The following is a 51712-nucleotide window of genomic DNA, read 5'->3' as shown; positions in this document are numbered from 1 at the left end:
GGTCCCGGGTGCCGGCCCCCGCCTGGTCGCGGCGAACGTGCGGCCCGGCACCCGGGACATGACGGTCGCCGCCGCGCTCACCCGCGACGAGGCCCGCGCGGCCATGGAGACCGGCATCCGGATCGCCGGGGAACTGGTCGACGCCGGGGCGGGCATCCTGCTCACCGGGGACATGGGCATCGGCAACACCACCCCGGCCGCCGCGCTGATCGCCGCGTTCACCGGGGTCGACCCGGCCGCGGCGACCGGGCGGGGCACCGGGGTCGACGACGAGACGTACGCCCGCAAGGTCGGCGTGGTGCGAGCCGCGCTGGACCGGCACGCGCCCGACCCGGCCGACCCGCTGGGGGTGCTGGCCACGGTCGGCGGCCTGGAGCACGCCGCGCTGGCCGGGCTGGTCCTCGGCGCCGCCGCGCGCCGCGTGCCGGTGCTGCTGGACGGCGTCATCGCGGTCAGCGCCGCGCTGGCGGCCGCCGCGTTCGCGCCGGACGCCGTCGGTGCCATGGTCGCCGGGCACCGCTCGGCCGAGCCGGGCGCCACGGCCGCCCTGCGGCACCTCGGCCTGGACCCACTGATCGACCTCGGGCTGCGCCTCGGCGAGGGCACCGGCGCGCTGCTCGCGCTCCCCGTCGTCACGGGCGCGGTCCGGGTGCTGCACGAGGTCGCCACCTTCGACTCGGCGGGAGTGGCCGAGAAGTGAGCGGGCGAGGCCCTCGGCTCAGCGTGCCGGCCCGGTCCGTCGGGGAGGCGGCCAGGTGAGCGGCAACCCGTACCCGCTCGGGTTGCGGCTGGCCAGCCGGCGGGTGGTCGTGGTCGGCGGGGGAGCGGTGGCCACCCGGCGGGTGCCCGCGCTGCTCGACGCCGGAGCGGACGTCCTGCTCGTGGCGCCGGAGCTGACCCCGGCGCTGCGGGCGCACGTGGACGCCGGCCGGCTGCGCTGGGAGCCGCGCCGGTTCGCACCGGACGACCTGGACGGCGCCTGGCTGGTCCAGGTGGCCGTGGACGACCGGATCGCCGCGGCCGCGGTCAGCGCCGCCGCCGCCGAGCGGCGCATCTTCTGCGTCCGCGCCGACGATCGGACCGCCGCCACCGCGTGGACCCCGGCGGTGACCCGGCACGGCCCGGTGACGGTGGCCGTGCTGGGCGGCGGCGACCCCCGCCGCGCCATGAGCGTCCGCGACGCGGTCCGCGACCTGCTGGGTGCACGCAAGGGCCCCCTGTCGACGCCTGCGGCGGAGCAGGGGTCCCGTGCTGGCGCGGGCGGGCGGGTGGCGCTCGTGGGCGCCGGGCCGGGGGACCCGGAGCTGATCACCGTGAAGGGCTGGCGGCTGCTCACCGAGGCGGACGTGGTGGTCGCCGACCGGCTCGTCCCCGGGCTGCTCCTCGACGAGTTGCGCTCCGACGTCGAGCTGGTCGACGCCTCCAAGATCCCGTACGGGCCGGCGCGGGCCCAGGAGGAGATCAACCGGATCCTGGTGGACCGCGCCCGGGCGGGGAAGGCCGTGGTGCGGCTCAAGGGCGGCGACCCGTACGTCTTCGGCCGGGGCGGTGAGGAGTTGCTGGCCTGCGCCGAAGCGGGCGTGCCGGTGACCGTGGTGCCCGGGGTGACCAGCGCCATCTCGGTGCCCGCGGCGGCCGGGGTGCCGGTCACCCACCGCGCCGTGGCACACGAGTTCACGGTGGTCTCCGGACACGTCGCGCCCGACTCGCCCGACTCCCTGGTCCGGTGGGAGTCCCTCGCCGGCCTGCGCGGCACCCTGGTGATCCTCATGGGCCTGAAGAACCTCGCGGCGATCAGCGCCACCCTCGTGGCGCACGGCCGGGCGGCGCACACCCCGGCCGCGGTGATCCAGGAGGGCACCACGAGCGGGCAGCGGACCCTCCGCTCGACCCTCGGCACGGTGGCCGCCGACGTGACGGCCGCCGGACTGCGCCCACCCGCCATCGTGGTCGTCGGCGACGTCGTCGGCGCCCTCGACACCTGACGGGCCCGCGCACCGCCACGACGCCGCGCCGGAGCGGACCAGACGAGCGGCCCGGGACCTGATGGTCCCGGGCCGCCGTCGTGGCGGTCAGGTCACTGCTTGAGCATGTTGTCGAGCATCAGGGCACAGCGGATCAGCCCGAGGTGGCTGTAGGCCTGCGGGTGGTTGCCCAGCCCGCGCTCGGCCAGCGGGTCGTACTGCTCGGGGAGCAGCCCGGTCGGCCCGGCCGTGTCGACCATCTGGACGAACAGCTCCTCCGCGTCGGTGCGCCGGCCGGTGCGCAGGTACGCCTCGATCAGCCACGCCGTGCAGATGTGGAAGCCGCCCTCCCGGCCGGGCAGGCCGTCGTCCCAGTGGTAGCGGTAGACGACCGGGCCGCTGCGCAGCTCGGCCTCGATCTTCAGCACCGTGGACAGGAAGCGCGGGTCGTCCCCGGCGAGCAGCCCCGAGATGCCGATCCACAGCGACGAGGCGTCCATCTCCTCGTAGCCGTAGGCGACGCTGTAGGCCTCGGCCTCCGGGTGCCACCCGTGTTCCAGCACGTTGTCGGCGATCCGGTCGCGCAGCTCGACCCACTCCGGCCGGTCCTCGCCGCCGTGCTGCCGCACCACGTGCAGGGCCCGGTCGACGGTCATCCAGAGCATGACCTTGGAGAAGACGTGGTGCCGGGGCGGGAGGCGGGCCTCCCAGATGCCGTGGTCGGGCTCGTGCCAGCGGCGGCGGACCGCCTCGACCATGTTCTCCAGCACCCGCCACTCGTCGTCGCGCACCGAGCCCCGGGCGTCGGCCACCGCGGCGATCAGGTCCGCGACCGGCCCGAAGACGTCGAGCTGAAGCTGGTGGTTGGCGAGGTTGCCGACCCGGACCGGCCGGGAGCCGGCGTAGCCGGGCAGGGTGTCGATGACCGCCTCGGCGCCCAGCTCGTAGCCGTCGACCGTGTAGAGCGGGTGCAGCCGCTCCGGGTGCCCGCCGGTGCGGTCGATGACGCCGTCGACCCAGCGCAGCAGGCCCTCCGCCTCCTCGGTGGAACCGAGGTCGACAAGCGCGCGGGCGGTCATGGCCGCGTCCCGCAGCCAGCAGTAGCGGTAGTCCCAGTTGCGGACGCCGCCCAGCTCCTCGGGGAGCGAGGTGGTCGCCGCGGCGAGGATCGATCCGGTCGGCTCGTGGCAGAGCCCGCGCAGGGTGAGCGCGCTGCGGGCCACCAGGTCCCGGGCGGTGCCGGGCAGCCGCAGCGAGGCCACCCAGTCCTTCCAGGGCTGCTCGGCGGCGGCCTGCCGCTCGTGGATCGGCACCCGGTGGTGTTCCAGGCTCTGCGTGCCGAAGCGCAGCTCCAGCACCACCTGGCCGCCGGCTGCCGACAGGTCCACCACGGCCTTGGCCGTCTCGTAGCCGGCGTCGTTGGTGACCTCCCACTCGACGCCTGGCGAGTAGAGGGCCACCGGCTCGTTGGAGCCGAGCACCAGCAGACCGTCGTCCAGCGGCTGGAGCTGCACGGCGACCTGGCCGAACTCGGGGCGCGGGGCGAAGTCGACCCGGGCCCGCCCGGTGCCGCTGAGCACCCGGACCAGCGTCGAGTCGCCGGTGACGACCACCGGGCCGTCCGGCGTGGTCTCCTTGGCCGGCAGGTCCAGCCAGTCGGTCACGGTCAGGCCGGACCAGCGGGTCTCCACCGTCATGGTGTTGCTGCGGTAGCGCTGGCCCAGCGGGATGCCGCCCCGCTGCGGGCCGACCGTGAAGTGCCCGGCCGGGCTGCCGCCGACCAGGTCCGCGAAGATCGCCGCCGAGTCCGGCTTCGGGTGGCACAGCCAGGTGATCTTGGCTTCGGGGGTGACCAGCGCGACCGTGCGGCCGTTGGCCAGCATCGAGTGCCGTTCGATCGGCACCGCCCGCTCGCCGAAGAGCCAGTGCCGCCGGGTCTCCAGCAGCAGGCCCAGCGCCCGGGCCGCCTCGATCGGCTCGGCCACCCGGTAGTCGGCCCGGGTGTCGCCCGGGCCGATCTTGATGCCGACGTCCGGCCCGTGCAGGTTGCCGAAGGCGTTCTCGTCGGTGACGTCGTCGCCGATGAACAGCACCGCGCTGGCCGCGAGCTGGGTGCGGAGCTGGTCGACCGCGGTGCCCTTGTGGGTCGCCACCACGGACAGCTCGATGACCTCCTTGCCCTGGGTGACGGTGACGTCCTCCCAGGTGGCGGGGCCGCTGCGGACCGCCTCGATGGCCGCGGCGGCGATCTGCGGGTCGACCCCGCGGGTGTGCACCGCGACGCTGGCCGGCTTGCGTTCCAGGCGTACGCCCGGGTGGGCCGCGGCGATCTCGCGCAGCTCGCTGCGGAGCCGGTGCCGGACCGCGATCAGTTCCGGGGTGAGCCGCTCGACGAAGCCGATGTCGAACTCGGACCCGTGGCTGCCCACCAGGTGCACCTCGCTGGGCAGCCGGGACAGCGTGGCCAGGTCGCGCAGCGCGCGGCCGGAGACCACCGCGACGCTGGTCTGCGGCAGGGACGCCAGGGCGCGGACCGCGGCCACCGACTCCGGCAGCGGCACGGCCTTGCTCGGGTCCTCGACGATCGGCGCCAGGGTGCCGTCGTAGTCGCAGGCGACCAGGAGCTGGGGGACCCGGGCGATCCGGCCGATGGCGGCGCGCAGCTCGGGATCCATCACCCCGCCGGGCGGAGTGGTGGGGGTGCTCGTGCTCACGCAGCCTCCGCATCGGGCACGCCGAGTTCGGTCAGGAAGGACTTGGCCCAGTGGCCGACGTCGTGGCTGCGCAGGTGGCGTTGCATTATCCGCATCCGGCGGCGGGCCTCGGGTTTCTCGACGTGCACGGCGCGCAGCAGCGCGTCCTTGACCGCGTCGGGGTCGTGCGGGTTGCACAGGAACGCCTGGCGCAGCTCGGTGGCGGCGCCGGCGAACTCACTGAGCACGAGCGCGCCGCCCTGGTCGGCGCGCGATGCGACGTACTCCTTGGCCACCAGATTCATTCCGTCTCGCAGCGGGGTCACCATCATCACGTCTGCCGCGACGTACATCGCGGCGAGTTCGGAGCGACTGTACGACTGATGCAGATAATGCACCGCCGGCACGCCGACCCGTCCGAATTCGCCATTAATCCGGCCGACCTCGCGTTCGACCTTCACCCGAAGTGCCTGGTAGTGCTCCACGCGCTCGCGGCTCGGCGTGGCTACCTGCACCATGACCGCGTCGGGGACTGTCAACTTTCCGTCAGCGAGGAGTTCGCGGAAGGCCTTCAGCCGGAGTTCGATGCCCTTGGTGTAGTCGAGCCGGTCGACGCCCAGGATGATCGTCTTCGGGTTGCCCAGCTCCTCGCGGATCTGCTTGGCACGGGCCTGGATCGCCGGGTCCTCGGCCAGCCGCTCCATCTCCCGGGTGTCGATCGAGATGGGGAACGCGCCGGCCTTCACCTGCCGCCCGTCGACCTGGATCATCTGCCCCTCGTAGCGGAGGCCGAGCAGGTGCCGGGCCAGCCGGACGAAGTTCTGTGCCGCCAGCCGCTGCTGGAAGCCGACCAGGTCGGCGCCGAGCAGGCCACGCAGGATCTCGGTGCGGAACGGCATCTGCATGAACAGCTCGATCGGCGGGAACGGGATGTGCAGGAAGAACCCGATCCGCAGGTCCGGCCGCAGCTCCCGGAGCATCGCCGGCACGAGCTGGAGCTGGTAGTCCTGCACCCAGACCGTGGCGCCCTCGGCCGCCACGTCCGCCGCGGCCTCCGCGAACCGGGCATTGACCAACCGGTACGCCTCGCGCCAGCGCCGCTTGTAGGCCGGGGTCTCGACCGCGTCGTGGTAGAGCGGCCAGATGGTCGCGTTCGACTGCCCCTCGTAGTAGCGCTCCAGCTCCTCGGCGCTCAGCGGCACCGGGTGCAGCCGGATCCCCTCCAGGTCGAACGGCTCGGGGGCGGCGCCGGTGCCACCGGCCCAGCCCACCCAGGTGCCCTGGTGCTCGGCGAGGACCGGATGCAGCGCGGTCACCAGGCCGCCCGGGCTGCGTCGCCACTGCCGCCCTTCGGGTGTGCTCACCTCGTCGACCGGCAGTCGGTTCGCCACAACGACAAAGGAGCTACGGACGGTCACGATCGGCCACCTCCGGTTGCTGACGGGTCCACCGCGCTGAGCGTACTGAGCGTAGCTGCGGCCTCTGTTGCCCCGTGCCGGAGTTCCCTACCCGTCCCGGAAGCGCCGAACCCACACCGTGATCTTGTCGACAGCGGCGGCGCGCCGCGCACTCGGGGGCGGGGTGATGTGGGCGGAGCGGGGCGTACCTGTCAGGATTGACGACGGCGTGCGCGTGGCCGGCCCCGGCCGGCGGCGGCGGGCGGACCTCGAAGCCCGCGCCCGCGCCCGCAGCTCGCGATCGCAACCGACGGAGGTAGCCCGCACCGTGGCCCAGTTCATCTACGTCCTGGAAAAGGCGCGCAAGGCGCACGGCGACAAGGTCGTGCTCGACAACGTGACGCTGAACTTCCTGCCGGGGGCCAAGATCGGTGTGGTCGGCCCGAACGGCGCCGGTAAGTCCAGCCTCCTCAAGATCATGGCAGGTTGGGACCAGCCGAGCAACGGCGAGGCCCGGCTCATGCCCGGCTACACCGTCGGCATGCTGGCGCAGGAGCCGGCGCTCAACGACGCCAAGACCGTCCTCGGCAACATCGAGGAGGCGGTCGCCGAGACCAAGGCCAAGCTGGAGCGGTTCAACAAGATCGCCGAGCAGATGGCGACCGACTACACCGACGAGCTGATGGAGGAGATGGGCAAGCTCCAGGAGGAGCTCGACCACGCCGACGCCTGGGACGTCGACTCCAAGCTCGAACTGGCCATGGACGCGCTGCGCTGCCCCCCGCCGGACGCCGACGTGCTCCAGCTCTCCGGCGGTGAGCGCCGCCGGGTGGCGCTGTGCAAGCTGCTGCTGGAGGCGCCCGACCTGCTGCTGCTCGACGAGCCCACCAACCACCTGGACGCGGAGAGCGTGCAGTGGCTGGAGCAGCACCTGGCCAAGTACGCCGGCACGGTGATCGCCATCACCCACGACCGGTACTTCCTCGACAACGTGGCCAACTGGATCCTGGAGCTGGACCGCGGCCGGGCCTACCCGTACGAGGGCAACTACTCCACCTACCTGGAGAAGAAGGCCGCCCGCATGGCGGTCGAGGGCCGGCGCGACGCCAAGATGAAGAAGCGCCTCGACGACGAGCTCGAATGGGTCCGCTCGAACGCCAAGGCCCGGCAGACCAAGTCCAAGGCCCGCCTCGACCGCTACGAGGAGATGGCCACCGCGGCCGAGCAGACCCGCAAGCTGGACTTCGAGGAGATCCAGATCCCGCCGGGCCCGCGCCTGGGCAGCACCGTGATCGAGGCCAAGAGCCTGGTCAAGGCCTTCGGCGACCGGGTGCTGATCGACGACCTCAGCTTCTCCCTGCCGCGCAACGGCATCGTCGGCGTGATCGGCCCGAACGGCGTCGGCAAGACCACCCTGTTCAAGACCATCGTGGGCCTGGAGGAGCCGACCGGCGGCTCGGTCCGGGTGGGCGAGACGGTCTCCCTGTCGTACGTCGACCAGAGCCGGGCCGGCCTGGCCGGGGACAAGACGGTCTGGGAGACGGTTTCCGACGGGCTGGACCACCTGCTCGTGGGCAAGGTCGAGATGCCGTCGCGGGCGTACATCGCGGCGTTCGGCTTCAAGGGCCCGGACCAGCAGAAGCCGACCAAGGTGCTCTCCGGCGGCGAGCGCAACCGGCTCAACCTGGCGCTGACCCTCAAGATCGGCGGCAACGTGATCCTGCTGGACGAGCCGACCAACGACCTCGACGTCGAGACGCTCGGCAGCCTGGAGAACGCGCTGCTGGAGTTCCCCGGCTGCGCCGTGGTCATCTCCCACGACCGGATGTTCCTGGACCGGGTCGCCACGCACATCCTCGCCTGGGAGGGCGACGACCAGAACCCGGCCCGCTGGTTCTGGTTCGAGGGCAACTTCGAGGCCTACGAGAAGAACAAGATCGACCGACTCGGCGCGGAGGCCGCCCGGCCGCACCGGGTGACGTACCGCAAGCTCACCCGTGACTGACCGGTTCGTCTACGACTGCGCGCTGCGCTGGTCCGACCTGGACGCGTACGGCCACGTCAACAACTCCCGCTTCCTCACGCTCTACGAGGAGGCGCGGGTGGCGATGATGTTCGCCGGCGGCCGGGCGTGGGGAGTGGGCTCGTTCGCCGACGGGGTGGTCATCCGCCGGCACGAGGTCGACTACCTGCGCCCGGTCGACTACGCGCTGGGCCGGGCCACCGCGGAGGCGGCACCCACGGTCCGGATCGAGCTGTGGGTGGAGGAGATCCGGGCGGCGTCGTTCACCGTCGCCTACGAGCTCTACGACCGCGACGTGCTGGCCAGCCGGGCCCGCTCGGTCCTGGTCCCGTTCGACCTGGCCGCGCAGCGGCCCCGCCGGATCTCCGCCGACGAGCGGGCCTTCCTGCTCCGGTACGCGCCCGGGCTGTCCGGATGACCACGCCGGCCACCGGGCACGGGCTCGACGACGTGGCCGACGCGGGCGCGTTCCTGGCCCGCCTGGTCCGGCTCGACCCGGGCACCCTGGTCCGGCTCCGGCCGGTGCCGGGGGCCGGGCGCACCGCCCTGTGGGCCCGGCTGCCGTGGGACGTGCTCGTGGTTCGGACCGTGTCCGGCACGGCGCCGGGCGACGCCACGGTGGCGGCGGGGGAGTTGCTGGCGGAGCTGTCGGCGGGTGGCGACGCGCTGCCCCGGCGCCGGGACGACGGGTGGCGCTGGCCGCTGCCGCCGGCGGCCAGCCGGGCGGTGGAGGCGCTGCCCGCCGCCGAGGTCCGGCGGATCGCCGCCGCGGCGGCGGGGACGCTGCGCGAGGCGGCCACCCACGGCGTGGCGGGCCGGGCGGTGGGGCAGCGGGCGCTGCGGGACGCGCTGCTGGACCACGTCGCGGTGGTGGTGACCCCGGACGAGGCGCCGGGCGTTCCGGTGGAGGTGCCGCAGCGGCTGGTGCAGGGGCTGGTCCGGATGGGCTTCCTCGGCGCCGGCGACGTCCAGGTACGCGTGGCCGGCCGTTGGGTCGGGCTCGTCGGACCGTACGGAGCGGCCTGGTCGCGGAAGGTCGCCGACCTCGCACTGACGCCCATCCGAGTTCATCCGAACGGATGACCCCTCATCGTTCTTCCGGTTTGGGGCGACCGTTGGGGGGATGCCTCCTGCCGGCTGTCCGGGTACCGTCCATCCTCGGATCCAACGCACCGTAGGCGGCTGGATCCGCTGGGGAGTGAGGTGCGCGAGCGATGCCGTGGTGGTCATGGCGCCCAGGTCCCGCCAGTGGCGGTGACCCGGAAACTCGAAGCGGGATCACAGTGGAGGACACCGTCCGGGTCGGGCCACCGACCCCCCGTCAGCCGGCGGACGACGCGGCGGCCGCCGAGCGGCCCGTGATCGCCGACATGCCGGCAACCGTCGCCCCGGTCACCCTCCGCCGGGTCTGCGACGCGCTCGACCTGCTCGACGTGCGCTACCTGGCCGACGGCGACGGCAACCTGCTGGCCATGTGGGAGCGCCACGCCGTGCTGGTCACCCTGGAGGGCCCCGAGGACGAGATCCTCGTGATGCGGGCCCGGCCGCACGCGACCGTCCCGCCGGACTGGGCCGACCGCGCCTACCGCGTGGTCAACGAGTGGAACCACACCCGGCGGTTCTGCAAGGCCTACATCGGCGACCCGACCGAGCGCGGCCAGCTGCCCATCTACGCGGAGCTCCAGGTCCCGCTCGGTGCCGGCACCCACGACGCGCTGCTGGTCGAGATGCTCGACTGCGGCGCGGCGGTGGCCACCACGTTCGTCGACTGGCTGCACGACGAGGGCGCCCTGCTCTGAGTCCGCCGGGCGGTGCCACGGCCCGCCCGCCGGGCCCGGTCAGCCCTCGGCCGCCGGGTCCTCCATCACGTTCACCATGAAATAGGCGGCCCGCTCCAGGTAGTCCCAGAGCGCGGCGGCGAGCTGCGGCGGCAGGTCCAGTCGGTCCACGGCCCGGCGCATGTGGCGCAGCCAGGCGTCCCGCTCGACCGCGCCGATCCGGAACGGGGCGTGCCGCATCCGCAGCCGCGGGTGGCCGCGCTGCTCCGAGTAGGTGTGCGGGCCACCCCAGTACTGGATGAGGAAGAGCGTCAGCCGGTCGGCCGCGGGGCCGAGGTCCTCCTCCGGGTACATGGGCCGCAGCAGCGGGTCGGTGGCGACACCGGCGTAGAACTCGTCCACCAGCTTGCGGAAGGTGGGTTCGCCGCCGATCGCCTCGAAGAGGGGCATCGACTCGCCTGGGGAAGTCACGCCACCCATCCTGCCAGGCGCCGCCCGGAGGCCGCCCACGCCCACCTTCGGAGCGGGAGTCAGGTCACGGCGTGCCGGCGCCGGCCGCGCTCGCCGCCCCGGTCGCCCGCCGCCACCCCGCGGCCGGGGGTGTGCCCGCCGCGCCCGTCCGGGGCGGCCGTGGCGGCGGATTCCGCCCGGGCGGCCTCGACGGCCGCCTGGATGGTCGCCGGGCGGGGCCAGGTGAGCACCGCGAGAAGCATCAGCAGCACGCCGGCCGCGCTCCACGCACCGACCACCGAGGGAATGGCGAACCGCTCGGCGAGCGCCCCGGTGGCCAGCACGGCGGCGCCCTGGATGATCTGGGTCCCGCTGGCCATCACGCCGAACGCCCGGGCCCGGTAGCCCTCCGGCAGCGCCTGGACGAAGAGCCCGTTGGCGACCGGGATGAGCCCCGCCACCGCGAAGCCGCACGCGGCGGCGAGGAGCGCCACCACGACCGGCGGCGGGTCGAGCAGCGCGGGTACCAGCACCGCCGGCGCGATCACCGCCAGCGGGCGCATCAGGGTCAGCCGGCGGGCCGGGGCGACGAGCCGCCCGACGGCGAGCCCGCCGAGCACGTACCCGACCGGGTTGGCGGCCATGATGACCGCCTGGGCCGTGCCGGTGTCCATGCCGTCCCCGGCGCGCTCGTTGGCCCAGGCCGCGGCGAGCCCCTCGGGGACGATCGAGAAGACCATCGCGCTGAACACCAGCACGGCGATGGCACGCAGCACCGGGCGGCCGAAGACGAGCCGGAACCCCTCCGCGGTCTCCCGCAGCAGGTGGCTGCGGTGCGCCTCGGTCATGGCCGGCGGCCGGTCCCGCAGGCCGAAACGGACCAGCGCCGCGGAGACGCCGAAGGTGGCCGCGTTGATCAGCAGCGCGGCGGCCGGGTTGACCGCGGCCACCGCCGCGCCCAGCAGGTAGCCGAGCACCTGGGCGGCCTGTCCGCTGCTCACCGACACCGACAGGCCGACCACCAGCCGGTCGCCCGCGAGGATCTGGGGCATCAGCGCGGACCGGGCGGCCTGGCTCGGCGGGTTGGCCAGCGTGGCGGCGAAGATCAGGGCGAGGACCGCCCAGGGCGGCACCCCGGGCAGGGCGACCAGCACCATGAGGAACATCCGGACCACGTCGCAGGCCACCATGACCTGCCGGTACCGGTAGCGCTCGGCGAGCGCGGAGAGCAGCGGGCCGCCGACCAGCCAGGGCAGGTAGCTGGCCGCGAACGCGGCGGCGGAGAGCGCCACCGAGTCGGTCTGCCGGTAGACGAGGACGGTTACCGCGGCCTTCGCGACGTAGTCGCCGATCCAGGACAGAGCGCTTGCCGTGAAGAGGACGCGGAACTCCGCGAGGCTGAACACGTCGCGGAAGGTGGCCGGCCCCTCCTGGGCGGGTCGCTCGTCGGACACCGTCGCCTCCATCGTTTCCGGGTCGACCACTCGTGATGGTCCGACCTGGAAACCGTCGTCAGATCTACGGATCAGCGAGGACACCAGCACGCTCCCTTGGGGAGCATGTTCACCGGATTCTGCCCGATCGTCTGACAACTGGCTAGGGCGAACGGATTGATCGTCACATCTCCGACTGAACGAACGGACGATACCCGAGGGGCCGCGCGGCGCGCGACCCCCGAAAATCGTCGGGCCCGTCGAGCCGACCGGCGACGCGGGTCAGGTGGCCCCGCCGGTGCCCGTCTCGCCGCCGCTCGGAGCGCGGGTCGGCAGGCCGGGATAGAGCCGGGCCGCCGCGATCCGCGCCGTGATGCCCGAGTTCTCCAGTGCCTCGGCGAGCCGGCGGCGCAACTCGCGGCCGACCGCGAACTGCCCGTCGGCGGTGGTCTTCACCACCGTACGGATCACCGCGCCGTCGACCGTCATCTGCTCGACGCCGAGCACTTCCGGCTCCTCGACGATCTGCGGCGACAGCTCCGGGTCCAGCGCGACCGAGGCGGCCGCCGTACGCAGCACCGCGGTGGCCTCCTCGGTGCCGGCGAAGCCGATCGGCAGGTCGACCACGACCAGCGCCCAGCCCTGGCTCTTGTTGCCCACCCGGACGATCTCGCCGTTGCGGATGTACCAGAGCACGCCGCGGCCGTCCCGGACCGTGGTGACCCGCAGGCCCACCGCCTCCACCACGCCGGTCGCCTCGCCCAGGTCGACGGTGTCGCCGACGCCGTACTGATCCTCGATGAGCATGAACAGGCCGGCGATCAGGTCCTTGACCAGGCTCTGCGCGCCGAAGCCGAGGGCCACGCCGGCGATGCCGGCGCTGGCCAGCAGCGGGGCCAGGTCGAAGCTGAACTCCTTGAGCACCATGAGCAGGGCGATGCCGAAGATGAACGCGGTGACCATGCTGCGCAGCACCGAGCCGATCGCCTCGGCGCGCTGCCGCCGCCGCTCCGGCACGAACTGCTCCGGGTCGAGCGTGGCGCTGGGGATCCGCTCGCGCAGCGGGCGGAGCATGGTGGGCACCGCGCCCTCGGTGGTGGTCCGGACCAGCCGGTTGATGGTGCGGTGCAGGGCCCACCGGGCGGCCACGGCCAGCAGCAGGATCAGCACGATCCGCAGCGGCTTCAGGACGATCCAGTAGCTGCCCTCGGCGAACCAGGCCGAGCCGGTGATGTCCCAGACGTTCTTGCACCAAGGATCGGTGCGGCAGTCGACGGACGGGGACGGGGACGGACTCGGCTCGACGGCGGACAGCGCGTGGAGCAGCAGGTTGGCGGGACTCACCCTGCTTTCGTACCGCAACGCCGCTGGACGCCTGCTGGCGACCCGCCCGGCTCCCGCCGGAGGGGCGGTCAACCGATCACGCGGGGCGGAACCGGTCATCCTGGCACGGGCGGAGAGAGCTTCACGAGGGTACCCCGGATTAGTGCGTGCAATCCGGGGCGCGATCAGGGACTATTGGCGCAACGGACGTCGGTGATCCGGCCGGCGTCGGTGTCGTTCCCCGCTGCCCGCGGGGCGCGCCCGGCGCCATGGTGGCCGGAGCGGCTGGACCGGGAGGGTGAGCGCGATGCCTGACATACGACCCGCGGTGGGCTCGGGTGCACTCGTTCTCAACGCCACCTACGAGCCCCTGTGTGTCGTGTCGGTGCGTCGCGCGGCGATCCTCGTGCTCTCCGCCAAGGCCGTCTGCGTGGCCGACGGCGAGGGCATCCTGCACAGCGCGCGCAACGCGCTCCCGGTCCCCTCGGTGGTCCGGCTGACCCGCTACGTCCGGGTCCCCTACCGCACCCACGTCGGGCTCTCCCGCCGGGCGATCTTCGCCCGGGACGGCTGGCGCTGCGCCTACTGCCGCGGCCCGGCGGAGACCATCGACCACGTCTTCCCGCGCAGCCGGGGCGGCCGGCACGCCTGGGAGAACGTGGTCGCCGCCTGCGCCCGCTGCAACCACACCAAGGGCGACAAGACGCCGGCCGAGCTGGGCTGGCGGCTGCACAACCTGCCGGCGGCCCCGAAGGGCACGGCCTGGCGGGTGCTCGGCCACCGGGCGCCCGACCCGCGCTGGGCGGACTGGCTCGACCTGCGCGAGCCGGAGCCCGAGGCGGCCTGAGCGGCGCTCACCGCGCCTTCACCAACGAGGCGTAGACCACGAGGTTGTCCGCGTACCCGGTCTCCCCGCCGACCCAGCGGCCGCCGCAGGTGATCAGCCTCAGGTTGGGCCGGCTGAAGTCGCCGTAGACCTCCCGCACGGGCAACTGCTCCTTGCCGTACCGCTCGATCGAGGTCACCTCGAACACGGCCACCGAGTGGTCCTGCCGGGCCACCTCGATCCGGTCGCCGTCGTCGAGGTCCTTGAGGTCGTGGAAGACCGCCGGCCCGGTGGTGGTGTCGACGTGCCCGACGATGACCGCCGGCCCGTACTGCCCGGGCGTCGGCCCCTGGTCGTACCAGCCGACCTCGCCGGCCCGGCCGACGTCCGGCACCGCGATGCTGCCGTCCGGGGCGATGCCGACCCGGTGCACCGGCGCCCGCAGGTCGATCTTGCCGATCGTCAGGTCCGTGGGCGGGCTGCCGGACAGCACCGGGAACTTCTTCGGCGGTGGGCGCAGCCCCGCGGTGAGCTGCTCCGGCAGCACGCTGATCCCGGTCAGCCGTTCCACCCCGAGCATCGCCACGATCAGCGCCATGAGCGCCGCGACGACCAGCACCGGGGCGCCGGGGCCGCGCTGGGCGGCGTACCGCCAGCGGCCGGCGGCCCGGGCCTGCCGTGCCTGCGGCACCGGGCGGGCCTGCGGGTCCGCCGTGGTGACGCTGGCCGAGAAGGCGTGGCCGGCGGCGTGGGCGAACCGGCGCGAGGCGCGGGACACCAGGCGCAGGCCGGCCCCGACCCGGGACGTGCGATCGTGGCGGCGCGGTGAGCGGGCCATGGACGCACCTCGTCAGAAGCGGCTACCGGTCTTGCGGCGGGCACCCACTCCGGCCACCACGGCCACCACGACCAGGCCGCCGATCAGCAGCAGCGAGCCGGCGCCCCGGCCGCCCGCCGTGCCCCCGCCGCCGGTCGCCGGGCCCTTGCTCGGCTGCGCCATGTTCAGGACGGTGAGCATGGTGGAGGCGGTCTTCCCGTTGGAGCAGTCCAGGTTGACCGGGTAGTCGCCCGGCGCCTTGTTGCCGGGAACGGTGACCGCCCCGGTGAGGAAGCCGTTGTCCGGCCGGAGCATCACCCGCCCGAAGGCGTCCGAGGTGACCTGGGCCTGCCGGTCGTTGTTGCCGTCGCAGCTGGCCCGGATGCTCACCCGGGAGCCGGCCTGGACGCTGTTCGGCGTGACCTCGACGAAGACGTTCTCCCCGGCGCGGGCCGGTGAGGCGGTGGTCAGGACGAACGCCGCAACCAGGCCGAGCAGGCCCAGAACGGCCCAGAGCGCGCGGTGTGACAGGAGCCCTCGCATGATTCCCCCCTTCCGGTGCGGCGCACCGGAATCCTGCTGACGGGCAGCGCGGGCTGCATTCCCGCTGACGTGGGGGCAAACCCGGGGCGGATCAGCGGCGCCGGCCGGTAGGGGACGCGCCGGGCGGCGGAAGCGGGGTGACCGGGTGCCACTCCAGCGGGGTGGAGAGCACCATGGTGCTGGACGGCTGGCCGTACGGGGCGAGCCGGTCGATGACGCCCTCGAACTCGCCCATCGTGCCCGCGGCCACCTTGAGCATGCTGCACGCGTCGCCGGTGATCCGGTGGATCTCCATGATCTCCGGCCAGTCCGCGACGGTGGGGTCGTTGAGGATGCACCGGGACCCGTAGCAGGACATCCGGATCAGCGCGAGCACGGTACGGCCGGCCCGGGTCAGGTCCACGTGCGCGTGGTAGCCCGTGATCACCCCGGACTCCTCCAGCCGGCGCACCCGCTCGGCCACGGCGGGCGGGGACAGGTGCACCCGGCGGGACAGCTCGCTGTACGAGAGCCGGGCGTCGGCCTGGAGCTCGCGCAGCAGCGCCCAGTCCATGTCGTCCACGCGGTGACCTTTCTTCCGTGAAGTCGAAGGCCGAAGACGCCTTCGACGCGACAGGTGACACCACCGTAGCGCCGTCGAACAGGCATTCCATCTGCGGATCAACCAGCGGCATCATGTCGTCTACCCCGGCGTACGGAGGGAGATGACGGTGGAACAGACGACGGCGGTGCGGCCGGCCACCCCGCAGCAGCGGGCGGCCCGGGCGGCGCGCAACGGTGGCAAACCCACCCTGGAGTTCGCCGACCGGGTGCCCTACGACGCGTACGTGCACGCGAGCACGCTGCACCAGCTCCAGCAGCCGCTCAGCGACGACCCGGGCGAGATGTCCTTTTTGATGGTCAGCCAGATCATGGAGCTGTACTTCAAGCTGACCTGCCACGAGCTGCGGCACGCCCAGCGTGAGCTTCGGGCCAACCGGATCTGGGACGCGCTGCCCCCGCTGCGCCGGGCCGCCCTGCACCTGGAGGGGCTCAACGCCGCCTGGCAGGGCCTGCGCTGGATGACCCCGGCCGACTTCAACCGCTTCCGCGACCGGCTCGGCGAGGGCTCCGGCTTCCAGTCGGCCATGTACCGCCAGCTGGAGTTCCTGCTCGGCCTGCGCGACCCGGCGCTGATCCGCCCGTTCCGCCGGCAGGCCGAGGTGCACGCCGAGCTGACCGCCGCGCTGGCCACGCCGAGCCTCTGGGACGACGTGGTGGCGCTGCTCGCCCGGCGCGGCTTCGAGCTGCCCGCCGAGATGCTGGAGCGGGACGTGGCGGCCGAGCACGAGTCGCACCCCGCCGTCGAGGCGGCCTGGGTGCGGATCTACGCCGACGGTGGCCCCGACAACCACCTGCGCCTGCTCGGCGAGGCGCTGAGCGAGGTGGCCGAAGGGTTCGGCGACTGGCGCTGGAACCACATCAAGGCGGTGCAGCGCTCGATGGGCGCCAAGGTCGGCAGCGGCGGCTCCGCCGGGCTGGCCTGGTTGCAGCGGAGCATGGCCCGGGTGGTCTTCCCGGAGCTGTGGTCGGCCCGGACCGCGATGTGACCGGAGGAATCGTGCGGAACATTGACACTCAGTCGCCGGGCTTCGGCGGTGCCGAAGCCGAAGCCGAAGCCCGGACGCTCGACGCCGCCGACCCCGGCCACCGGCACCTGTTCCTCGTGCCGCCGGCCGAGGGCGGGCGTTACCCCGAGGTGGCGTACCTGGCGGGCAACTCGCTGGGCCTGCAGCCGCGGGCCACCCGGGAGGAACTCCTCGCCGACCTGGACGCCTGGCGCCGGCTGGGCGTGGAGGGGCACCTGGAGGCGGAGCGGCCCTGGCTGCCGTACCACGAGCTCCTGACCGCGCCGGCCGCGCGACTGGTCGGCGCCCGCCCCGCGGAGACCGTGGTGATGAACTCCCTCACGGTCAACCTGCACCTGCTGATGGTGAGCTTCTACCGGCCGGCGGGGGAGCGGACCCGGATCGTCATCGAGGACAGCGCCTTCCCCTCGGACAGCTACGCGGTGCGCAGCCAGGCCCGGTTCCACGGGCTCGACCCGGACACCGCCGTCGTCCGCCTCAGGCCGCGCCCCGGCGAGGACACCCTGCGGACGCAGGACGTCCTGGACTTCCTGGCCGCCGAGGGGCACACCGTGGCGCTGCTGCTGCTCGGCGGGGTCAACTACCTGACCGGCGAGCTGATGGACATCCCGGCGATCACCGCCGCCGGGCGGGCCGCCGGCGCGGTCGTCGGCTGGGACCTGGCGCACGCCGCCGGCAACGTGCCCCTCGCCCTGCACGACTGGGATGTCGACTTCGCCGCCTGGTGCTCCTACAAGTACCTGAACTCCGGGCCCGGCGCCCTGGGCGGCGTCTTCGTCCATGAGCGGCACCTCGGCGATCCCGCACTGCCGCGCTTCGAGGGCTGGTGGAGCACCGACGCGGCCACCCGGTTCGAGATGACGCCGGTGTCCCGGCCGCCGGCCACCGTCGACGCGTGGCAGATCTCCAACCCGCCGATCTTCGCGATGGGTCCGGTGCGCACCTCGCTGGAGCTGTTCGACTCGGTCGGCATGCCCGCGCTGCGCGAGCGCAGCCTCCGGCTCACCGGCTACCTGGAGCGGCTGCTCGACGAGGTGACCGCCGACCGGCCGCTGACCGTGGTCACCCCGCGCGACCCGGCACGGCGGGGATGCCAGCTCTCCGTGCGGATCGGCGGGGGCAGCGCCAACGAGCTGACCAAGCGGCTGCGGCACGAGCACGGCGTGATCGCCGACGCCCGGGAGCCCGACATCGTGCGGTTCGCGCCGGTGCCGCTCTACTCGACGTACCACGACTGCTGGCGGGTCGCCGACGCGCTGGCCGCGACCGTGGAGGTGAACCGGTGACGACGGAACGCGACGAGATCGCGGTGGTCGGCGCGGGCCTGGCCGGCTGCCTGCTGGCCTGCTTCCTGGCCCGGCGCGGCTACCCGGTCGCCCTCTACGAGCGGCGGCCGGACCCGCGCACCGGGACGGTCGAGCGGGGCCGCTCGATCAACCTGGCGCTCTCCGAGCGCGGCCTGGACGCGCTGCGCCGGATCGGCCTGGACCACCAGGTGATGACCGACGCGCTGCCGATGCGCGGCCGGATGATCCACCCGGTGGAGGGCGAGCCGCAGTTCCAGTCGTACAGCGTCTCCGGCGACCGGGCGATCAACTCGATCAGCCGGGGCGCGCTGAACAACGCGCTGCTCGACGCCGCCAGCGCGCTGCCCGGCGTGCGGATCGCCTTCGACCACCGGCTCGTCGGGCTCGACCCGGTCACCGGCGAGATGACCTTCGAGACCCCGCAGGGCAAGGTCGGCGAGTCCGCGTCGGTGGTGCTCGGCGCCGACGGCGCCGGCTCCGCCGTGCGCGGGCAACTGCTGGCGTACGGGGCGGTGAGCGAGAGCCTCGACTTCCTCGACTACGGCTACAAGGAACTCACCATCCCGCCGATCGGCGGCGAGTTCGCCCTGGACCCGGGCGCGCTGCACATCTGGCCGCGCGGCACCTCGATGATGATCGCGCTGCCCAACCCGGACCGCTCCTTCACCTGCACGCTGTTCTGGCCGACCCACGGCACGCAGAGCTTCGCCTCGCTGGGCAGCCCGGCCGCCATCGAGACGTACTTCGCCACCCACTACCCGGACCTGGTCCCGCTCGCCCCGAACCTGGTCGACGACTACCAGCACAACCCGGTCGGGGTGCTCGGCACGGTCCGCTGCACGCCGTGGCAGGTGGCCGGCAGGGTCGGCCTGCTCGGCGACGCGGCGCACGCCATCGTGCCGTTCTACGGCCAGGGCGCCAACTGCGCCTTCGAGGACGTGGTCGAACTGGACCGCTGCCTGGACGAGTGCGGCGACCAGTGGGCGTCGGCGCTGCCGCTGTTCCAACACCGCCGGCAGGCCAACGCCGAGGCGATCGCCCGGATGGCGCTGACCAACTTCGTGGAGATGCGGGACAAGGTCGCCTCGCCGGTGTTCCAGACCCGCAAGAAGATCGAGCACGCGCTGGAGCGCGCCCTGCCCGGCCGCTACGTCTCGCAGTACGAGCTGGTCTCGTTCTCCACCACCCCGTACGCCGAGGTGCGCCGCCGGGTGCGCCGCCAGTACGGAGTGGTGGGGGCGGTGGCCGCCGGCGCGGTGGCGGCGCTGGCCGGGGCGGCGGTGGCGCTCGGCCGAGGGAGGCGAGGATGACCCTCTGGGATCCCCGGCTGATGGCCGGGCACGCGCCGGACGGCCCCGGCCTGCTGCGCAACTTCGTCGGCGGGTCCTTCGTGGACGCCGGCCCGCGGTTCACCAAGCGCAGCCCGGTCACCGGTGAGCCGGTCTTCGAGGTGGTCGAGGCGGGCGAGTCCGTCGTGGACGACGCGGTGACCGCCGCCCGGGCGGCGCTGCGCGGGCCGTGGGGCCGGATGGGGGAGCGGGAGCGCGCCGAGGTGCTCCGCCGGGTCGCCGACGAGCTGGAACGCCGCTTCGACGACCTCGTCGCCGCCGAGGTCGCCGACACCGGCAAGGCCATCTCCCAGGCCCGCACGCTGGACATCCCGCGCGGGGCGGCCAACTTCCGGGCGTTCGCCGAGATCGTGGCGACCGCGCCGACCGAGTCGTTCACCACGGTCACCCCGACCGGCGGCCGGGCGCTGAACTACGCGGTCCGCAAGCCGGTCGGCGTGGTCGCGATCATCGTGCCGTGGAACCTGCCGCTGCTCCTGCTCACCTGGAAGGTCGCCCCGGCCCTGGCCTGCGGCAACGCCGTGGTGGTCAAGCCCAGCGAGGAGACCCCGGCGTCGGCCACCCTGCTCGCCGAGGTGATGGCCGCGGCGGGCGTGCCCGAGGGCGTGTTCAACCTGGTGCACGGCTTCGGCCCCGGCTCGGCCGGCGAGCACCTCACCCGGCACCCGGGCGTCGACGCGATCACCTTCACCGGGGAGTCGGCCACCGGCAGCGCCATCATGCGCGCCGCCGCCGACGGGGTGAAGGCGGTCAGCTTCGAGCTGGGCGGCAAGAACGCCGGCCTGGTCTTCGCCGACGCCGACCTGGACGCGGCGGTCGCCGGCTCGGTCCGGTCCAGCTTCACCAACGGCGGCCAGGTCTGCCTCTGCACCGAGCGGATCTACGTGCAGCGGCCGGTCTTCGAGGAGTTCACCGCCCGGCTGGCCAAGCGCGCCGACGAGCTGGCGTACGGGTGGCCGGCCGACGAGGCCACGGCGAACATGCCGCTGATCTCGCACGGCCACCGGGACAAGGTGCTCGGCCACTACGAGCTGGCCCGCACCGAGGGCGCCGAGGTGCGCGCCGGGGGCGGGACGCCGCGCTTCGGCGACGCCCGCGACGGCGGCGCGTACGTGCAGCCGACCGTGCTCACCGGGCTGGGCCCGGACGCCCGCACCAACACCGAGGAGATCTTCGGCCCGGTGGTGCACGTGGCGCCGTTCGACGACGAGGACGAGGCGTACACCCTGGCCAACGGCACCGACTACGGCCTGGCGGCGACGGTCTGGACCCGGGACGTGGGCCGGGCGCACCGGGCCGGCGCCCGGCTGGACGCCGGCATCGTCTGGGTGAACACCTGGTTCCTGCGCGACCTGCGCACCCCGTTCGGCGGGGTGAAGGCGTCGGGCATCGGCCGGGAGGGCGGGGTGCACTCGCTCGACTTCTACTCCGAACTCACCAACGTCTGCGTGGACCTCACATGAGTGCGCGGGACGGGCAGAATGGCCGGCGTCTCAAGCGAACGCAGCGAGGAGCCGGGATGACCGTCGACATCGAAGCCGCCAACCGGGAACTGGCCGTGGCCCGGCAGGAGGAGAAGCCGTGCCCGCCGCTGCGCGGGCGGCTGCTGCCGGAGGGCGACATCGAGGCGGCCTACCAGGTGCAGCAGGTCTACACCCGGCAGCGGCTCGGCAAGGGCCACCGCCGGGTGGGCGCGAAGATCGGCCTCACCTCCCGCGCCGTGCAGGAGAACTTCGGCGTCTTCCAGCCCGACTTCGGGGTGCTCTTCGACGACATGGCCGTCGGCGACGGCGTCGAGGTGCCGATGAGTCGGCTGCTCCAGCCCCGGGTGGAGGCGGAGATCGCCTTCGTGCTCGGCGCCGACCTGCGTGACGAGCGGGTCACCACCGTCGACCTCATCCGGGCCGTCGACCACGTGCTGCCGGCCATCGAGATCGTCGACTCCCGGATCGCCGGCTGGGACATCTCCATCGTGGACACCGTGGCGGACAACGCCTCCAGCGGGATGTTCGTGCTCGGCACGGCGCCCCGCCGGCTGGCCGACGTGGACCTGCGGCTCTGCGGCATGGTGCTGGAGCACGCCGGCGAGCCGGTCTCGGTCGGCGCCGGGGCGGCCTGCCTCGGCAATCCGCTGCACGCCCTGGAGTGGCTGGCCGGCACCATGGCCCGCGCCGGTGACCCGCTGAAGGCCGGGGACGTGGTGCTCTCCGGGGCGCTCGGCCCCATGGTGCCCGTGACTCCGGGCGCGGCGTACGAGGCGCGGATCTCCGGGCTCGGCTCGGTGCGGACCTGTTTCTCCAAGGAGGCCTCATGACCGTCGGCGTGGCGGTGCTCGGGTCGGGCAACATCGGCACTGACCTGATGATCAAGGTGTTGCGGCTGAGTGACAGCCTGCGCATGGTCGCGATGGCCGGCATCGACCCGGCTTCCGACGGTCTCGCCCGGGCCCGCCGGCTCGGCGTGGCGACCACCGCCGAGGGCGTGGACGGCCTGGTCGCCATGCCGGAGTTCGCCGACGTCGAGCTGGTCTTCGACGCCACCTCGGCCGGCGCGCACCGGCGCCACGACGCGGTCCTGCGGGCGCACGGCCGGACCGTCGTCGACCTGACGCCGGCCGCGATCGGCCCGTACGTGGTGCCGCCGGTCAACCTCGACGAGCACCTGCGCGAGCCCAACGTGAACATGGTGACCTGCGGCGGGCAGGCCACCGTGCCGATCGTGCACGCGGTCGGCCGGGTCACCCCGGTCGCGTACGGCGAGATCGTCGCCTCGATCGCCTCGAAGTCGGCCGGGCCGGGCACCCGGGCCAACATCGACGAGTTCACCGAGACCACGGCCCGGGCCATCGAGGTGGTCGGCGGCGCCGAGCGCGGCAAGGCCATCATCGTGCTGAACCCGGCCGACCCGCCGCTGCTCATGCGGGACACCGTCTACTGCCTCTGCCCGGACGCCGACGCCGACCGGGCCGCGATCGCCGCCTCGGTCGCCGACATGGTGAAGTCGGTGCAGGAGTACGTCCCGGGTTACCGGCTCAAGCAGGACGTGCAGTTCGACCGGGTGGACACGTACGCGCCGGTGCTGGGCCGGCACTTCACCGGGCTCCAGGTGTCGGTCTTCCTGGAGGTGTCCGGCGCGGGGCACTACCTGCCCGCGTACGCCGGGAACCTGGACATCATGACCTCGGCCGCGCTGCGCACCGCGGAGCGGCTGGTCACGCTGCGGAAGGTGGACGCGCGATGACCGACCTCTACATCCAGGACGTGACGCTGCGCGACGGCATGCACGCCATCGCCCACCGGTACACCGTGGACCAGGTGCGGACGATCGCCGCCGGGCTCGACGCGGCCGGGGTGGCCGCCATCGAGGTGGCCCACGGCGACGGCCTGGCCGGCTCCAGCGTCAACTACGGCCACGGCGCGGCCGGCGACGCCGACTGGATCGCCGCCGCCGCCGAGGTGCTGACCAGCGCGCGGCTCACCACCCTGCTGCTGCCCGGCATCGGCACCATCGCCGACCTGAAGGCGGCCAGGGCGCTCGGCGTCACCAGCGTGCGGATCGCCACCCACTGCACCGAGGCGGACATCTCCGCCCAGCACATCTCCTGGGCCCGCGAGAACGGCATGGACGTCTCCGGGTTCCTCATGATGTCGCACATGAACGACCCGGCCGGGCTGGCCGCCCAGGCCAAGCTCATGGAGTCGTACGGGGCGCACTGCGTCTACGTCACCGACTCCGGTGGCCGGCTGCTCATGTCCGACGTGGCCGCGCGGGTCGACGCGTACCGGCAGGTGCTCGACCCGGAGACGCAGATCGGCATCCACGCCCACCACAACCTGTCCCTCGGCGTGGCCAACAGCGTGCTGGCCGTCGAGCACGGCCGCATCCCCGGCCCCGGGCCGGCCGGCGCGGACGCCCCGCACGGCCGGACCGTCCGGGTGGACGCGTCGCTGGCCGGCATGGGCGCGGGCGCCGGCAACGCCCCGCTGGAGGTCTTCGTCGCGGTCGCCGAGCTGCACGGCTGGAAGCACGGCTGCGACGTGTTCGCGCTGATGGACGCGGCCGACGACCTGGTCCGCCCGCTGCAGGACCGGCCGGTCCAGGTCGACCGGGAGACGCTCTCCCTCGGGTACGCGGGGGTCTACTCCAGCTTCCTCCGCCACGCCGAGCGGGCCTCCGCGAAGTACGGGGTGGACGTCCGCTCGATCCTGGTCGAGCTGGGCCGGCGCCGCATGGTCGGCGGCCAGGAGGACATGATCGTGGACGTGGCACTGGACCTGGCCGGCAAGGAGAACCACTCATGATCGGACCGGACATCGCGGGGATCGCCGAGAAGCTGGGCGCGGCCGCCGACACGGCCACCGCCATCCCGCAGCTCGCCGCCGAGACCGGCCTCGACGTGGACACCGCGTACGCCGTGCAGGCCGCGCTGCTGCAGCGCCGCCTCGACCGGGGTGAGCGGCTGGTCGGGCTGAAGATGGGCCTGACCAGCAAGGCGAAGATGGCCCAGGTCGGCGTCGACGAGGTGATCTGGGGCCGGCTCACCGACGCCATGCGGGTGCCCGACGGCGGCAGCGTCGACGTGGCGGGCTTCATCCACCCCCGGGTCGAGCCGGAGGTGGCGTTCCTGCTGGACCGCCTCCCCGAGCCCGGTGAGCCGGTCGGCGCGTTCACCGAGGCGGTCCGCGCGGTCGCCCCCGCGTTGGAACTGATCGACTCCCGGTACGCCAACTTCACCTTCTCCCTGCCGGACGTCGTGGCCGACAACACCTCGGCCGCCGCGTTCGTGGTCGGGCCCTGGTCGCCGGTGCCGGACGGGCTGGACAACCTCGGCGTGCTGCTGGAGATCGACGGTCGGGTGGCCCAGGTCGGCTCGACCGCCGCCATCCTCGGCGACCCGCGCCGCGCGCTGGACGAGGGCATCCGCCTGGCCGGCCGGCACGGCGTGCGGCTCCGCGAGGGCTGGGTCTTCCTGGCCGGCGCGGCCACCGCCGCCGTGCCGCTGCGCCCCGGCGCGCACGTCCGGGCCGTCGTGGAGAAGCTCGGCGCGGCGTCGTTGAAGGCGTCGGCGTGAGCGCGAGGAGTGAGCCGGGTTTGCGAGCCCCGCAGTCGCGAACAGAGAAGGCTCAGACGGCCCGGGTGGTGGAAGGGAAGGCCGTGCCGCGCGGCGCCTTCCCGCACGTCAAGGTCGCCGGCGGGTTCGTGTTCGTCTCCGGTACGTCATCGCGCCGGCCGGACAACACCTTCGCCGGTGTGGTGGTGGACGAGTTCGGCACCACCGACCTGGACATCCGGGCGCAGACCCGGGCGGTGATCGGGAACATCCGCGACCTGCTCCGCTCGGTCGGCGCCGACCTGGCCGACCTGGTGCAGGTCACCAGCTACCTGGTCAACATGAACGACTTCGGTGGCTACAACGAGGTGTGGGCGGAGTTCTTCGACGCCACCGGGCCGACCCGGACCACGGTGGCCGTGCACCAGCTTCCGCACCCGCACCTGCTCATCGAGATGCAGGCCGTGGCCCTACTTCCGTCGGGAGGTCCGTCATGAGTGAGATCGCCGAGCCGTTCAGCTTCTCCGGCTGGATCGGGGAGAACCAGCACCTGCTCAAGCCGCCGGTGGGCAACAAGGAGATGCTGCCGGGCAGCGACGACTTCATCGTCATGGTGGTCGGCGGCCCGAACCAGCGGACCGACTTCCACGTCGACCCGTACGAGGAGTTCTTCTACCAGGTCAAGGGCAACATGCACATCAACCTCATGCTGCCCGAGGGCCCGCGTACGGTGCACGTGCGCGAGGGTCAGATGTGGATGCTGCCGCGCAACACCCCGCACTCGCCGCAGCGCCCCGAGGCCGGCTCGATCGGCATGGTGATCGAGCGGGTGCGCGAGGAGGGCACGCTGGAGAAGTTCCAGTGGTACTGCACCGAGTGCAGCCACCAGGTGCACGAGGTGGAGCTCCAGGTCCGCGACATCGCCGCCGACCTGCCGCCGGTCTTCGCGGCCTTCTATGGCGACGAGAAGGCCCGCACCTGCACCAACTGCGGCGCGCTGCACCCGGGCAAGGGCTGATGCGTCCACGCGTCGTCGACGTGCACACGCACGTCGTACCCAAGGGGTGGCCGGACCTCGCGGCGGCGTGCGGCGGGTCCGGCTGGCCCTGGCTCCGGGTGGACTCCGAACGCGCCGCCATGATCATGGTGGGGGAGACGGAGTTCCGGCCGGTCGGCGCGGAGTGCTGGGACGCGGAAACGCGGCTCGCCGACATGGCCGCCGACGGCGTCGACGTGCAGGTCGTCTCGCCCACCCCGGTCTTCTTCAGCTACGACCGCCCGGCCGACCAGGCCGTGAAGGTGGCCCGGATCTTCAACGACCTCACCCTGACGGTCACCGCGGCCGGCGGTGACCGCCTGGTGCCGTTCTGCCAGGTGCCGTTGCAGGACCCGGACGCCGCCTGCGCCGAACTGGACCGCTGCCTGGCCGCCGGGCACGCCGGCGTGGAGATCGGCAACCACGTCGGCGACCGCGACCTCGACGACGCCGGCATCATGCAGTTCCTGACCCACTGCGCCGAGGTGGGCGCGCCGGTCTTCGTGCACCCCTGGGACATGCCGGGCGGGCCCCGGCTGGACCGGTGGATGGCCCGCTGGCTGACCGGGATGCCGGCCGAGACGCACCTGTCGGTGCTGGCGCTGATCCTCGGCGGGGTCTTCGACCGGGTGCCGGAGTCGCTGCGGATCTGCTTCGCGCACGGCGGCGGCAGCTTCCCGTTCTGGCTGGGCCGCGCCGACAACGCCTGGCACCGCCGCGGCGACCTGGTCCGCGGCGCGTCCAGCGCCCCGCCGAGCGCCTACGTCGACCGGTTCAGCGTCGACTCCGTCGTCTTCGAACCGGCCGCGCTGCGGCTGCTTGTCGACACGATGGGCGAGGACCGGGTGCTGGTCGGCAGCGACTACCCGTACCCGCTGGGAGAGCGCCCGGTCGGCCAGGTGGTCCGCAAGGCCGACTTCCTCACCGCCGACCAGCGCGACAAGCTGCTCTCCCGCAACGCCCTGCGCTTCCTGCACGGCTGACCGCCGCCGGCCGGCGCGCGGCGGGTGATGAGTGCGAGGGCCGCGGTGACCAGGCAGGATGGGGGCATGGCCGAGCCGCATGACCTGACCGCGCTGGAGCAGGCCGCCGCGATCCGCCGCGGCGAGCTGTCCAGCGTGGAGCTGGTCGAGCACCACCTGCGCCGGGTGGACGCCCTCGGTGACACCCTCGGCGCGTTCGTCACCGTCACCCCGGACCGCGCCCGGGCGGCGGCGGCCGCCGCCGACGCGGTGCCGGCCGACCGGCGCGGCCCGCTGCACGGGGTGCCGACCGCCATCAAGGACCTCACGCTCACGGCCGGGGTCCGCACCACCTTCGGCTCGGCGGCCTTCGCCGATTTCGTGCCACCCGTCGACGCCGACGTGGTCCGGTTCATGGCGGACGCCGGGCTGGTCAGCCTCGGCAAGACCACCACGTCCGAGCTGGGCTGCTCGCTCTACTCCGAGGGCCTCGTCGCGCCGCCGGCCCGCAACCCGTGGGGCCTCGCGTACACGGCGGGCGGGTCCAGCGGCGGGGCGGCGGCCGCCGTGGCCGGCGGGCTCGTGCCGGTGGCGCAGGGCTCCGACGGCGGCGGCTCCCTCCGCATCCCGGCGGCGCTCTGCGGCCTGGTCGGCTACAAGCCCAGCCGGGGCCTGGTCTCCGGCGGCCCGCTCGGCTTCGGTGCCTTCGGGCTGCCCATCAGCGGCCCGCTCGGCCGCACCGTGACCGACGTGGCCGCGCTGCTGGACGTCCTGGCGCAACCGGTGCCCGGCGAGCCCTACCTGCCGCCGGCCGCGCCCACCGGCGGCTACCTGGGCGCCGCCCGGGCCGCCGCGCCGGGCCGGCTGCGGATCGGCCGGTTCACCGCCCCGATGCTCGCCGACGAGCCGGTCCACCCGGACTGCGTGGCCGCCGTCGACCGGGCCGCCGCGCTGCTCACCGAGGCCGGCCACGAGGTGGTCGACGTCCCCGCGCCGCTCGGCCCCGACGCGTGGCCGCTCTTCGAGACCGTCTGGTACGTGCTGGCGCTCGCCCCCGTGCCGTCCGAACGGGAGAGCGACCTGCTGCCGCTGACCCGGTTCCTGCGGGCCCGGGGCGCGGCCGTCGGCGCCGGCCCGCTGATGGCCGCGCTCGGCGAACTCCAGGCGCAGGTACGCCGTGGCGTGCGCCGTACCGCCGGCTGCGACCTGCTGCTCTGCCCGACCCTGGCCGCCCCGCAGGCGTCGGTCGGGGCGTTCGCGAGCCTCCATCCCGCCGAGGATTTCGACCGTCAGCGGCGGTTTTCGCCGTACTGCGCCATCTTCAACGTCACCGGCGACCCGTCCGTTTCGCTACCGGTGGGCCGCACCGGCGACGGGATGCCGGTCGGCGTGCTGCTGACCGGCCGCTACGGCGACGACGCGACATTGATAGCCACTGCCGCGCAACTGGAGCACGGCTGTGGCGGATGGGATCAGCACCCCGCAATCTGGCGGGCCGTCGACTCCGCTAACGTGAACAGCACAAGCGGAGTCGGGCGCGCGTCGTCATGACCGTCCACCCGACCCGGAACATTCCTGGTCTCTCTTTCCGCCTGGGGGCGTTGGGATTGTCTGTTACCGAGACGTTGCTGGTCTTCGTCGGCATCCCGGCGGCCGCCGTGCTGGTGATCGCCGGACTGGCGGCCGCCGGTAGTCGCGGCGGTGGCGGTGGCGGCGCCAAGCGCTACCGGCCGGGCCGGCCCTTCGACTTCACTCCGGTCTGGTTCCTGGGCCGTCCGGAGCAGCTGGCCGACTCGGCCGGCACCGCACTGGCCGCCGGCGCGCAGGCGCCGGCGCTGACCAGCCGCAAGCAGGAGCAGGCCGGCCGGGAGGCACCGGCCGGTGGAACCGGAGGCGCAAGTGACCGTTGGTGAGAAGCAGGCCGCGACGGGGAGCGGTAACCCGCCCGAGGTCCTGGACGGGCCGTTCTCGACCCGTCAGCTGCTCCGCATCGACGAGGCGCTCCGCCTGGCCGACCAGGGCACCGGCCTGGTCTTCTCGGTCTACGTGGGCGGCCTCGACGAGCCGATCCGGGAGCACGCCGAGCGGCTGCACCGCCAGCTCGCCGAGCCGGACAAGTCGGTGCTGATCGCCGTGTCGCCCAACCAGCGGCAGCTCGAGATCGTCACCGGCCGCTACGCGCGCAAGCGCATCCCGGACACGTACGCCAAGCTGGCCGCGCTCTCCATGGTGGCCTCCTTCGGCGGCGGCGACCTGGCCGGCGGCGTCATCCAGGGCCTCGACCAGCTCGCCAGCCACGCCGGCAAGGGCTGAGCCCAACCGATACGACGAAAGCCCGGCCCGCGTCTCGCGGGCCGGGCTTTCTCGTGTCTGCCGGAGGGCGGCCCGGGGCAGACCCAGGCCGCCCTCCCGGTCAGGCGGTCTGGGCGTCCCGGGCGCGGGCCTTGAGGGCCCGGGCCACGCCGTCGCGGCCCTCGGCCACCAGGCGGCGCAGCGGCGCCGGCTGACCCTCCTGGGTCAGCCACGCGTCGGTGGCGGCCACCGTGTCGTCCTCGACCAGGTACGCCGGGTAGGCGAGCTGGACGAACTCCTGCGCCGGCTCGCTGTCCCGCTGCGCCCACACCTGCGCCACCGTGCCGAAGTACTTCTCCCGGTACGGCGCGGTGAGCTCCACCTGCGCCGGGTGGGTGAAGCCCTGCAGCAGCGCCCGGTTGCGCCAGTTCGGCAGCGCCTCGGGGCCGGTGAGCTGCGCCCACACCGCCGCCTTGTTCTCGGCGGTCGGCACCAGCGCGTGCGCGTAGGCGGCCTCCCGCTCACCGCTGGCGGTCCGGTCGCGGGCCAGCTCGGCCTCCACCTCGGCGGCCCCGGCCGCGCCGTTGGCCACCAGCGACTGGAGGACGGTCCAGCGCAGCTCGGTGTCCACGGTCAGCCCGGCCGGCACCTCGCCGCCGTTCAGCCAGCCGCGCAGCGTGGCCAGGTCCTCCCCGGAGCGGGCCGCGGAGGCGTACGCCCGGGCCCAGGCGAGCTGGAAGCCGCTGCCCGGCTCGGCCGCGGCGAGCGCCGTGCGGGCGGCCCGGGCCAGGTCGGCCCAGCCGGTCGGCGCCCAGGCCGGGTCGGCGTAGAAGGTGAGCGTGGTGGTCGCCTGGCGCAGGGTGGCGGTGACCAGGTTGATGTCGGTCTCCGCCGGCAGCCCGGCCAGCACCAGCGCCACGTAGTCGCGGGCCGACAGTTCGGCGTCGCGGGTCATGTCCCAGGCGGCGGTCCAGCAGAGCGCCCGGGCCAGGGACGAGTCGAAGCCGGCGATGTGCTGCACCACGGTGGCCATCGACCGCTCGTCCAGCCGCAGCTTGGTGTAGGTCAGGTCGTCGTCGTTGAGCAGCAGCACGTCCGCGGCGGGCTTGCCGTGCAGCACGGACAGCTCGGTCAGCTCGCCGGTCACGTCGACCTCGACCCGCTCCCGGCGGACCAGCCGCCCGTCGGTCAGGTCGTAGAGGCCCACCCCGATGCGGTGGGTCCGCAGCGTCGGGTGCCCGGCCGGCGCCTCCTGCCGCACCAGCACCTGCTCATACGCGCCGTCGGCGCCGATGGCCACCTCGGGCCGCAGGGTGTTGACCTGCGCGGTCTCCAGCCACTGGGCGGCGAACTTGCGCAGCTCCCGGCCCGAGGCCGTCTCCAGCTCGGAGAGCAGGTCGTCGAAGGTGGCGTTGCCCCAGGCGTGCTTGCCGAAGTAGGCCCGCAGGCCGGCCACGAACGGCTCCTCGCCCACGTACGCGACGAGCTGCTTGAGCACGCTGGCGCCCTTGGCGTAGGTGATGCCGTCGAAGTTGACCTCGACCGCCTCCAGGTCCGGCATCTCGCAGTAGACCGGGTGGGTGGAGGAGAGCTGGTCCTGCCGGTAGCCCCAGTTCTTCCGGATGGACAGGAAGGTCGTCCAGGCGTCGGAGAAGCGGGTGGCGTGGGTGTTGCACCAGTGGCTGGCCCACTCGGCGAACGACTCGTTCAACCACAGGTCGTTCCACCAGCGCATGGTGACCAGGTCACCGAACCACATGTGGGCTAGCTCGTGCAGGATCGTGTTGGCCCGCTGCTCGTACTCGAAGTCGGTGACCTGCGAGCGGAAGATGTAGTGCGACTCGGCGTGCGTGACGCAGCCGAAGTTCTCCATGGCGCCGGCGTTGAAGTCCGGCACCCAGAGCTGGTCGTACTTGGGCAGCGGGTAGCGCACCTGGAACTGCTCGTGGAAGAAGTCGAAGCCCTGCTTGGTGATGAGGAACAGGTCGTCCGCGTCCAGGTACTGCGCCATCGAGGCCCGGCAGTAGACGCCCAGGTCGATGCCGTCGTGGCTGTCCCGCACCTCGTGGTACGGGCCGGCGCAGAGCGCGGTGATGTAGGTGCTCATCCGCGCCGACTCGGCGAAGTGGACGGTCTTGAGCGCCTCGCCGGCCGGCTCCTCGCGCTCCACCGGCATGTTGGACACCACCCGCCAGTGCTCCGGGACGGTCGCGTGCCAGGTGTAGACGCTCTTCAGGTCGGGCTGGTCGAAGCACGCGAACACCTTCTGCGCGTCGGCCGTCTCGAACTGGCTGTAGAGGTAGGTCTCGCCGTCCTCCGGGTCGACCGTGCGGTGCAGGCCCTGCCCGCTGTTGGAGTAGCCGAAGTCGGCGTCGACCACGAGGACGTTGTCGGCCGCCAGGCCGGTGAGGGTGAGACCCTTCTCCGCGGACCAGCCGGAGAGGTCGACCGGCGTGCCGTTCAACGTCGCCGACCGCACCGACTCGGCGGCCGTCTCGATGAAGGTGCTCGCTCCCGGCTCGGCACAGCGGAACCGGACCTCGGTCACCGACCGGAACGTGCGGCCGTCGGCCTGCACCGCGGTCGACAGGTCAAGGTTGATGTCATACCCGGTGACGTCGAGCAGGCGGGCCCGCTCGGTGGCCTCGACCTGGGTCAGGTTGCGCACTCCCGGCACTGTTCGTCTCCATCCCACTCGTCTCGCCGCGCCCCGCGGCACCGGCCTCCCCGGCCCGCTCGTGACGGCCGGTCCGAAACCGAGTCTTCCATGCACGGACACGCTTCGGTGGCCGAGGTCACGCTCTCATTCCGCTACCGGTCGATGCCGCGGGGGGGTGAGGATCGGAGGGGAAGGCGCCGGAGCTCCGGCGCGTGGAGTCGTGAAGGGATGACACCGTGACCGAACGTGTCGCCGTGGACATGTGGTTCGACCCGCTGTGCCCGTGGGCGTGGATCACCTCCCGCTGGCTGCTGGAGGTCGAGCAGGTCCGGGACGTGGACATCCGGTTCCACGTGATGAGCCTGTCCGTGCTCAACGAGGGCCGGGACCTGCCGGAGCAGTACCAGGATCTGATGAAGAAGGGCTGGGGCCCGGTGCGGGTCTGCATCGCCGTCGAGCAGGCGCACGGCGGGGAGACGCTGGGCAGGCTCTACACCGCGATGGGCACCCGGATCCACCTCGGCAAGGAGGAGCTGGGCCGGGAGATGCTGGCCGGCGCCCTCACCGACGTCGGCCTCGACCCGGCCCTCGCCGACGCCGCCGAGTCGACCGAGTACGACGAGGCGCTGCGGGCCAGCCACGAGGCGGGCATGCGGCCGGTCGGCACCGACGTGGGCACTCCGGTGATCCACGCCCCGGGCCCCGACGGCCGCCAGGTCGCCTTCTTCGGCCCGGTGATCACCCCGGCGCCGAAGGGCGAGGCGGCCGGCCGGCTCTGGGACGGCGTCCTGCTGGTGGCCGGCACGCCCGGCTTCTACGAGCTGAAGCGCACCCGGGAGGTCGGCCCGGTCTTCGACTGAGCCGTGCCCGACGAGCCCCGCACCGCCCCGTCACCGGGCCGGTGCGGGGCTCGTTTCACCGGGTGTCCCAGCCGGCGGCCCGCCCGGGGCCGCAGCCCGGCAGCTCCTGGAGGCGTTCCCATGGGTAAGCACCGCCACCTGTCCGACGAGGCGCCGGAGACGGCGACCGAGGACTCCGGTGCGACGTACTGGTCGGTGGCCGAGGGCGACTGGCCGGAGGTCCCGGCCGAGATGGCCGACCTGCTGGCCCCGCCGATCGTGGTCGGCGTCGCCCGGGTGGTGGCGACCTCGCGGATGACCCCGCCCGCCGACGCCGGCCTGCCGGCGTGCGCCCCCGGCGCGGTCCGCAGCAGCGCCGCGGCCGGCCGCCCCGCCCCGACCGGGACGACGACGGTCCGGCTCACCACGTCCGGCGGCTCCCGCCCGGCCGCACCGGCGTCGGGCCGCCGCCCGGCCCCCGGCCGGCACCGCACCGGCTGACCGGGGTCGCCTTTCATCTGGTGGACGGCGCGCGGGTCCCGCACCGGCGGTCCCGGCGGCGCGGGTAGCGTCAGCGGGCATGACGGTCGTGCATCCGATCGCCCGGGCCTGGATCACCACTGGCGGCACCGGCGCGCAGAACTACGACGAGTTCGCCGACGACGCGGAGATCACCGCCATCGTCGAGGCGAACCCGCACAGTGCCCTGGGCATCGAGATGCCCCACCGGGCGCCGGGAAGCCTCGGGAAGTCCTTCCTCGACGCGCTCCCCGACGCGGTGGCCCGCCTCGCCGAGGCCAAGGCGGACGGCAGCTACACGCCGGCCGAGCACGTCGTGGTCCTCTACCGGATCAGCGCGCCGGGCGAGGAGAGCGCGTACGGGCTGTTCGCCATGGTCGACACCGACCAGATCTCCACCCGGGCCGACGAGCCCGGCCTGGTGATCCGCAACGAGGACGTGTTCATCGCCAAGGTGCGGGAGCGGGTCGCCCTGGCCGAGGCGCTGGGTCACCTGCTCTCACCCGTACTCCTGCTTCAGACCGGCCGCGGCGACGAGCTGCACGCGGCGCTCACGGCGGCGACCGAGTCGGCCGGCGTCCCCGCCGCCACCGACGTGGACCAGGCCGGCCGCACGCACGCCATCTGGCTGCTCGGCCCGGGCCCGGCGCAGGACGAGCTGACCGCCCTGGCGGGCGGCGGCGAGCTGGTGGTCGCCGACGGCAACCACCGCAGCCTGGCCGCGCAGACCGGCGGCTTCCCGCGCTTCCTGTCGGTGATCACCACGCCGGCCTCGGTTGCCATCCAGCCCTACAACCGGCTGGTCAGCGAGCTGACCACCACCCCGGACGAGCTGCTCGACCGGCTCCGCGCCGCCGGTGCGGAGATCACCCCGGTCGCCGGCCCGGTCGGCGTCCCGGCGACCGGCGGTGCCGTGCACCTCCACCTCGCCGGCCAGGGGTACGCGGTGCGCCTGCCGCACGTCGGCGGCGGCCGGCTGGAGAACCTCGACCACGCCCTGGTGGAGCGGCTGGTGCTGCGCGACGCGCTCGGCCTCGACCCGGGTGACAAGCGGATCACCTACGTGGGCGGCGACTACCCGGCGAGCTGGCTCACCGGCGAGGTCGACGCGGGCCGGGCCGAGCTGGCCGTCCTCGTGGCGCCGGTGACGGTGGACGACTTCGTCGCGGTGAACCTGGCCCGCGAGAAGATGCCGCGCAAGAGCACCTGGTTCACCCCGAAGGCGCGGGCCGGGCTGGTCGTCGCCGAACTGCCGCGCTGAGCCGTGTGACGAATCCGCCTCCGTGCCGCCGCCCGCGCGCCGGCACGGGGGCGGGCCTGTCAGACTGCGCGGTATGCGCGTCTACCTGGGATCCGATCACGCCGGCTTCGAGCTGAAGGTGCACCTCGCCAACCACCTGGCCAAGCAGGGGTACGAGGTGGTCGACGTCGGCCCGCACGCCTACGACCCGGATGACGACTACCCGGCCTTCTGCCTGCACACCGGGGAGCGCGTGGTGAGCGACCCGGGCAGCCTCGGGGTCGTCATCGGCGGATCCGGCAACGGCGAGCAGATCGCCGCCAACAAGATCACCGGGGTCCGGGCGGCGCTCGCCTGGAACATCGACACCGCCCAGCTGGCCCGCGAGCACAACGACGCGAACATCATCGCGGTCGGCGCCCGGCAGCACACCCTGGACGAGGCCACCGCCCTGGTCGAGGCGTTCCTCGCCACCGCGTTCTCCGGCAACCCGCGGCACGCCCGCCGGATCGCCCAGGTCGCCGACTACGAGCAGAGCCGCGAGCTTCCCGACCTGCCCGCCTGACGCGTCGCCGACCGGCGGCACCGCCCGTCACCGCCCGGTGCGGGGGAGTTCCTCGCGGGGCACCCAGTTGCGCCGGACGACCATCACCCGGGCCTCGGCCTCGGCCAGGTCCTCGTCGCTCGGCCGGGCGGCGTCCCGCGCCCGTAGGGCGGCCGTCACGCTCACCTGCGAGGAACCCGAGCCGACCAGGCCGCGCAGCCCCCGCTCGCCCTCCTCGCCGGGCGGGCCCGCCCGCCGGCCCCGGTCCGACGACTCCAGCTCGGCGCGTCTGGCGCCGCGCGGCGACCTGGAGCCGTCGTCCGACGACTCCGGCTCGGCGCGTCTGGGGCCGCGCGGCGACCTGGAGCCGTCGTCCGACGACTCCGGCTCGGCGCGTCTGGGGCCGCGCGGCGACCTGGAGCCGTCGTCCGACTCGGCGCGTCTGCCGCCGCGCGGTGGCCCGGAGCCCTCGCCGTCGTGCACCCCGGCCGTGCTCGCGCTCGCACCCTCGGCGTCCGGCGTCCCGGCGTCGCCGTGGTGCCGCAGCCGCCGCCGGCGGCGCTCCGCATCACCCATCACCCGACCGTACCGGCGCGGCGCAGCACGCGGCAGGTGCCGGACGTCAGAAAACCTCCATGGGAGCGGGCGCGCGGTGCCAGCCGAGCGCGGGGGCCGTCGCCGCCGCCGTTCCCGGGACCAGTTCCCGCACCCGGCCGGCGGCGGTGAGCGCGGCCAGGCCGGTGCCGCCCAGGTAGAGCTCGCCGAGGGCGCGGACGTCGCACGCCAGCGCGGCCGGGGCCGAAGTGGCCGTGCACTCCGCCCCGGACGGGCCGCCGACCAGCCGCCACCGGCCGCTGTTCTCCGGCAGCAGGTCGTCGGTGACCTCGACCACGACGTCGACGTCGGTGGCGTACCGGCGGGCGGCCAGCGCGGCCGGCACGTCCACGACGCGGACCCAGAGGGCGTCGGCGAGCCGGGCGCCGAGCTGCCGCGGCTCGTCCACCAGCCGGAACAGCGGCTCGTCCACGGCGGCGATCGGGAAGGACACCCGGCGGGTCAGGTCGATGGAGAGCAGCAACCGCCACAGCGCCAGGTACGCCTCCGGCCGCGCCGCCACCACCTCGCCGACCTGGACCTCGGCGCGCGGACCGGCGTTGGCCCACTCCTCCTTCGTCCGGTAGAGCGCGTACCCGTCGAGGCCGTCGGGCCCCTCGTGCAGCAGCACCCGGCGCTCGGTGGCGCCGCCCCGCAGCCCCTTCACGTCGGCCAGCACGTAGTCCCACCAGCGCTCGTCCCGGCCCGACCAGCCGGGGCGGTCGGCGCGCACCCGCTCGTACAGCCGGGCCAGCTCGGCCCGGTGCGGCGCCGGTAGGTCCAGGCGGAGGGTGCCCTCGTCGGGCGTCGGGTCCGGCAGGCGCAGCCCGGCGGTGTCGCCGGCCAGGACGAGCCGCTGCGCGGCCAGGCCGTAGCCGAACCGGGGGTAGATCCGGCCCTCGCTGGCCCAGAGGACCGCGAGCGGCTCCCGGCCGGCGTCGCGGATCTCCCGGAGCTGCCGGCGCATCAGCCCGGTGAGCAGCCCGCGCCGGCGGTGGGTCGGCGCGACCGAGACCATGGTCACGTGCGCGGCCGGCACGCTGGCCCCGGGCACGGCCAGCTCGCGGCTGAACGCGGCCGCGTGTGCGACGGCGGTCCCGCGGTCGCGGACCAGCAGCGACCGGTCCGGTTCGAAGATCCCGCGCTCGACCTCCACCAGCTCGGGGTCGAAGCCGCCGTGGAAGGCCAGCGCCAGCAGCGCGGAGATCTCGTCGAAGTCATCGGCCCGGGGAACCAGCGCGTCCGTCATCGGGTGTGTCTAACCCATCACGTTCGCGGTCGTCACCCTATTTGCCGGCTCGCTACCCTCGGAACCGTGGCCGGCGTCGGTCGAGGGGGAGGACACGAGATGGCGGACCAGACACAACCGTGGGCCGAGCGGACGGTCGAGGTGCCGCCGCAGCCCGCCGTGGTGCCCCCGCAGCGGGACGCGTTCCGGCGCGGCGTCGCGGCGGTCGGCCAGTCCCGTACGCCCCGGACCGAGCCGTTCCCCGCCGTCGACGCGAACGACTGGACGGCCGAGTCGGCCCCCCGCCGGCCGATGGGCTGGCATGTCGCCCAGCTCCGCAAGGGCGGGGAGTGGAGCGCGGCCGGCGCGCTGTTCGCCTTCGTCTGCTGGGGCGTCTGGGCGATCTCCGGCCGGGGCGACCTGACCGCCCCGCTGCTCACCTTCGTGCTCAGCCTGCTCACCGCGACCGGCCTGTTCGCCCTGGCCCGCCTGCTCGGCCGGCTGGTCCTGGAGCGGCAGCTCGGCCGGGTGCGGCGCAGCGCCCGCGGCGCGCACCTGGTGACCGCGTTCTTCCTGGCCGGCGTGGGGGTGGCCTACCTCCAGCAGACCGAGTGGGTGGTCTCCGCCTGGAACTGGGTGACGGGCAACTGACCCGCCGTGGCCGCGGGCGGGGCGGCTGTCCGCCGCCCGCCCGCGCGCCCGGTCGCGGAACGCCGCGACGCCGGTCGTCACTCCACCAGGACGGCGCTCGCATTACCCGGCCGGGCGCGGTTCATCCGTCGCCCGGTGGGCTGAGCGGTCACTGCCCCTCGGCGTCGGCCTTCGGGGAGGCGACCCGCGCCGCCGGGTCCTCGACGCCCGGCTCGCCGCCACCCGGGGCCACCATCCCGTCGTAGTTGTAGACGGTGCCCCCGTCGTGTTGCTTCGTGGTGCGGATGTAGCGGTGGATCATGCCGTCGATCTCGATCTCCAACAGGGCCTGGTCACCCGCGTCCTGGCTGCTGCCGTCCCGGGGACCGCCCACCAGGTACGCCTTCGTGTTCGTCTCCATGTGCCAGCCGTACCCCTGGCGGGCCGGGCGGAAACGGGGACCGCACCGGCGGGCCGGGCCGTTCACCGAGCCGGGGCGCCCTTCCGGCGCGCCGACCCGATGGGCCGTTGCGCCGGCCCGGGCGCGCGGCCAGCATGACGGGATGGGCGCGTATCGATCAGCGTACGAGCGGAGCATCGCCGACCCGACCGGCTTCTGGCGGGAGGCCGCGGCGGACCTCGACTGGCACCGGGCGCCGGAGCGGATCCTCGACGACAGCGCCGCGCCGCTGTTCCGGTGGTTCCCGGACGGGGAGCTGAACACCTGCCACAACGCCCTCGACCGGCACGTGGCCGCCGGCCGGGGCGACCAGCCCGCGGTGATCCACGACAGCCCGGTCACCGGCACGGTCCGCACCCTCACCTACGCCGAGCTGCTCGCCGAGACCGCCCGGTTCGCCGGTGCGCTGCGCCGGCTCGGCGTCGGTCGGGGCGACCGGGTGCTGCTCTACCTGGCCATGGTGCCGGAGGCGGTGATCGCCATGCTGGCCTGCGCCCGGATCGGCGCGGTCCACTCGGTGGTCTTCGGCGGCTTCGCCGCCCACGAGCTGGCCGTCCGGATCGACGACGCGCGGCCGACCGTGGTGGTCGCCACCTCCTGCGGCATCGAGGTGGACCGGGTGGTGCCGTACCACCCGATCCTCGCCGCCGCGCTGGACGAGGCGACCCACGCCCCGGCGCACTGCGTGATCGTGCAGCGCCCCCAGGAGCCCGCTCCGCTGGTCGCCGGCCGCGATCTGACCTGGGACGAGGCGATGGCCGGCGCGGAGCCGGTGGAGTGCGTGCCGGTGGCCGCCACCGACCCGCTCTACGTCCTCTACACCTCCGGCACCACCGGCCGGCCCAAGGGCGTGGTCCGGGACAACGGCGGGCACGCCGTGGCGCTGCGCTGGTCGATGCGGAACGTCTACGGCATCGAGCCGGGCGACGTCTTCTGGGCCGCCTCCGACGTGGGCTGGGTGGTCGGCCACTCCTACATCGTGTACGCGCCGCTGCTCACCGGCGCGACCACGGTGCTCTACGAGGGCAAGCCGGTCGGCACCCCGGACGCCGGGGCGTTCTGGCGGGTGGTCGCCCAGCACCGGGTGGCCGCCCTGTTCACCGCCCCCACCGCGATCCGGGCGATCCGCCGGCAGGACCCGGACGGCGCCCTCCTGGCCGGGCACGACCTGAGCAGCCTGCGCACCCTGTTCCTGGCCGGTGAGCGGCTCGACCCGGACACCTGGGCGTGGGCGGGGGAGCGGCTCGGCGTGCCCGTGGTGGACAACTGGTGGCAGACCGAGACCGGCTGGCCGGTCGCGGCCAACCCGCGCGGCCTGGAGCCGCTGCCGATCAAGCCCGGCTCCCCGTCGGTGCCCGTCCCCGGGTACGACGTCCGGGTGGTCGACGGCGGCGGCCGGGAGGAGGTCCCGGCGGGCACCGACGGCTCGATCGTCATCCGGCTGCCCCTGCCGCCCGGCTGCCTGCCCACCCTGTGGGGCGACGACGAGCGCTACGTCCGCTCCTACCTGACCGCCTTCCCCGGCTACTACCTGACCGGCGACGGCGGCCGGTTCGACGACGACGGCTACCTCTACGTGATGGGCCGCACCGACGACGTGATCAACGTGGCCGGGCACCGGCTCTCCACCGGGGCCATGGAGGAGGTGCTGGCGGCGCACCCGGCGGTTGCCGAGTGCGCGGTGATCGGCGTGGCCGACCCGCTCAAGGGGCAGGTGCCCAGCGGGTACGTGGTGCTCAAGGCCGGCGCCGGTGCGGACCCGGACGCGCTCGCCGGTGAGCTGGTCGCCCTGGTCCGCCAGCGGATCGGGCCGGTGGCCGCGTTCCGCCGGGTGACCGTGGTGCCGGCGCTGCCCAAGACCCGCTCCGGGAAGATCCTTCGCCGGACCATGCGCGGGCTGGTCGAGGGGCGGGACGAGCCGGTGCCGCCGACCATCGAGGACCCGTCGGCGCTGGCGGTCTTCCGCGACCTGGGCGCTACTCCGTGACGAAGCGGTGGAGCACGAAGTCCTGCTCGGAGCCGCAGGCGACGACCTGGGTGTTCCACGAGCAGGAGTCGCCCCGGACGTCCTTCAGCTCACCGAGCTGGACCAGCTTGCCCGACTCGGCGCCCACGCCGGCCACGCTCCGGTCGTCCACCCCGCTGCCCAGCGGGTCGGCGAAGAGCAGCAGATTGCCGGCGTCGACCCGGACGGCCACCCCGTCCTCGGCGTCGAGCACCCGCCTCCCGTCCGCCGCGAAGAGCGTCGCCGCCGGCTCCGGGTAGATCCGCCGGGCCAGCACCCGCTCGCCCACCGGCACGAGCTGCGTCATGCCGGGCGCCGCCCACTTCTTGGCGCCCTGGCCCTCCTGCGCGGCCACCACCTGCGCGGTCTCGTCGTCGGAGCCGGTCACCTCCAGCAGGCAGGCCCGGTGCTCCCCGCACGGCGCCAGCGCCTTGGCCCGCCGGTCGTCGTCCTCGGCCCGGTAGAGCACGCTCGGCTGCGCCTGCTTCCCCAGGTCGTAGGCGAGCAGCCGCCCGTCGTCGCCCGCCACGTAGAGCCGGTCGTCGTGGGCGGCGACCAGGTCGTCCGGCTCGGCCACGGCCTTCCAGCGGCGGACCTCACCGCCGGAGCCGAGGTCGATGAGCCGCACCGACTTGTCGGCGCTCACCTGCACGAGTTGCTCGACCGGGCCCTGCTCCGGGTCGCGGGGCGAACCGTCGCCGTACCCGGGGCCGGACACCGCCTCGTCGCTGGTCACCGGGTGCACGCTGGTGCGGCTGTTGCCGTACTCGTCGGTGAGGTCGTTCAGCGACCACTTCTCGTCGCCGCTGCTCAGTTTGAGCCCGACGAGCCGCTTCCGTTCGCGGTCGGTGAGCGCCACCACGTCCCTGCCGACGAACATCTGGTCGTCCCCGTGCACGGTGTGCTGCCAGCGCGGCTTGCCGGACCCGCCGTCGAGCACCTCGAGCTGGCGTGGGGTGCTGCTGCCCGCGGCGTCCGCGAGCAGCGCCACGGCGCCGGGCAGCGCGACCACTCCGGCCCACTGATCGGCCGTGGTGGCGCTCTCCCCGGTCCAGAGCTTCTTGCCGGTGCCCGCCTCGACGGCCACCACCGCCAGCCGATCGTCCTCGCGCGGATAGGCCAGGTAGGCCCGGTCGCCCGCGACCGCCGTGAACATCTCCGCCGGCCGCTCGCTGGCACCCGCGACCCGGATGCCCTTGCCGAACGCCTGGAAGTCCAGCTCCGGGTGGCGGTCCCGGGTGAGGTAGAGGACGGTCGCCGTGAGCACCCCGGCCAGGGCGGCCACCGCCCCGACCGAGATCCACAGGGCCCGTCGCCGCCGGCCCCCGCCGGCCGGCGCGGCCACCGACCCGGGCGTCCCGTTCCCGGGTACGCCGGGCCAGCCCGGCCACCCGCCCGGCTGGTGCGGGATCCCGGGCCCCTGCGGGGGTACGCCCGCCGGCGAGCCGTACGGCGGCAGGGCAGGAGCCCGCGTACCCGGGGCGGGTGAGTGCGGGGCGACGGCCGTGCCGTTCTGTCCGGCGGCGACGGTGGTGCCGTCCGGCTGGTCCGCCACGGTGAGCGACATGTCGGCCGCGGTCGGCCGGTCCGCGGCGGGCAGCGGCGGCGTGCCGGCGTCGAGGAGGGTGCCGGCCGGGCCGGCGTCCGGGGTGGCCGCGGCCGGCCGACCGGCGGGGGCCGCGCCAACCGGGGCCAGCGGCAACGGCGGGGCGGCCGAGCGGTCGCGCCGCAGCGGCAGGTCGGTCAGCGCGCCCTCGGCGACGGGCAGCTCGGGCTGCTCCAGCACGGTCGGTGCGATGCCCAGCTCGGCGTGGAGCAGCCGCGCCGCCAGCGGGATCCGGGACGAGCCGCCCACCAGGAACAGCCCGGCCAGCCGCTCCGGGGTCAGCCCGGCCGCGCCGACCACCCGCCGGGTCTCGGCGACCGCCCGCCGCAGCAGCGGGGTGGCCACACCCTCCAGCTCGGCGCGGGTCAACGACACGGCGGCCGGAACCCCCGGCACCGCCACCGGCGCCGCCGTGGTGCGGGACAGCATCTCCTTCGCGCCCCGGACGTGCTCGACGAACTGCAGCCGCTCCCGCCACTGCGTGGTGTCGGCCGGCTCGCGCAGCCGCGCCCACTGCCCGGGATGCGTGGCGGCGACCCGCTCGCCGACCAGCGCGAGCAGGGCGGCGTCCAGGTCCAGCCCGCCCAGGTCGTCCAGACCCCCGCAGGAGATCACCGTGAAGCCGGAGTCACCCCACGGGTCCGCGCCCTCGTTGCGCACCACGGCGACGTCCAGCGTCCCGCCGCCGAAGTCGAAGACGGCCACCGACTCGCCGACCGGCACCGGCCGGCGCAGCACCTCGGTGTAGTAGCGCGCCGCCGCGACCGGCTCGCGCAGCAGCCGGGTCCCGGGCGGGATGGGGCCGGACAGGGTGTGCTCGGCCGCCGACGGCCAGCCGGCCAGCGCGAGCGCCTCGGCCAGCACCTGCCGCCGGTTCGCGTCCCAGGTGGCCGGGCAGGTGACCACGGCGGGCGGCAGGAAACCGAGCGCGCCGACGGCCGCCTCACCCACCGCGCGCAGCACCGCGCCGAGCAGCTCGGCCGGCGTGTGGCGGCGGTCGCCGAGCAGCACCTCCGGCTCGTCGACGCGGCGCTTCGGGTTCGGCTCGTACCGGTCGGGGTCGGCGTGGGCCAGCCGCAGCGCGTCCCGCCCGACGTGCAGGCGCCCGTCGGTGTCGGCGTACACACCGGACGGCAGGATCGGCTGACCCTCCACCAGCAACGGGCGGGTACGCCCGTCCGGCCAGCGCAACACGGCCACGGTGTTCGAGGTGCCGAGGTCCACGCCGAGGGCGAAACCGTCCTGCTGGCCTGACATCCGTCGCTACCTCCACCCGACGAGGGGATGTCCGGCCCCGCATCGTACGCAGCCCGCGCCGCCTCGTTCCGCGGTGGGCAGCGCGGGAAACCCAGGTGCGGCGCCCGGCCCGGACCGACCACCAGGACTCGATGATCGAAGCCCGCAGCGAGGCCGGGGCGGTGCCGCCGGCCGTCACCGCAACCAGCGTGCGGAACTACCGCTGGGAGGCGCCGCCCCCGGAGCTGGAGCTGACCGCGCAGTTGCGGAACGAACTGCTCCGGCTGACCGAGCCGGCCCTCGCCACCGCGGCCATCGAGCGGCTCACCGAGTGGCTGCACCGCAGCAGAGGCCCTGCCACTCAGCCGGTGTCATGATCAGGTCGACGACGCCGCCGGGCCGCTGCCACCACTCCGGCGGCCAGGACGGCGAGCGTCGCACCGGCCGCGAGCCACCAACGGCTCGGCGTTCCCGCGGGAGCGAGCGGGGCCGCGGCAGACATCGGGGCCGCTGCGGCCGTGGATGAGGTGTCCGGCAACGGGCGGATCCCGGTACACAGTCTGGTGGTGCCGCCGATCGCATTCACCCGGTACCGGGTGCCGACGCGGAAGTCGTAGCCGCAGCTGGCTTCGTTGCGGCGCACGCCCAGCCCGAGCGTGTCCCCTGTCCCGAAGCCGCCCTTCTCGACGGACTCGACCGCGAGTGTGACCCCGTTGTCCGTCACCTCCGTGACGGTGCCGACAACGGTGAGCTCGGCGCGGTCGTCCTCCTGGTCGGCGCGCAGGGCGCACGAGCAGGCCCAGGCGGGCTGCGCCGGTGCGACGGCCACGACGAGGCCGACGCCGAGGATGGCCAGAGCGAAGAGACTCGCGGCGCGCAGCTTCATGCCAGCACTGACGCGGCCGGGTGCCCCCGGGTTCTCCCAGCCGTCCTGACCGACGACGACGCGTAAGGCAATACGGTCGCCCCCAGTTCGCAGAGGAGCAGACGCCGCCGGTGAACGGCACGCGATGGCACGCAAGATCCGACAAGGGAGAGAAGCGAACGGCCCAGGTGCCGCGATCATGCGGTCCGCCTGGGCCTTCGTGGGTGGAGCGGGCGACGGGAATCGAACCCGCACCGTCAGTTTGGAAGACTGAAGCTCTGCCATTGAGCTACGCCCGCGACCGCCCCGCTCTCGCGGGACGCGCCCGACAGCCTACCGAATCCCGGAACCGGACGCGCAGTGCGTACCCGGGTGCGCCGCACGCCCCAGACCCCGCAGCTCCCACCAGTTCGGCGAGGTGGCGGCTTCCCACCGCCCGGGACCCCGCCACCTCGCCGTTCTGGGCGTGTGGCACGCCCCGGTGACCGTCCGGTGGGCCCGGACGGCATAGACTCTTCGTCGCCACGGGGTGTGGCGCAGCTTGGTAGCGCACTCGCTTTGGGAGCGAGGGGCCGTGGGTTCAAATCCCGCCACCCCGACTGTCGTTCGCGACCGGGTCGTCCGGGAACCGCCGACTTTTTCCGGGCGGTACCCGGGCGCTGCCGATGCCGCAGGCCGGCTCGCCTACACTCGATGCGCGCAAACACGCCCAGACTCAACTGAGATCCGTCAAGGAGTACGCCTGTGAAGAGCACCGTCGAGACTCTGAGCCCGACGCGCGTGCGGCTCGCCATCGAGGTGCCGTTCGTCGAGCTCGAGCCGAGCCTCAGGAAGGCGTACCGGGAGATCGGCCAGCAGGTCCAGGTTCCCGGCTTCCGCCGGGGCAAGGTTCCCTCCGCCGTGATCGACCAGCGGGTGGGCCGGGGCACCGTCCTCAACGAGGCGGTGCAGGAGGCCATCCCGCAGAACATCCTGGCCGCGGTCCGGGAGCACGACCTGAAGACGCTCGGCCGCCCGGAGGTTGAGATCACCGAGTTCAACGACGGTGACTCGCTCAACTTCACCGCCGAGGTCGACGTTCGTCCGGAGATCATCCTGCCGGACCCGGCCACCATCGAGGTGACCGTCGACGAGGTCCAGATCGCCGACAGCGAGATCGACGAGCAGGTCAACAGCCTGCGCGAGCGGTTCGCCACGCTGAAGACCGTCGAGCGGGCCGCCCAGGAGGGCGACTACGTCCAGATCGACCTGAACGCGACCGTCGACGGCGAGGACGTGCCGGGCGGGCAGGCGAGCAACATCTCGCACGAGGTCGGCAGCAAGCAGCTCCTGCCGGGCCTGGACGAGGCGCTGGTCGGCCTGGCCGCCGGCGACAGCACCACCTTCTCCACGCAGCTGGTCGGCGGCGACTACGCCGGCCGGGACGCCGACGTGGCGGTGACCGTGCGCACGGTCAAGGAGAAGGAGCTTCCCGAGCTCAACGACGACTTCGCCCAGCTGGCCAGCGAGTTCGACACGATCGAGGAGCTGCGGAACGACCTGCGGGAGCGGGTCAGCCGCGGCAAGCAGGTCGAGCAGATCTACGCCGCCCGGGACAAGGCCCTGGAGCAGATGGTCGCCACCGCCGAGGTGCCGGCGCCCGAGGGTGTCGTCAAGGAGGAGGTCGAGAGCCGCAAGGCCGCGATGGTCGACCAGCTCGAGCGCATCGGCGCCTCCCTGGAGGAGTACCTCGCCGCGGAGGAGAAGACCGAGGAGCAGATCGACACCGAGCTGACCGAGGCCGCGACCGAGGGCGTCAAGATCCAGCTTCTGCTGGACACCCTGGCCGACGCCGAGGACGTCCAGGTCTCCGACGACGAGTTCGGTCACGAGATCGTCCACCGCGCCCAGCGTGCCGGGATGGCCCCGCAGCAGTACTACGACCAGCTGGTCCGCTCCGGCGCCGCGCAGGCCGTCTTCGGCGACGTCCGCCGGGGCAAGGCGCTCGCCGCCGTGATGGAGAAGATCAAGATCAAGGACTCGGCGGGCAACGAGGTCACCCTCGACGCGCTGCGGGCCCAGAACGAGGCCGAGCACGACCACCAGCACTGATCATCCGGTGTCGGCCGCCGTCCCGCGCTGTGCGCCGGGCGGCGGCCGAAACCCTTTTCCGGGTACGCCCAGAGGGTGACTGCGCTGAGAGCGAACAGTGCCCCGACCGGGAGTACGCCTCCCGGCTGAGCGGTTAGTGTCGGGTAGGACGGTACGGAGAGCGAAGGGCTGCCATGACCGACATGCACATCCCCAAGAAGTCGCTCCGGGCGATCGAGGCCCGTGGTGGCGACTCCATTGGCAACCTCGACGACTCGGTCTACAACCGGTTGCTCAAGGAGCGGATCATCTTCCTGGGCAGCGAGGTGACCGACCAGGTCGCCAACCGCATCTGCGCGCAGCTCCTGCTGCTCGCGGCGGAGGACCCGGACCGCGACATCAACCTCTGGATCAACTCGCCGGGTGGCTCGGTCTACTCCGGCATGGCGATCTACGACACCATGCAGTTCATCGACAACGACGTGTCGACCGTGGCCATGGGCATGGCCGCGTCGATGGGCCAGCTCCTGCTCTGCGCGGGCACCAAGGGCAAGCGCTACGCCCTGCCGCACGCGCGGATCATGATGCACCAGCCCTCCGGTGGCCTCGGCGGCACCGCGTCGGACATCGCGATCCAGGCCGAGCAGATGCTCTACACGAAGCGGATGTTCCAGGAGCGGGTCGCCCACCACACGGGCCAGAGCCAGGCGCAGATCGAGGCGGACTCGGACCGGGACCGCTGGTTCACCGCCCAGGAGGCCATGGACTACGGCTTCATCGACAAGGTGATCATCGGGGCCGCCCAGGTTCCGGATGGCGCCGGGACCCTGAGCTGAGGAGCTGACGATGACCGACCTGAGCCTGCCGCCCCAGTTCGCGGCCGTGCACAACCGCTACGTGCTGCCGTCGTTCGTCGAGCGCACGTCGTACGGGATGAAGGAGTCCAACCCGTACAACAAGCTCTTCGAGGACCGGATCATCTTCCTCGGCGTCCAGGTGGACGACGCGTCGGCCAACGACGTGATGGCCCAGCTGCTGACGCTGGAGGGCACCGACCCGGACCGCGACATCATCATGTACATCAACTCGCCGGGTGGTTCGTTCACCGCCATGACGGCGATCTACGACACCATGCAGTACGTCCGCCCGGACATCCAGACCGTCTGCCTGGGCCAGGCGGCCAGCGCGGCGGCGGTGCTGCTCTCGGCGGGCACCCCGGGCAAGCGGATGGCGCTGCCCAACTCCCGGATCATCATCCACCAGCCGGCCACCGAGGGCGGCTACGGGCAGGGGTCGGACATCGAGATCCAGGCCCGGGAGATCCTGCGGATGCGGACGCAGCTGGAGGACATGCTGTCCCGGCACTGCAACCGCCCCATCGAGCAGGTCCGCAAGGACATCGACCGTGACAAGATCATGACGGCCGAGGAGTCCAAGGAGTACGGGCTGGTCGACACCATCCTGACCAGCCGCAAGAAGGGTCTGCTGGCGTCCCACGCCGCCAGCTGAGCAGTGTGCGGTCGGAGGTCGGTCGGGATATCGTTCCTGGCCGACCTCTGACACACCCGTTTTGGGGGTCGGAGAAACCTCCGACAGCGGGTAACGTCGGGTCTGTGCCGCTTCGTTGGGTCGGACCGGCGAGGTGGGACGAGGGGACGGACGGGCGCGCGGCGCCCGCAGGTCAGGGGCCGGCGCACCGGCCGACGAGTGCAGGGAGAACGTAGGTGGCACGGATCGGTGACGGCGGCGACCTACTGAAGTGCTCCTTCTGTGGCAAGTCGCAGAAGCAGGTCAAGAAGCTCATTGCAGGCCCCGGGGTCTACATCTGCGACGAGTGCATCGATCTCTGCAACGAGATCATCGAGGAGGAGCTGGCCGAGTCCGGCGAGGTGAAGTGGGAAGAGCTTCCCAAGCCGATGGAGATCTGCCAGTTCCTCGACAACTACGTCGTCGGCCAGGAGCAGGCCAAGAAGGCGCTCGCCGTCGCGGTCTACAACCACTACAAGCGGATCCAGGCCGAGGCGGCCGGCGCACCGGGTTCGGGCAGCGACGGCGTCGAGCTGGCCAAGTCCAACATCCTGCTGCTCGGCCCGACCGGGTGTGGCAAGACCCACCTGGCGCAGACGCTGGCCCGGATGCTGAACGTCCCGTTCGCGATCGCCGACGCGACGGCGCTCACCGAGGCGGGCTACGTCGGCGAGGACGTGGAGAACATCCTCCTCAAGCTGATCCAGGCCGCCGACTACGACATCAAGCGCGCCGAGACCGGGATCATCTACATCGACGAGGTCGACAAGATCGCCCGGAAGTCGGAGAACCCGTCGATCACGCGGGACGTCTCCGGTGAGGGCGTGCAGCAGGCGCTGTTGAAGATGCTGGAAGGCACGGTGGCCAACGTGCCGCCGCAGGGCGGGCGCAAGCACCCGCACCAGGAGTTCATCCAGATCGACACCACCAACGTGCTGTTCATCTGCGGTGGCGCCTTCGCCGGCCTCGACCAGATCATCGAGGCCCGCACGGGCTCCGGCGGCACCGGCTTCGGCGCCCGGCTCCGGTCGGTGTCGGAGCGGTCGACCGACGACATCTTCAGCCAGGTCATGCCGGAGGACATGCTCAAGTTCGGGCTGATCCCCGAGTTCATCGGCCGGCTTCCGGTGATCACCAACGTGCGCAGTCTCGACCGCAGCGCGCTGGTCCGCATCCTCACCGAGCCGCGCAACGCCCTGGTCCGGCAATATCAGCGCCTCTTCGAGCTGGACGGCGTCGAGCTGGAGTTCGAGCAGCCCGCGCTGGAGGCCATCGCCGACCAGGCCATGCTCCGCGGCACCGGCGCCCGCGGCCTGCGGGCGATCATGGAAGAGGTCCTGCTCTCCGTGATGTACGAGGTGCCGAGCAACCCCGACGCCGCCCGGGTGCTGATCACCCGCGAGGTCGTCCTGGAGAACGTCAACCCGACGATCGTGCCCCGCGAGTTCACCGGCCGGCGGGCCCGCCGGGACCGCGAGGAGAAGTCGGCCTGACCGCCACCGCGACCGCGCCCGGGTCAGCTCGGGCGCGGTCCGCGTGACCGGGTCCGCCGGTCCCACTCGCCCGACGGGGTGACCGCCACCATCACCAGCCGCGCCGGCTCGTCGCCCGCGGCGCGGTAGCCGTGCTCGCGGTCGGCGTGGAACTCGACGGTCTCGCCGGCGCGTACCTCGTGGTCGACGCCGTCGACGGTGACCGTCACGGTCCCGGCCAGCACGTGCAGCACCTCCCGGGTGCCGCGGGGATGGTCGGGGGAGTGGTGGGCCTCCCCGGGCTCCAACCGCCAGTCCCAGAGTTCGACCAGGTCCGGCTCGCCGAGCCCGCTGAGCAGCCGCGCTGTGCCGCCGTGCTCGCCCCGCCACATCACCGGTGCGTCGCCGGCCCGGGAGACCCGTACGGTGCTCTCCTCGACCGGCTCCAGCAGCCGGGCGATGTTGACGCCGAACGCGTCGGCCACCCGGCAGAGGGTGCCGACGCTCGGGTTGGTCCGCGCCCCCTCGATCTGCACGAGCATGCCCTTGCTCACCCCGGAGCGGCCGGCCAGCTCCTCGAAGGACCAGCCGCGGGCGGCCCGCAGCTCGCGTACCTGTCGGGCCACCGCGGAGGTCACCGCGCCCACCCGCGCTCCGGCGTCGGTCATCACACTATCCTTCACGGTCAATATTGTGGTACGACTGCCTGATGTTCCCCATTGTGCTCGCGGCGGTCTCCGCGGTCGCGTTCGGCACGGCCGACTTCTCCGGCGGCAAGGCGTCCCGGCACGCCGACCCGATCGCGGTGACCGTGGTGTCGCAACTGCTCAGCGTCCCGCTGCTGCTCGCTCTCGTGCTGATCGTGCCGGGCACGCCCGGCCCGCTCGACCTGGCGTGGGGGCTGCTCGCCGGCGTGGCCGGGGCGGCCGGCGTCATGCTGCTCTACAAGGCCCTGGCCGGCGGCGTGATGGCGGTCGTGGCCCCGGTCACCGCGATCACCGCCGCGGTCGTGCCGATCGTCGCCGGGCTGGTCACCGCCCACTCGCCGGGCGCTCTCGCGCTGGCCGGCGCCGGGCTCGCCGTCGTGGCCATCGCGCTGGTCAGCTTCGGGGAGGGTGGTGCCACCGGCCGGGTGTCCGGCCGGCTGATCGGCATGGCGCTCGCCGCCGGGCTGCTCTTCGGGATCTTCTTCGCGCTGCTCGGTCAGGCGGACGAGGGCGCCGGCATGTGGCCGGTGGCCGCGGTACGGGTCAGCTCGATCGCCTTCGGCCTGGCGCTCGCCCGGCGCACCGGCGTACGCCTGCGGCTCGAACCGCGGGTGCTCCGCTGGGCCGCGGCGGCCGGACTGCTGGACTCGGCGGCCAACGCGCTGTTCCTCGCCGCCGCCGGCCGGGGGCACCTCAGCGTGGTGGCCGCCATCGCCGCGCTCTATCCGGCGAGCACCGTGCTGCTCGCGCTCGCGGTCGACCGGGAACGGCTCCGCCCGGTGCAACTGGCCGGGCTCGGCTTCGCCGCCGGCGCGCTCGTCCTGGCGAGCATCTGAGCCCTGTCGCCGCCCGCCGTCCGACCGTACGCTGAGCCTCATGCGCGTCGCCGTCTGTCAGCTCAACACCCGTGCGGACCGGACCGCGAACCTCGCCGCCGCGGAGGCCCTGCTGGGCAGGGCCGCGGCGGCCGGCGCGGATCTCGCCGTTCTCCCGGAGTACGTCGACTACCTCGGCCCCGCGGCCGACATGCCGCCGGCCGAACCGGTCGACGGGGTGGTGGGCCGGTTCTTCGCCGATGCCGCCCGCCGGCTCGGCATGTGGGTGATCGCCGGCTCGTTCCACGAGGCCGGGCCGGACCCCGAGCACACCTGGAACACGTCGCTGGTCTTCGACCGCGACGGCGCGCTCGCCGCCAGCTACCGGAAGATCCACCTGTACGACGTGCAGATTCCCGGCCGCGTGTCCTATCACGAGTCCGCCACCGTGGCGCCGGGCGAGAAGCCCGTGGTGGTCGACGTCGAGGGCCTCCGGGTCGGCCTGTCGATCTGCTACGACCTCCGGTTCCCCGAGCTCTACCGGCAACTGGCCGTCGACGGCGGCGCGGAGCTGCTCGTGGTGCCGGCCGCGTTCATGATGCACACCGGGCGCGACCACTGGGAGGTGCTGCTCCGGGCCCGGGCCATCGAGAACCAGTGCTTCGTGGCGGCCGCCGGCCAGACCGGTGACCACGAGCCGGGGCGGACCTGCTTCGGGCGCAGCATGGTGGTGGACCCGTGGGGGACCGTGCTCACCCAGGTCGCCGACGGGCCGGGCGTGGCCGTCACCGACCTGGACCGGGACCGGCTGCGGACGATCCGTGTCGAGCTGCCGAGCCTCGCCAACCGGCGGCTCTGACTTCTCCCGCCCTCCGCGTCAGCCCTCCAGGAGCACCCCGACGACCGTGAAGCCGGCGATGGCCACTGCGGTGACGAGCAGCGCCGTGGTCATCCGTGAGGGGCCACGCCGGACGAGACGTCCCACCGACGCCAGGACGACGGCGAGCACGAAGGCGCCGATGACCACCTGCCAGAACGGCAGCAGGAGCCCGAGCAGGGCTTCCTCGGCGAGCGTCTCCGCCGGGAACCGCGACACGTCATCCATGTCGACCACTCTGGCACGGATGAGCCGGCGGTGGTCCCGCCCGAACCGGGCCGTCTGCCGGCTCGGGTGCCCGCGGCCGCACCAAGGACAGTGACGATCACTGATTTGCCTTCTCGGAGCCTCCGGCGTAACTTTCTCTCTGCACGCGGGAGGCCGGACAAACCGGCCGAGAACGGGCGCCAGGCTGGTGGCGGCGACGCCGAGCCAGACTGAGAATCCGGGCGGTGCGAGACACTCCGAGAACACGGGGTTGCGGTCGCGAAGCCGACCGGGTAGAGTTCGAAAGCCGGCAGGGAGCCGGGCGGGTGGCCGCGAAAGCGGCGATCGGCCGGTCCGCCGGAACCCACGACAGCAACGACCGCCGGATATGGCGTGCGTCAGCGTGGGTTGGACCGAACCAAGTTGATCACCTCGAAGACGAGGTTGACAGCGAGAGTCGGGCCGGGTAAGTTAGAGAGGTTGCCCCGGACGGGGTCCTGCTGGTGCGGGGTTCCGGTTGGTGTGTGGTTGTTCTTTGAGAACTCAACAGGGTGCTTGATAAGCCAGTGCCAAATTGATTTATACCCCGGACTGGTCAGGCTTTGGTCTGATTCGGTTGGGATTCCTTTGGCAACACTTTTGTTGTCAGGATGATTGTTCAGCAAAGATTTTTGTTGGAGAGTTTGATCCTGGCTCAGGACGAACGCTGGCGGCGTGCTTAACACATGCAAGTCGAGCGGA

Annotated in this window: 49 protein-coding genes, 2 tRNA genes, 1 rRNA gene and 1 pseudogene; 36 read left to right on the top strand and 17 right to left on the bottom strand. The window is 73.4% G+C overall.

Features of this window, described 5'->3' with window-relative positions; translation table 11 throughout:
- Together F8274_RS08900 and cobA are read left to right on the top strand one after the other, a co-directional pair.
- Positions 1 to 700, top strand: a 700-nt coding sequence (locus tag F8274_RS08900) for a nicotinate-nucleotide--dimethylbenzimidazole phosphoribosyltransferase (protein ID WP_151461803.1), incomplete at its 5' end; no start/stop codon positions are given.
- Between the two features lie 55 nt (positions 701 to 755).
- Positions 756 to 1985 (top strand): uroporphyrinogen-III C-methyltransferase, encoded by a 1230-nt coding sequence (gene cobA, locus F8274_RS08895; RefSeq protein ID WP_151461802.1) that lies wholly within the window; start codon positions 756 to 758, stop codon positions 1983 to 1985.
- Positions 1986 to 2077: 92 nt separating this feature from the next.
- Here the strand turns inward: cobA and otsB are convergent, their stop codons facing one another.
- Together otsB and F8274_RS08885 are read right to left on the bottom strand one after the other, a co-directional pair.
- Positions 2078 to 4678, bottom strand: a complete 2601-nt coding sequence (gene otsB, locus F8274_RS08890; RefSeq protein WP_151461801.1) for a trehalose-phosphatase — start codon at positions 4676 to 4678, stop codon at positions 2078 to 2080.
- Positions 4675 to 6075 (bottom strand): trehalose-6-phosphate synthase, encoded by a 1401-nt coding sequence (locus F8274_RS08885; protein WP_091269672.1) that lies wholly within the window; start codon positions 6073 to 6075, stop codon positions 4675 to 4677. The genes otsB and F8274_RS08885 overlap by 4 nt, the downstream gene beginning before the upstream one ends.
- A 307-nt stretch (positions 6076 to 6382) precedes the next feature.
- On the opposite strand from F8274_RS08885, the gene ettA reads away from it, so the two are divergent.
- From ettA to F8274_RS08865, 4 genes are all read left to right on the top strand, one after another.
- Entirely contained in the window at positions 6383 to 8059 is a 1677-nt protein-coding gene (ettA, locus tag F8274_RS08880; protein ID WP_151461800.1) for an energy-dependent translational throttle protein EttA, read from the top strand.
- Complete coding sequence (locus F8274_RS08875; protein WP_151461799.1) at positions 8052 to 8495, top strand: thioesterase family protein; 444 nt, start codon at positions 8052 to 8054, stop codon at positions 8493 to 8495. Before ettA ends, F8274_RS08875 begins: the two co-directional genes overlap by 8 nt.
- Positions 8492 to 9160, top strand: a complete 669-nt coding sequence (locus tag F8274_RS08870) for a hypothetical protein (protein ID WP_151461798.1) — start codon at positions 8492 to 8494, stop codon at positions 9158 to 9160. Before F8274_RS08875 ends, F8274_RS08870 begins: the two co-directional genes overlap by 4 nt.
- Positions 9161 to 9291: 131 nt before the next feature.
- Positions 9292 to 9876, top strand: coding sequence for a YbjN domain-containing protein (locus tag F8274_RS08865; protein WP_151461797.1), 585 nt, complete (start codon positions 9292 to 9294; stop codon positions 9874 to 9876).
- A gap of 39 nt (positions 9877 to 9915) precedes the next feature.
- Here the strand turns inward: F8274_RS08865 and F8274_RS08860 are convergent, their stop codons facing one another.
- The 3 genes from F8274_RS08860 to F8274_RS08850 form a co-directional block, all read right to left on the bottom strand.
- Positions 9916 to 10305: a globin gene (locus F8274_RS08860; RefSeq protein ID WP_192579759.1), complete on the bottom strand. Its 390-nt coding sequence runs from the start codon at positions 10303 to 10305 to the stop codon at positions 9916 to 9918.
- Positions 10306 to 10385: 80 nt separating this feature from the next.
- Entirely contained in the window at positions 10386 to 11771 is a 1386-nt protein-coding gene (locus tag F8274_RS08855; protein ID WP_151461795.1) for an MFS transporter, read from the bottom strand.
- A gap of 249 nt (positions 11772 to 12020) precedes the next feature.
- Positions 12021 to 13181, bottom strand: coding sequence for a mechanosensitive ion channel family protein (locus F8274_RS08850; protein WP_370518206.1), 1161 nt, complete (start codon positions 13179 to 13181; stop codon positions 12021 to 12023).
- 187 nt (positions 13182 to 13368) lie between these two features.
- Between F8274_RS08850 and F8274_RS08845 the strand changes: the two genes are divergently transcribed.
- Positions 13369 to 13908, top strand: a complete 540-nt coding sequence (locus F8274_RS08845) for an HNH endonuclease (RefSeq protein WP_151461793.1) — start codon at positions 13369 to 13371, stop codon at positions 13906 to 13908.
- Between the two features lie 7 nt (positions 13909 to 13915).
- On the opposite strand, the gene F8274_RS08840 is transcribed toward F8274_RS08845, so the two are convergent.
- The 3 genes from F8274_RS08840 to F8274_RS08830 all read right to left on the bottom strand — a co-directional run bounded on the left by F8274_RS08840 (position 13916) and on the right by F8274_RS08830 (position 15809).
- Complete coding sequence (locus tag F8274_RS08840; RefSeq protein WP_151461792.1) at positions 13916 to 14725, bottom strand: class F sortase; 810 nt, start codon at positions 14723 to 14725, stop codon at positions 13916 to 13918.
- Between the two features lie 12 nt (positions 14726 to 14737).
- Entirely contained in the window at positions 14738 to 15247 is a 510-nt protein-coding gene (locus tag F8274_RS08835) for a hypothetical protein (protein WP_151461791.1), read from the bottom strand.
- Between the two features lie 91 nt (positions 15248 to 15338).
- The gene (locus F8274_RS08830; protein WP_151461790.1) at positions 15339 to 15809 is read right to left on the bottom strand and encodes an Lrp/AsnC family transcriptional regulator; all 471 of its coding nucleotides are present in this window, start codon (positions 15807 to 15809) and stop codon (positions 15339 to 15341) included.
- Between the two features lie 142 nt (positions 15810 to 15951).
- On the opposite strand from F8274_RS08830, the gene F8274_RS08825 reads away from it, so the two are divergent.
- The 14 genes from F8274_RS08825 (at position 15952) to F8274_RS08760 (ending at position 28892) form a co-directional block, all read left to right on the top strand.
- Positions 15952 to 16836: a tryptophan 2,3-dioxygenase gene (locus tag F8274_RS08825; RefSeq protein WP_151461789.1), complete on the top strand. Its 885-nt coding sequence runs from the start codon at positions 15952 to 15954 to the stop codon at positions 16834 to 16836.
- 20 nt (positions 16837 to 16856) lie between these two features.
- A complete protein-coding gene (gene kynU, locus F8274_RS08820; RefSeq protein WP_151461806.1) occupies positions 16857 to 18161 on the top strand; it encodes a kynureninase in 1305 nt (434 codons plus the stop codon).
- Positions 18158 to 19492 carry an NAD(P)/FAD-dependent oxidoreductase gene (locus F8274_RS08815; protein WP_151461788.1) on the top strand — a complete coding sequence of 445 codons (1335 nt, stop codon included), beginning with the start codon at positions 18158 to 18160 and terminating at the stop codon, positions 19490 to 19492. The genes kynU and F8274_RS08815 overlap by 4 nt, the downstream gene beginning before the upstream one ends.
- 20 nt (positions 19493 to 19512) lie before the next feature.
- Positions 19513 to 20994, top strand: coding sequence for a 2-hydroxymuconic semialdehyde dehydrogenase (locus F8274_RS08810; RefSeq protein ID WP_151461805.1), 1482 nt, complete (start codon positions 19513 to 19515; stop codon positions 20992 to 20994).
- 56 nt (positions 20995 to 21050) lie between these two features.
- The gene (locus F8274_RS08805; RefSeq protein ID WP_151461787.1) at positions 21051 to 21845 is read left to right on the top strand and encodes a 2-keto-4-pentenoate hydratase; all 795 of its coding nucleotides are present in this window, start codon (positions 21051 to 21053) and stop codon (positions 21843 to 21845) included.
- On the top strand, positions 21842 to 22771 hold the full coding sequence (locus tag F8274_RS08800) for an acetaldehyde dehydrogenase (acetylating) (RefSeq protein ID WP_151461786.1): 930 nt from the start codon (positions 21842 to 21844) through the stop codon (positions 22769 to 22771). The genes F8274_RS08805 and F8274_RS08800 overlap by 4 nt, the downstream gene beginning before the upstream one ends.
- On the top strand, positions 22768 to 23832 hold the full coding sequence (gene dmpG / locus F8274_RS08795; RefSeq protein ID WP_151461785.1) for a 4-hydroxy-2-oxovalerate aldolase: 1065 nt from the start codon (positions 22768 to 22770) through the stop codon (positions 23830 to 23832). The genes F8274_RS08800 and dmpG overlap by 4 nt, the downstream gene beginning before the upstream one ends.
- The gene (locus F8274_RS08790; protein ID WP_151461784.1) at positions 23829 to 24602 is read left to right on the top strand and encodes a 2-keto-4-pentenoate hydratase; all 774 of its coding nucleotides are present in this window, start codon (positions 23829 to 23831) and stop codon (positions 24600 to 24602) included. Before dmpG ends, F8274_RS08790 begins: the two co-directional genes overlap by 4 nt.
- A gap of 20 nt (positions 24603 to 24622) precedes the next feature.
- Positions 24623 to 25078, top strand: a complete 456-nt coding sequence (locus F8274_RS08785) for a RidA family protein (RefSeq protein ID WP_151461804.1) — start codon at positions 24623 to 24625, stop codon at positions 25076 to 25078.
- The gene (locus F8274_RS08780) at positions 25075 to 25599 is read left to right on the top strand and encodes a 3-hydroxyanthranilate 3,4-dioxygenase (protein WP_151461783.1); all 525 of its coding nucleotides are present in this window, start codon (positions 25075 to 25077) and stop codon (positions 25597 to 25599) included. Before F8274_RS08785 ends, F8274_RS08780 begins: the two co-directional genes overlap by 4 nt.
- A complete protein-coding gene (locus tag F8274_RS08775) occupies positions 25599 to 26600 on the top strand; it encodes an amidohydrolase family protein (RefSeq protein WP_151461782.1) in 1002 nt (333 codons plus the stop codon). The genes F8274_RS08780 and F8274_RS08775 overlap by 1 nt, the downstream gene beginning before the upstream one ends.
- A gap of 66 nt (positions 26601 to 26666) precedes the next feature.
- Entirely contained in the window at positions 26667 to 28130 is a 1464-nt protein-coding gene (locus F8274_RS08770) for an amidase (protein WP_151461781.1), read from the top strand.
- Positions 28131 to 28204: 74 nt separating this feature from the next.
- Positions 28205 to 28492, top strand: coding sequence for a hypothetical protein (locus F8274_RS08765; RefSeq protein WP_107076375.1), 288 nt, complete (start codon positions 28205 to 28207; stop codon positions 28490 to 28492).
- Positions 28479 to 28892, top strand: a complete 414-nt coding sequence (locus F8274_RS08760; RefSeq protein WP_151461780.1) for a DUF5130 family protein — start codon at positions 28479 to 28481, stop codon at positions 28890 to 28892. The genes F8274_RS08765 and F8274_RS08760 overlap by 14 nt, the downstream gene beginning before the upstream one ends.
- A gap of 100 nt (positions 28893 to 28992) precedes the next feature.
- On the opposite strand, the gene pepN is transcribed toward F8274_RS08760, so the two are convergent.
- Positions 28993 to 31539, bottom strand: coding sequence for an aminopeptidase N (pepN, locus tag F8274_RS08755; protein ID WP_151461779.1), 2547 nt, complete (start codon positions 31537 to 31539; stop codon positions 28993 to 28995).
- Positions 31540 to 31766: 227 nt separating this feature from the next.
- Here pepN and F8274_RS08750 point away from each other — a divergent pair, with 227 nt between their 5' ends.
- The 4 genes from F8274_RS08750 (at position 31767) to F8274_RS08735 (ending at position 34693) form a co-directional block, all read left to right on the top strand.
- Positions 31767 to 32390, top strand: a complete 624-nt coding sequence (locus tag F8274_RS08750; RefSeq protein ID WP_151461778.1) for a DsbA family protein — start codon at positions 31767 to 31769, stop codon at positions 32388 to 32390.
- 120 nt (positions 32391 to 32510) lie between these two features.
- A complete protein-coding gene (locus F8274_RS08745; protein WP_151461777.1) occupies positions 32511 to 32870 on the top strand; it encodes a hypothetical protein in 360 nt (119 codons plus the stop codon).
- A 79-nt stretch (positions 32871 to 32949) separates the two neighbouring features.
- Positions 32950 to 34149 (top strand): DUF1015 family protein, encoded by a 1200-nt coding sequence (locus F8274_RS08740; RefSeq protein WP_151461776.1) that lies wholly within the window; start codon positions 32950 to 32952, stop codon positions 34147 to 34149.
- 73 nt (positions 34150 to 34222) lie between these two features.
- Positions 34223 to 34693 carry a ribose-5-phosphate isomerase gene (locus tag F8274_RS08735; RefSeq protein WP_151461775.1) on the top strand — a complete coding sequence of 157 codons (471 nt, stop codon included), beginning with the start codon at positions 34223 to 34225 and terminating at the stop codon, positions 34691 to 34693.
- 27 nt (positions 34694 to 34720) lie between these two features.
- Here the strand turns inward: F8274_RS08735 and F8274_RS31815 are convergent.
- Together F8274_RS31815 and F8274_RS08725 are read right to left on the bottom strand one after the other, a co-directional pair.
- A pseudogene (locus tag F8274_RS31815) lies at positions 34721 to 35017 on the bottom strand (hypothetical protein); the annotation flags it as partial.
- Positions 35018 to 35294: 277 nt separating this feature from the next.
- Entirely contained in the window at positions 35295 to 36515 is a 1221-nt protein-coding gene (locus F8274_RS08725; protein ID WP_151461773.1) for a GNAT family N-acetyltransferase, read from the bottom strand.
- Positions 36516 to 36614: 99 nt separating this feature from the next.
- Here F8274_RS08725 and F8274_RS08720 point away from each other — a divergent pair, with 99 nt between their 5' ends.
- On the top strand, positions 36615 to 37145 hold the full coding sequence (locus F8274_RS08720) for a hypothetical protein (protein WP_151461772.1): 531 nt from the start codon (positions 36615 to 36617) through the stop codon (positions 37143 to 37145).
- Between the two features lie 148 nt (positions 37146 to 37293).
- Here the strand turns inward: F8274_RS08720 and F8274_RS08715 are convergent, their stop codons facing one another.
- The gene (locus tag F8274_RS08715; protein WP_151461771.1) at positions 37294 to 37545 is read right to left on the bottom strand and encodes a hypothetical protein; all 252 of its coding nucleotides are present in this window, start codon (positions 37543 to 37545) and stop codon (positions 37294 to 37296) included.
- A gap of 142 nt (positions 37546 to 37687) precedes the next feature.
- On the opposite strand from F8274_RS08715, the gene F8274_RS08710 reads away from it, so the two are divergent.
- Entirely contained in the window at positions 37688 to 39571 is a 1884-nt protein-coding gene (locus F8274_RS08710; protein ID WP_151461770.1) for a propionyl-CoA synthetase, read from the top strand.
- Here F8274_RS08710 and F8274_RS08705 read toward each other — a convergent pair.
- On the bottom strand, positions 39561 to 42452 hold the full coding sequence (locus tag F8274_RS08705) for an Hsp70 family protein (RefSeq protein ID WP_151461769.1): 2892 nt from the start codon (positions 42450 to 42452) through the stop codon (positions 39561 to 39563). The genes F8274_RS08710 and F8274_RS08705 overlap by 11 nt on opposite strands.
- A 131-nt stretch (positions 42453 to 42583) precedes the next feature.
- Between F8274_RS08705 and F8274_RS08700 the strand changes: the two genes are divergently transcribed.
- Positions 42584 to 42808, top strand: coding sequence for a hypothetical protein (locus tag F8274_RS08700; RefSeq protein ID WP_151461768.1), 225 nt, complete (start codon positions 42584 to 42586; stop codon positions 42806 to 42808).
- Here F8274_RS08700 and F8274_RS08695 read toward each other — a convergent pair.
- Positions 42793 to 43317, bottom strand: a complete 525-nt coding sequence (locus F8274_RS08695) for a hypothetical protein (RefSeq protein WP_151461767.1) — start codon at positions 43315 to 43317, stop codon at positions 42793 to 42795. The genes F8274_RS08700 and F8274_RS08695 overlap by 16 nt on opposite strands.
- 204 nt (positions 43318 to 43521) lie before the next feature.
- A tRNA-Gly gene (locus tag F8274_RS08690) sits at positions 43522 to 43595 on the bottom strand.
- Positions 43596 to 43821: 226 nt separating this feature from the next.
- Between F8274_RS08690 and F8274_RS08685 the strand changes: the two genes are divergently transcribed.
- From F8274_RS08685 to clpX, 5 genes are all read left to right on the top strand, one after another.
- Positions 43822 to 43895: transfer RNA gene (locus F8274_RS08685), tRNA-Pro, on the top strand.
- Positions 43896 to 44040: 145 nt separating this feature from the next.
- Entirely contained in the window at positions 44041 to 45387 is a 1347-nt protein-coding gene (tig, locus tag F8274_RS08680) for a trigger factor (RefSeq protein WP_151461766.1), read from the top strand.
- A 173-nt stretch (positions 45388 to 45560) separates the two neighbouring features.
- Positions 45561 to 46202 (top strand): ATP-dependent Clp protease proteolytic subunit, encoded by a 642-nt coding sequence (locus F8274_RS08675; RefSeq protein ID WP_088960728.1) that lies wholly within the window; start codon positions 45561 to 45563, stop codon positions 46200 to 46202.
- A 10-nt stretch (positions 46203 to 46212) separates the two neighbouring features.
- Positions 46213 to 46875, top strand: a complete 663-nt coding sequence (locus tag F8274_RS08670) for an ATP-dependent Clp protease proteolytic subunit (protein WP_091269636.1) — start codon at positions 46213 to 46215, stop codon at positions 46873 to 46875.
- A 215-nt stretch (positions 46876 to 47090) separates the two neighbouring features.
- Complete coding sequence (clpX, locus tag F8274_RS08665) at positions 47091 to 48386, top strand: ATP-dependent Clp protease ATP-binding subunit ClpX (RefSeq protein WP_091319119.1); 1296 nt, start codon at positions 47091 to 47093, stop codon at positions 48384 to 48386.
- A 23-nt stretch (positions 48387 to 48409) separates the two neighbouring features.
- Here clpX and F8274_RS08660 read toward each other — a convergent pair whose 3' ends face one another.
- On the bottom strand, positions 48410 to 49033 hold the full coding sequence (locus F8274_RS08660; RefSeq protein ID WP_151461765.1) for a helix-turn-helix domain-containing protein: 624 nt from the start codon (positions 49031 to 49033) through the stop codon (positions 48410 to 48412).
- A 41-nt stretch (positions 49034 to 49074) separates the two neighbouring features.
- On the opposite strand from F8274_RS08660, the gene F8274_RS08655 reads away from it, so the two are divergent.
- Positions 49075 to 49908, top strand: coding sequence for an EamA family transporter (locus tag F8274_RS08655; RefSeq protein WP_151461764.1), 834 nt, complete (start codon positions 49075 to 49077; stop codon positions 49906 to 49908).
- Between the two features lie 40 nt (positions 49909 to 49948).
- Positions 49949 to 50746, top strand: a complete 798-nt coding sequence (locus tag F8274_RS08650) for a carbon-nitrogen hydrolase family protein (protein WP_151461763.1) — start codon at positions 49949 to 49951, stop codon at positions 50744 to 50746.
- Between the two features lie 18 nt (positions 50747 to 50764).
- On the opposite strand, the gene F8274_RS08645 is transcribed toward F8274_RS08650, so the two are convergent.
- Positions 50765 to 50992: a hypothetical protein gene (locus F8274_RS08645; RefSeq protein WP_151461762.1), complete on the bottom strand. Its 228-nt coding sequence runs from the start codon at positions 50990 to 50992 to the stop codon at positions 50765 to 50767.
- A gap of 650 nt (positions 50993 to 51642) precedes the next feature.
- On the opposite strand from F8274_RS08645, the gene F8274_RS08640 reads away from it, so the two are divergent.
- Positions 51643 to 51712: ribosomal RNA gene (locus tag F8274_RS08640) — 16S ribosomal RNA — on the top strand; the annotation flags it as partial.

This window comes from Micromonospora sp. AMSO31t, from assembly GCF_008868175.1.
Lineage (GTDB): Bacteria > Actinomycetota > Actinomycetes > Mycobacteriales > Micromonosporaceae > Micromonospora.
Note: the sequence above shows the minus strand (reverse complement) of the source record. Positions and strands in the feature narration are given on the sequence as shown.

Coding starts and splice junctions, on each gene's coding strand:
- F8274_RS08645 (WP_151461762.1), bottom strand. CDS start 50,992: ATGGATGACGTGTCGCGGTTCCCGGCGGAGACGCTCGCCGAGGAAGCC.
- F8274_RS08700 (WP_151461768.1), top strand. CDS start 42,584: ATGATCGAAGCCCGCAGCGAGGCCGGGGCGGTGCCGCCGGCCGTCACC.
- F8274_RS08715 (WP_151461771.1), bottom strand. CDS start 37,545: ATGGAGACGAACACGAAGGCGTACCTGGTGGGCGGTCCCCGGGACGGC.
- F8274_RS08810 (WP_151461805.1), top strand. CDS start 19,513: ATGGCCGGGCACGCGCCGGACGGCCCCGGCCTGCTGCGCAACTTCGTC.
- F8274_RS08745 (WP_151461777.1), top strand. CDS start 32,511: ATGGGTAAGCACCGCCACCTGTCCGACGAGGCGCCGGAGACGGCGACC.
- F8274_RS08855 (WP_151461795.1), bottom strand. CDS start 11,771: ATGGAGGCGACGGTGTCCGACGAGCGACCCGCCCAGGAGGGGCCGGCC.
- F8274_RS08735 (WP_151461775.1), top strand. CDS start 34,223: ATGCGCGTCTACCTGGGATCCGATCACGCCGGCTTCGAGCTGAAGGTG.
- F8274_RS08660 (WP_151461765.1), bottom strand. CDS start 49,033: ATGACCGACGCCGGAGCGCGGGTGGGCGCGGTGACCTCCGCGGTGGCC.
- F8274_RS08825 (WP_151461789.1), top strand. CDS start 15,952: ATGACGGTGGAACAGACGACGGCGGTGCGGCCGGCCACCCCGCAGCAG.
- F8274_RS08870 (WP_151461798.1), top strand. CDS start 8,492: ATGACCACGCCGGCCACCGGGCACGGGCTCGACGACGTGGCCGACGCG.
- F8274_RS08800 (WP_151461786.1), top strand. CDS start 21,842: ATGACCGTCGGCGTGGCGGTGCTCGGGTCGGGCAACATCGGCACTGAC.
- F8274_RS08705 (WP_151461769.1), bottom strand. CDS start 42,452: ATGTCAGGCCAGCAGGACGGTTTCGCCCTCGGCGTGGACCTCGGCACC.
- F8274_RS08865 (WP_151461797.1), top strand. CDS start 9,292: ATGCCGTGGTGGTCATGGCGCCCAGGTCCCGCCAGTGGCGGTGACCCG.
- F8274_RS08650 (WP_151461763.1), top strand. CDS start 49,949: ATGCGCGTCGCCGTCTGTCAGCTCAACACCCGTGCGGACCGGACCGCG.
- F8274_RS08845 (WP_151461793.1), top strand. CDS start 13,369: ATGCCTGACATACGACCCGCGGTGGGCTCGGGTGCACTCGTTCTCAAC.
- F8274_RS08780 (WP_151461783.1), top strand. CDS start 25,075: ATGAGTGAGATCGCCGAGCCGTTCAGCTTCTCCGGCTGGATCGGGGAG.
- dmpG (WP_151461785.1), top strand. CDS start 22,768: ATGACCGACCTCTACATCCAGGACGTGACGCTGCGCGACGGCATGCAC.
- F8274_RS08805 (WP_151461787.1), top strand. CDS start 21,051: ATGACCGTCGACATCGAAGCCGCCAACCGGGAACTGGCCGTGGCCCGG.
- F8274_RS08770 (WP_151461781.1), top strand. CDS start 26,667: ATGGCCGAGCCGCATGACCTGACCGCGCTGGAGCAGGCCGCCGCGATC.
- F8274_RS08835 (WP_151461791.1), bottom strand. CDS start 15,247: ATGCGAGGGCTCCTGTCACACCGCGCGCTCTGGGCCGTTCTGGGCCTG.
- F8274_RS08670 (WP_091269636.1), top strand. CDS start 46,213: ATGACCGACCTGAGCCTGCCGCCCCAGTTCGCGGCCGTGCACAACCGC.
- F8274_RS08675 (WP_088960728.1), top strand. CDS start 45,561: ATGACCGACATGCACATCCCCAAGAAGTCGCTCCGGGCGATCGAGGCC.
- F8274_RS08655 (WP_151461764.1), top strand. CDS start 49,075: ATGTTCCCCATTGTGCTCGCGGCGGTCTCCGCGGTCGCGTTCGGCACG.
- F8274_RS08775 (WP_151461782.1), top strand. CDS start 25,599: ATGCGTCCACGCGTCGTCGACGTGCACACGCACGTCGTACCCAAGGGG.
- F8274_RS08710 (WP_151461770.1), top strand. CDS start 37,688: ATGGGCGCGTATCGATCAGCGTACGAGCGGAGCATCGCCGACCCGACC.
- F8274_RS08790 (WP_151461784.1), top strand. CDS start 23,829: ATGATCGGACCGGACATCGCGGGGATCGCCGAGAAGCTGGGCGCGGCC.
- F8274_RS08740 (WP_151461776.1), top strand. CDS start 32,950: ATGACGGTCGTGCATCCGATCGCCCGGGCCTGGATCACCACTGGCGGC.
- F8274_RS08720 (WP_151461772.1), top strand. CDS start 36,615: ATGGCGGACCAGACACAACCGTGGGCCGAGCGGACGGTCGAGGTGCCG.
- F8274_RS08725 (WP_151461773.1), bottom strand. CDS start 36,515: ATGACGGACGCGCTGGTTCCCCGGGCCGATGACTTCGACGAGATCTCC.
- F8274_RS08860 (WP_192579759.1), bottom strand. CDS start 10,305: ATGCCCCTCTTCGAGGCGATCGGCGGCGAACCCACCTTCCGCAAGCTG.
- F8274_RS08695 (WP_151461767.1), bottom strand. CDS start 43,317: ATGAAGCTGCGCGCCGCGAGTCTCTTCGCTCTGGCCATCCTCGGCGTC.
- F8274_RS08850 (WP_370518206.1), bottom strand. CDS start 13,181: ATGACCGGTTCCGCCCCGCGTGATCGGTTGACCGCCCCTCCGGCGGGA.
- F8274_RS08840 (WP_151461792.1), bottom strand. CDS start 14,725: ATGGCCCGCTCACCGCGCCGCCACGATCGCACGTCCCGGGTCGGGGCC.